Origin of the sequence: Endozoicomonas sp. ALC020 (genome assembly GCF_049275935.1) — a bacterium.
In the GTDB taxonomy this organism is placed as follows: Bacteria; Pseudomonadota; Gammaproteobacteria; order Pseudomonadales; family Endozoicomonadaceae; genus Endozoicomonas_A.
Genome location: NZ_CP184830.1, coordinates 5348847 through 5406517, shown reverse-complemented (window position 1 = coordinate 5406517; position 57671 = coordinate 5348847). Strand labels below are relative to the sequence as shown.

Genomic DNA, 57671 nt, shown 5'->3' with positions numbered 1-57671 from the left:
CCAATATTCGGGATGCGACACCTGGAATGTCAGGTACACCTTTAATAGTAACTTTCGCTTCATCCCTGTTAAAGGCTATACCAGATACTACCGGTGATTCCATAGCTACATCCTCATCGTCGATCGTAATTAGAGTTCCGGGGCCTTCCTGCATGGAATGCAGTACCCTCAGTTTGACATTATATTTTCCAGCGAACTCAACCGCCCGAATCTGCAAAACTTTTGAACCCAGACTGGCCATTTCCAGCATCTCTTCAAAAGTAATCTTGTCCAGTCTTCTTGCCCCCTCCACAACTCGTGGATCGGTTGTATAAACACCGTCGACATCTGTATAAATCTGACACTCATCTGCCTCAAGAGCAGCTGCCAAAGCAACGGCTGTAGTATCGGAGCCGCCTCTTCCAAGAGTTGTAACATTGCCTTCAGCATCACACCCCTGAAAGCCAGCGACGATCACTACACGACCCTGATCAAGGTCAGCCCGCACCTTCTCTGTATCTATATGCTGTATACGAGCTTTTGTGTGAGCCTGATCCGTAACAATGGAAACCTGACTACCGTTATAAGAACGGGCAGGACAGTTACGCTCATTAAGAGCCATTGCCAGAAGGGCTATTGTGACCTGCTCACCGGTGGAAAGCAGAACATCCATCTCCCTGGGTGTGGGTTGTTTTTGAATACTGGACGCAAGATCAGTCAGTCGATTGGTCTCGCCACTCATTGCTGAGACAACGACAACGACATCATGCCCCTTATCCCTGAACCCTTTCACCTTGTCAGCTACTCCCTGGATGCGATCCAGGTCCCCAACAGAGGTGCCGCCAAATTTTTGTACTAACAGCGCCATGTTTATATCGTTCTACGTCAATCAGCCAACGCCGGAATTTAACACGAATAGCTTTATTAAAAAAAGCTTACGATAAAAAAACGAGCCATATGGCTCGTTTTTTTATCAGGGTAAATCGATCACATTACAGACGTTCTTGTAACCATGGTACTATAGATTCAAGCGCTTCTTTGATTTTGGAAGCATCTGAACCACCACCCTGAGCAAAGTCTGGACGACCTCCACCACGACCATTGACCTGACTGGCAACCATTTTCAACAAGTCACCCGCCTTCACCCTATCAGTAAGATCTTTGGTTACTCCCGCTACCAGAGGGAACTTAGAGTGGCCAGGGACAGCCAGAAATACGATACCGGTCTGGAGCTTACCTTTCAGCTGATCGACCATGTCACGGAGAGACTTAGGGTCTACTCCCTCTAACTCAGTAGCCAGCAACTTCACACCATCGACATCAATTGTCCTGGACAGAAGGTCAGCACTGTCGGCAGAGGCCAGCTTCTGTTGAAGTTTATGAAGCTCTTTCTCAAGTTCTTTATTCCGATCGAGAAGAGAAGAAACTTTATCTTGTAAATTGTCCTGAGAACCTTTTACCAGACTTGCGACCGATTTCAGGGTATCTTCCAGTTTTTCCTGATAATCAATCGCAGCTACACCTGTTACAGCCTCAATGCGTCGCACACCCGCTGCAATACCGGACTCAGAAATAATTCTGAATGAACCGATATCACCCGTACGACTAACGTGAGTACCCCCGCAGAGTTCAACAGAGAAGCCTTCAGAACCCATAGAAAGCACGCGAACCTCTACACCGTACTTTTCACCAAACAGAGCCATTGCGCCTTTAGCTTGAGCAGCTTTCATATCTAACAGCTCGGTTTTCACCTGACTATTATTACGGATCTGCTGATTAACCAGTCTCTCTATAGCCCGGAGTTCTTCTGGCTTAACCCCTTCAAAGTGGGAAAAGTCAAAGCGAAGTTTGTCATGATCTACCAGAGAGCCTTTTTGAGTAACATGCTCACCCAGAACCTTGCGAAGTGCAGCATGAAGCAAATGGGTGGCAGAGTGATTCTGCTCCGTTGCCTTTCGGGCTTCAACATCAACGTAGGCACTCACAATATCACCAACTTTTAATTTACCCTGGGATACTTCTGAGATATGAAGATGACTGTCGCCCTGTTTCTGAGTGTCCAGCACTTTAACCTCGCCACCCTCAAACCTGAGCGAGCCGCTATCACCCACCTGACCACCAGATTCTGCATAAAAAGGTGTTGACTGCAGAACGACCGTCGCCTGTTGACCTTCAGAAATAAAATCAACTGACTGTCCATCAACAAACAGAGCAGTGACTTCAGCTCCGTCCTGAAGACTTTCATAGCCCGTGAAATCAGTAGCTCCCTCAATAACCAACTGTTCGCTGTAGTCCACGCCAAATTTGCTGGCTGCGCGGGCCCTTTCTCGCTGAGCCTCAAGTAACTGCTCGAAACCTTCTTCATCTACCGCCAGCTTACGCTCTCTGGCAATGTCACTGGTCAGATCAACGGGGAAACCATAGGTATCGTAAAGCGTGAACACTACATCACCAGGAATAACACTATCCTCAAGCCCCTGGAGCTTGCCTTCCAGCAGTTTCATTCCCTTATCGAGCGTTTTAGCAAACTGCTCTTCTTCCTGTAGCAATATTCTCTCTATCTGCGCCTGATTTTTTGCAAGATCAGGATAAGCATCACCCATCTCACGCACTAGAGAAGCTACCAGCTTATAGAAGAACGACCCAGTGGCTCCCAATTTGTGTCCATGGCGACATGCGCGACGGATGATACGTCTGAGTGTGTATCCGCGACTTTCGTTAGACGGCACGACGCCATCGGAAATGATAAATGAGCTTGAACGGATATGATCGGCAATAACGCGCAGTGAAGCCTCTGGTGTTGGTACACCACCCAGAATTCCGGAAGCATCATTCAACAGGTTCTGGAAGATATCAATATCATAGTTACTATGCCCTCCCTGCATAATCGCAGAAATCCTTTCCAGCCCCATACCTGTATCCACCGATGGCTTGGGCAAAGGTTCCATCAGTCCATCCACCTGACGGTTGTATTGCATGAAGACAATGTTCCAGATTTCAATAAAACGATCGCCATCTTCGTCCGGAGTTCCGGGTCGACCACCCCAGATATGATCACCGTGATCATAGAAGACTTCTGTGCAAGGTCCGCAAGGACCGGTATCTCCCATCTGCCAGAAGTTGTCAGAGGCGTACGGAGCTCCTTTGTTGTCACCAATACGAATGATATTTTCAGCAGCAACACCGATCTCATTAAGCCAGATGTCATAAGCCTCATCGTCTGATTCATAAACCGTAACACAGAGACGCTCAACGGGCAGTTGCAGTTTTTCAGTCAGGAAAGTCCAGGCAAAACGAATGGCGTCCTGCTTGAAATAGTCACCAAAACTGAAGTTACCCAGCATTTCAAAAAAGGTGTGATGACGGGCAGTGTAGCCCACATTTTCAAGATCATTGTGCTTACCACCAGCACGAACACACTTTTGGGACGAGGTTGCTCGTGTATATGCTCGCTGTTCCCTGCCGAGGAATGCTTCCTTAAACTGGTTCATACCTGCATTGGTGAACAGCAGGGTTGGATCGTCGTGAGGCACCAGAGAACTACTGGGTACGACTTCATGCCCATTTTCTCTGAAGTATTCAAGAAAAGCAGAGCGAATCTCAGCACTTTTCATATATTTCACACGAGTCATACAAGTCTTCCAAACGGGAGATTAAACAGCAATCTATAAAAGACGGACATTATATAGAAGGGAAAGAAAAACAGCCATGCAGACTCTGTTTAAGTTAAATGTTGTTCATATGGGCTAAGTTAAAAATAGCTGCTTTAGACAATTTGAAATCTGAAGACTGGTAAAGCCTCTCTGCGCCAGAAACCGATACTGTTTAGATCTTTCCCCCGCTCCAGCGGGCAAGTTATTACCAAATTTGCGACACCTACTGGATCTTGCCATCTCCAGCCAGACATCATCGTCCTCAAACAGAAAAGATGAGATTACTTGATCAGCAAGGCCTTTCCTGCGCAAATCAGAGCGTATTCTGACGGGGCCATATCCTTTTTCTGTTTTTGAACGAACATAACTCTCGATAAAGCGCTCATCACTTTGGAGACCTTCGTCTTGCAATCTCTCAAGTGCAGGAACCACATCAAAATCAGGGTAACGCCGACTGAGCTTTTGCTGAAGCTCCTGAAAACTGTGTTCACGGCGTGCCAGCAAATCCATGCCAGCACGGCGAATATCTTTGTCAAAGACTTCCAAAACTTATTCCGTCAGAAGTTCATCCTGATGCTTTGCATCTGATTTTGCAGAGGCTTCAGACCCAGGTTCTGCAGAACCCAACAATTCAGCTCGAATCTGTGCTTCTATCTCTTCAGCAATCTTTGGATTGTCGGTCAGATATTGAGCAGCATTGGCCTTACCCTGACCAATTTTCGTACCTTTGTAGGAGTACCAGGCACCGGATTTCTCGACCAACTTCTGTTTAACGCCCAAGTCAATCACTTCACCCATGTGATAAATACCCTGACCGTAAAGAATCTGGAACTCAGCCTGACGGAAGGGAGGAGAAACCTTGTTCTTGACCACCTTGACCCGGGTTTCATTACCAGTAATTTCATCACCCTGCTTCACTGCACCGGTTCTGCGAATATCCAGACGAACAGAAGAATAGAACTTAAGAGCATTACCACCCGTGGTAGTCTCGGGGTTACCAAACATTACACCAATCTTCATACGAATCTGATTGATGAAAATAACCAAACAGTTTGCCTGTTTGATAGAACCCGTGATTTTTCGCAGAGCCTGAGACATCAAGCGTGCCTGAAGGCCGACATGAGAGTCACCCATATCCCCCTCGATTTCAGCTTTGGGAACCAGAGCCGCAACGGAGTCTACAACAATGACATCAACCGCACCGGAACGAACCAACATGTCCGTAATTTCCAGTGCCTGCTCTCCGGTATCAGGCTGCGAAACGTAGAGGTCATCAACATCCACACCCAGCTTGCCAGCGTACTGAGGATCCAGAGCGTGCTCAGCATCTACGAAAGCACAGGTAGCACCCTGCTTCTGAGCTTCTGCAATTACACTGAGCGTCAGTGTGGTCTTGCCAGAAGATTCAGGACCAAAAATCTCAACTACACGACCCTTTGGTAGCCCCCCTATTCCCAACGCTATGTCCAGTTGTAATGAGCCTGTAGAGATAGCTGGAATGGCTTCCTGCTTCTGGTCACCCATGCGCATGACCGTTCCTTTACCAAACTGGCGGTCAATCTGACCCAGAGCCGCCGTTAATGCTTTCTTTCTGTTCTCATCCATTATTCAAATCCACCCTTTTAGTACAGGCCACTATTCTTTAAGTATTCAAATCTTTAGATACTGTATATTTAAACACTATCTGTATATTTGTCCAGCATTTATCTGGAAATTCTATCCGCCAGTTTAATCAAGCCGTCCAGAGCGACATCAACGGCCTGTCTTCTCACTTGCTCCCTGTCTCCGGAAAAGTGAAAGACCTCAGTCGTTACCTGGTCGTTAAAACACCAGCCAACCCATACTGTACCCACCGGCTTTTCATCAGTCCCACCTTCAGGGCCAGCAACGCCAGAAATGGAAACACTCAAGGGTACAGAAAGGCGCTTGACAGCACCCAATGCCATGCTTTCCACAACAGGCTGACTGACAGCACCGTAACGATCAATCAGCGCAACAGGCACACCCAGAAACTTGTGTTTCATAGCATTGGAGTAGCTGACAATGGCGCCTTCAAACCAGGATGAACTACCGGCAAGAGAAGTAAAAACCTGACTGAGCCAGCCACCAGTACAGGATTCAGCAGCAGCCACTTTCAAGTTTCCAGCCTGAAGTTTTCCAGCCAGCAGCAGCAGCTTTTTGTCAAAATCTCCGGACATCAATTTCGCCTCTGGGTCAAATAGGAAGAGTTTTTTTGAATCGGGTCAGACATACATTCAACTGCCCGCAGCTGCCAATAGCTAAAGATAAACCATTGTTGCCATGAAAACAGCCAGCTTTTCATAGTAAAATGACAGATTGTTTGTCAGCAACCTGAATTCAAGGCTTACCCTCATCTATGAGCCAGCGCAAAGACACCCAGAGTCAGCATACACCAATGATGCAGCAATACCTGCGAATCAAACAGAAGCACCGGGAGCACCTGGTATTCTATCGCATGGGAGATTTTTACGAGCTCTTCTATGACGATGCCCGTAAAGCTGCGGAGTTATTGGATATAACCTTGACAACCCGTGGACAGTCCGCCGGTGAGCCCATTCCCATGTCAGGTATCCCTTACCATGCTGTAGAGGGTTACCTGGCTCGCCTGGTCAGACTGCGCGTTTCTGTCGCCATTTGCGAGCAAGTTGGCGACCCGGCTTCATCAAAAGGCCCTGTTGAAAGAAAAGTCGTCCGGATCCTGACCCCTGGTACAGTGAGTGACGAAGCACTGCTGGACGAACAGCAGGACAATCTTCTGACCGCACTGACCCGATCAGAAAATCGATATGGAATAGCCTCTCTGGATATCAGCAGTGGTCAATTTACAGCAGTAGAAGTCGAGGGTGAAGAAGCGCTGATGGCAGAAGTTGAGCGTATCAACCCTGCCGAAATTCTCATCAATGACAGTGTTGAATGGCCAGTCCGAATTGTTGAACGTCCGGGGACAATCAAACGCCCGCCCTGGGACTTTGATCGTGACAGCGCCTATGAAGGATTAACCCGTCAGTTTCAAACCAAAAACCTGCAAGGATTCGACTGCGAATCATTAACAGTCGGTCTGGAGGTGGCAGGCTGTCTGTTGCAATACGCCAAGGAAACACAGAGAACTGCCCTGCCCCACATTCGAAGCATCCGGCAGGAAGTTCGCGAAGAAAGCGTAGTCCTTGACGCAGCCAGCCGAAAAAACCTGGAACTAACCCAGAACCTCAATGGTGGCCGGGATCACACACTCTTGTCAGTACTTGATAAAACAGCGACCGCTATGGGCAGCCGATTACTTTCAAGATGGCTGAATCGCCCCCTGAGAAATCTTTATAAGTTACAAAAACGCCAATCCATTCTCTCAACAATAAAATCTGGCTATTACTTCGAGCAGATTCAACCCTTGCTTCGCGGCATTGGCGATATTGAGCGTATTCTTGCCAGAGTAGCATTAAAATCAGCCCGTCCAAGAGATTTGGCTCGTCTGAGAGATGCTCTAAATCAGCTGCCTGAGCTGCAATCCATTCTCAAAACGATCGACAATGAGGACATTCATAAGCTGGCTGAAGCCATCAGTGAACACCCTCAGGTTACAGATCTACTGAGCCGGGCCATTATCGAAAATCCGCCCGTCATCATCAGAGACGGCGGCGTCATTGCGGAGGGCTTTGACACAGAACTGGATGAGTTTCGTGCTCTCAGTCAGAACGCAGGCGATTATCTTGTTGAACTGGAAAAAAGAGAGAAGGAGAAAACAGGGCTACCTAGCCTGAAGGTCGGCTTTAACAGGGTTCATGGCTATTACATTGAGCTCAGCCGAAGAGAGTCTGAAGACGCTCCGGTAGACTACATACGTCGCCAGACACTGAAAAATACAGAACGTTTCATCACACCGGAATTAAAAGAGTTCGAAGATAAGGCTCTGTCCAGCAAAAGCAGAGCGCTTTCCAGGGAGAAAGCACTTTACGACGAATTACTGGTTAATCTTCTGGAAGCACTGGGCCCTCTTCAGGAAACAGCCATGAGCATCTCCGAACTGGACGTTCTGAACAACTTGTCAGAAAGAGCTGAGACTCTGAACTTCTGCCAGCCAGAACTGAGCCCGGATCCTGGCATTCATATTGAAGATGGTCGCCACCCGGTTGTCGAACAGGTGTTAACTGAGCCCTTTGTCGCCAACAATGTAGACCTGCATGCAACAAAAAGAATGCTTGTTATCACTGGCCCAAACATGGGTGGTAAATCGACCTATATGAGGCAAACGGCACTGATCGTCTTATTAGCCCACGTAGGGAGTTTTGTTCCTGCCAACCACGCAAAAATTGGTCTGGTAGACAGAATATTCACCCGAATAGGCTCATCCGATGACCTGGCCGGGGGACGATCCACGTTTATGGTGGAAATGACTGAAACAGCCAATATTCTGCATAACGCCTCAGCAAGCAGCCTGGTTTTGATGGATGAAGTGGGTCGGGGAACCAGCACATTCGATGGCTTGTCACTGGCCTGGGCCTGCGCTCATCACCTGGCCGACACCGTCAAGGCATTCACACTGTTCGCCACTCACTATTTTGAGCTGACTCAACTACCAGACGAGTGCAGCTCAGTTGCCAACGTTCATCTGAATGCTACAGAACACGACGATAAAATTGTATTTTTGCACTCGGTTCAGGATGGCCCTGCCAGCCAGAGTTACGGTTTACAAGTGGCTCAGCTAGCTGGCGTCCCGAGAAATGTAGTCTCTCAGGCGCGATCCAGGTTGCAACAATTGGAAGAAGGCTCAACTGATCAGGCTATGCGACAGCCCCCAAAACAGGCCAAAAAGGGTTGTCATGAGAACCCGACTCAGGCAGATATGTTTGCAGCTTCACAACCACATCCGGCCGTCGAAGCACTCAAAGATCTCAACCCTGACAACCTGTCACCCCGTCAGGCTCTCGGGTTGCTGTACGACCTCAAGTCACTGATTGCGCAAAACTGACTATGCTCATAACTGGTTAAACTACTACCTTAGAAACAATACTGGTAGACTTGTCGCCTCGACTGGTTAGGCCTTGCGTCAAACCAGTCAGGGATATGCGATTGGAAATGTCATTCCTGATGGTGACATTTCATGAATGTATTGTGACTGACTTATCATCAGCCTGAACAAACGGAGTGTAACCATCATGACTTTCGTAGTGGGTGAAAACTGCATAAAGTGCAAATACACCGATTGCGTGGAAGTGTGTCCCGTAGATTGTTTTTACGAAGGACCCAACTTTCTGGTCATCCACCCGGACGAATGTATCGACTGCGCCCTCTGTGAGCCTGAGTGCCCAGCCAATGCGATCTTCTCCGAGGATGAGGTACCGGAAGATCAGCAGGAGTTTATTGAACTCAACGCCGTACTTGCTGACGTCTGGGATAACATTACAGAAAAAACAGATGCACTCCCCGACGCGGAAAAATGGGATGGCGTTAAAGGTAAGCTTGAACATCTGGAACGATAGAACCAAGAAGATCACTATAGGAAAAGTGTGCAGAACGACCTTGCAATGATTCGGGCGTTAACTCTTTCCCAAACAAAAAGCCATGACCCCAAGATCATGGCTTTTTTATTATCAAGGCACTGCTATCAGCTAAAAAGAGACTCCCCGGACAACCCCTGTTTCTCAAGGATCGAGCGCAATCGCTTAAGAGCCTCAACCTGTATTTGCCTGACTCGCTCTCTTGTCAAACCAATTTCCTTACCCACTTCTTCAAGGGTACTGGTTTCGTAGCCCCTTAAACCAAACCTTCTGGCCACCACTTCACGCTGCTTTTCAGAAAGCTCTCCCAGCCACTTGTCCAAACTGTCATTAAGATCAAGATCCTGAAGCAATTCCGCTGGATCAGACTCCTTCTCATCAGAGATGGTATCAAGGATGGACTTATCAGAATCCGGACCCAATGGGGTATCAACAGAAGTGACACGCTCATTAAGCCCCAGCATCCTTTTAACGTCATCGACTGGTTTATCCAGCAGTTGCGCAATTTCTTCCGGGGTAGGATCATGGTCCAGCTTTTGAGTCAGCTCTCGAGCCGCCCTGAGGTAAACATTGAGTTCCTTGACCACATGAATAGGCAGACGAATGGTGCGCGTCTGATTCATGATGGCCCGCTCAATTGTCTGACGAATCCACCAGGTGGCGTATGTTGAAAAACGGAACCCACGCTCAGGATCGAATTTTTCAACCGCCCTGATGAGACCCAGATTTCCTTCTTCAATAAGATCCAGTAGTGTCAGTCCACGATTCACATACCGCCTTGAGATCTTCACAACCAGGCGCAAGTTACTTTCAATCATACGACGCCTGCCCGCTTCAACACCTCGACGGGCAAGACGCGCATAATGCACCTCTTCCTCTGGTGTTAGCAGAGGTGAAAAGCCTATCTCGTTGAGGTAGAGCTGAGTGGCATCAATGGATTTATAGAAACCGTCATCATCACGACGGGCCCTACTGTAATCTGACGCGCTCGGTGTAAGTGTCTGCTGTGCAGGCTCTTTCTCTTCAACTTCTTCATTTTGATTGAGATCAGAGTCCAACACGTTATCAATTTCACTCTTTCCCTGGGTAAAATCCTCAGCAAAATTATTTTGCTCTGAGTCTTCCCTCTTTGCTGCCATAAGAGTCAGTCCTATCCGAAAGCCCCACTGTCTGTCGAACAACCAACTGAGAGTTGAGTCGACACCCGTGAGATCCCTCTACCGACACCGCAGAATGAAATCAGCGTACAGGCAGGAATCGCATCGGGTCGACCGGTTTGCCATTATGCCGAATTTCAAAATGCAGCTTAGGCTCTGTCGTTCCTGTAGAACCTATTTCGGCTATCTTCTGGCCTGCTTTAACTGAGTCTCCTTCACGCACAAGCAACTCCTTATTGTGAGCGTAAGCGCTCAGATAGCTGTTGTTATGTTTCATAATGATCAGCTTGCCATAGCCAGCGAGCTCACTACCCGCGTAAACCACCTCACCAGCGGCAGCTGCACTTACAGGCTCTCCCAATTTGCCTCTGATATCAATCCCTTTATTCAGCCCATTGCCGTTGTGGTATCCCTGTACCACTTTTCCATTGGCCGGCCAGCGCCAACTTGAAATATTGGATGATCGTTCTACCTTCACAGGCATTTTTACTGTTGTTTTTTTAACCGCAGCAGACTTGGATGAAATGGTTGTGCTCTTTATTACAGGACCTGGAGAGTGAGATACATAGCTCGAGGAAGTCAAATTGATATGTTGGCCCGGAAAGATCGTGTAAGGTGAACGTATTCCATTGACAGCAGCTAACTCTTTGTAATCTCTACTATAAAGCCAAGCTATTGAAAAAAGAGTTTCGCCGCCACGGACAATATGACTACCACTAACTACTTTGGGGGGTAACCTGAGCTCTTTAACCTGAACTGAGGAAGGGTCATGAGAACACCCTGACAGTAACAGAGTCAATACTATCCAACCGAATATTCTTGAGCAAACACTCAAATTAATTTCTTGCCCAAGACGATCACCTGTCATTGACTCTGCTCCATACTCAGCCTCCGAGGCACGTCCCACAATATAATAAATTAGGATATATTTAAATTTTCTTAATCTAAAAAAATATATCAAAAAAAGTGATAACGCCTATATCTCAGCGCAGTTTACCTACAAAGGATCATCAGTACCGAAACATTCTTTTCATATCAGCCACCTTCCAGACTGTCTGTCAGGAATGTATTTAGTTCGTGAGACCAGGACACCAACACACAATTCTGCAAAGAATCTTTAGAACAGCCGGGAGCAGCAACCAACCCTTGACAACTATTAAGAATTAATTGCTCACTTATGCAGCAAGAGAGCCCAATAGTTAATTTTCAGTAAAACGATTACTGAATTTCTCAAGCAGAACAACCAGCAAAATACCTGAGAACATTAAAGTAATGGATGGCAACAGGTAAGCCGACTGACCAGAAAGCGCTTCATACGTCCAGGGAGAAATATTTCTTTCCAGGAAGGGAACTTCCTGCCCCGAACTGTTTATTCTCGTTTCCAGGGTTTCTTTCCACGGCCATACTTTTCCCAAGGCACCGAGCATCAGCCCTGTCAGATAAGACAGAGTCAGATCACGATGCTGCTTTAACAACCAGGAGAGGATATGAGAAAATGTCAGCAACCCGACAATGCATCCAGATCCAAAAATCACCAGCAACAGAATATCCAGATCTTTCACGGCAGCCAAAACAGCAGGGTATAATCCCATCAATAACAGGATAAAACTGCCAGAAATGCCCGGCAAAATCATCGCAGAAATAGCAATGCAACCAGCAAAGAACAACATCAGATAAGAAGGAGTCAGAGATGTAGGCGTCAGCGTCCCGATAAAATAGGAGACACCACAGCCAAGCATAAGAAGTATCATAGAAGCGACAGTCCAATGCTTTATCTGTTTTAGCATATGAATCCCTGAAATCAATATCAGACCAAAGAGGAAAGACCATATGAGTTCCGGGTAACTTTCCAGCAGGTACGTAATAAGATGCGAAAAACTCACTATACTAATCAACACACCGCCAAACAGCAGAACCAGAAAACTCCCATCTATATGCTTCCAGCATTCAGCAACCCCTCCGGATTTGAGCTTGACCAGCAAACCGGGATTGATACTCTTCAAAGCATTTAACAGACGATCATAGACACCAGTGATAAAAGCAATAGTACCTCCTGAAACCCCGGGAACAACATCGGCAGCCCCCATCGCCACCCCCTTGAGCAGAATACCCAGACTTTCTTTCATCTTTGACATAATCCAACCTGTCTTATTCTGTAATGCATAAATCAGCAAGAGACCCGTTTATCTTTTAAGAGCGACCCGACTGGTTTTCATTCTTGAGATACAAAGGAGTGTATTACTTCTGAATCCCATCCAGTAATGGCACAAACCGCACAGCTTCAAGCATTTCTTTCTTGAAGGTATCTCCCTGACGGGTGATCCGCAATAAATCCTGAACACTGCGACCTCCAACAGGAACGATGAGACGACCATTATCTTCGGACAACTGCTGTAATAGCTCTTCAGGTATCTGATCCGGGGCAGCTGTCACAATGATTCCATCAAAGGGGCTCATGACTGACCAACCCATACCACCGTCGCTAAGTTTAAACTGAGCATTGTGAATAGAAAGTGCTTTAAGCAATTTCTTCGCTCGTTCATGGAGGGGTTTGATACGCTCAACGGAGTATATTTTTTTTACCAGCGGCGATAGGACCGCTGTCTGGTAACCAGAACCCGTGCCTATTTCAAGTACTCTGTTGAGTGGACCTGCTGCCATGAGAGCCTCTGTCATTCTGGCCACAATATACGGCTGCGACAGTGTCTGCCCGAAACCAATAGGCAAGGCAGTATCTTCATAAGCTCTGTGGGATAGCGCTTCGTCCACAAACAGATGTCTCGGTGTATGTCGAATGACCTCCAGAACCTCGACAGAGTCAATCCCCTGATCTGAAAGTCGATGGATAAGACGCTCCCGGGTTCTCCGGGAGGTCATTCCTATACCATGAATATCAACCTCTTTCATATCATCTGCCCAGCCATTCACTGAGCGCAGAGAGCGTTGCATGATGAGTCTGGTCGTACTGAAGGGGTGTTACTGAGACTAAACCTTCAGCAATTGCATGGAAATCAGTACCCTCACCCGCGTCCTGTTCTTTACCAACAGGAGCAATCCAATAGACATGCTTTCCCCTGGGGTCCAATACTTTAACAGGTTTTTCAGGCCTTTCCCTGTGCCCCAAACGAGTCACTGCCAGCCCCTGGAGCTTTTCATAAGGCCTATCGGGCACATTAACATTTAAAATGGTTCTTTCTGGCAGAGATAATTGCTCAAGTCTGGGGATCAATTCTCTGACCACCCTTCCTGCTGTGATGAAGCCTTGTTCACTTTTGCCACAGGCAGACACAGCAATGGCAGGTAAGCCCATGAAACGACCTTCCATAGCAGCACCTACTGTCCCTGAATAAAGAACATCATCACCCAGGTTGGGGCCATGATTGATGCCTGAAACAACAATATCCGGCTCTTGTTCCAACAGCGCATTGACCGCCAAATGAACGCAATCAGCCGGAGTTCCATCAACACTGTTGAAACCATTGGAATGCTCAGTCACCCTCAGGGGACGACCCAGGGTCAATGAACTGCTCAAGCCCGAACTGTTCCTATCAGGAGCAAAGACAATTCTCTCACCCAGGCCATCGAGCGAACTGTACAGGGTGGATAACCCAGTAGCTAAAACACCATCATCGTTACTGAGCAGTATTCTCACCGAAACATCCTTCTATACATTCTAAAGCTTCCCTCAATACTGCTGTTGCAAAACAGCCTTTTGGAAGAGAAAATTGAAGTTGAACACAATCATCTGATAACCATTTCCAGCTCATAGCTGCAGGTATCAGACGGATGGCCCTTCTCTCCTGCTTTATACCTGCCTGCTCCAAACCTTCACACAACAACAGGTTGCGTGCAGAAATCTCTTCTTCCATCTTTCTGCAATCCGATCCTGAAAGCAACTCCCCTCGACCCCAGAGAGGCGCGGTCAATGAGACTTCTCCCGATTCAATTCTTGTCATCAGGTCCTGGTCATGGTCCCGCAGAATTAAACTACCACTGTCCTGAAAACCGGGTACATCTCCTTCAAGGTAGCGGGTCCAGTTGTGCTGACTGACACGCTCAGAAACGACCTGATTAAATATCCAGGAACGTGCTGCAGACAAATACATTGCGCGTTTGTTTCTGTGAGCCTTGAAACTGTCGGTAAACATCAGCAATGCCCGATCAACATTAGCGCCCTCATGACCAAAGCGTTGCTCTCCAAAATAGTTGGGCACACCTTGACCGGCGATCAACTTCAAGCGTTCTTCCAGCAGCACCTGCGGCACATTTACATGCCTTAAAGTGATGATAAAGTGATTACCTTTCAATGCTCCGGTCTTGAGCTTTTTACCATGTCGGGTCGCGGCAATTATAAGCAAAGATTCGCTATTCAGCTGCGACCATTCCGGGGAGTCCTGCCCGGGCAGCCAGACACTAAACCACTGACGTGTAACACCATGGCGATCCTTTCGTCCTGCATAGCTGACTGCAGAGCGTTTTACACCAGCGAATCTGGAAAGCCGCCCTGCTACCCAATCGGTATTTTCTCCGGTTTTCTGAACATTGACATAGGCATGCTCCCCTTCACCTTCCGGAAGAAAGGGCAGCTCTTCTTCAACGATGAAATCCTCAGGCAGAGACTTGAAAGCGCACTGCCCCAGTGGACCACCCCAGCAATAAGACCAGGATGGTGTGTAAGAAATTTGATTCATTAAACAATAATCTTTTGGGTATAGCGCAAACAGATCAACAAAAAAGGCCTTTGCTATGAGTCAGAAGCACCACCGCATGAACTGCTATACCTTCTTTTCTCCCGGTATAGCCCAACTTCTCAGTTGTCGTTGCTTTTACATTGACAGCTTCAGTTTCGATCTGAAGATCTCTGGAGATATTTTCTTTCATGGCAGGAATATAAGCAGCCATTTTTGGTGTCTGGGCAACAATAGTGCTGTCGACGTTGACTACCTGGTAGCCATTCTCATGAATCAATGTCACCACATGCTTGAGAAGCTGTCGGCTGTCGATTCCCTTATACCTTGGATCTGTATCCGGAAAATGCTGACCGATATCACCCAGAGCAGCCGCTCCCAGTAATGCATCACAAACGGCATGAAGGAGAACATCGCCATCAGAATGGGCTAAAAGCTTATGGCTGTGTTCAATAGTGACCCCGCCCAACACAATGCTGGCATCAGCCGCCACTTCATCGGAAAAGCGGTGCACATCAAAACCGTGACCAATTCGCATCATACTGTCTCAATCAGTTTATCTTGCTGTTGTATGTAGAGGGCTGCAAGTGTCAAATCAGCGCTACGGGTCACCTTGATATTATCGCTGTGCCCTTCGATCATCAGCGGCTTGAATCCAGCGTATTCAATAGCACTGGCTTCATCCGTGACGGGCATTCCGTCATCCAGCGCTTTTTTGAGTGCATCGTAAAGCAGCTTCATTCGAAACATCTGCGGGGTCAGGGCATGCCAAAGCTCATCCCGATCCACGGTCTCAGTCACTTCGCCAGAAGAAGAAGTGCGCTTCATAGTATCTCTGACAGGCATTCCCAACAAACCGCCGGTGGCGTGGCCAGCTAACTGTTTCACAAGCCACTCCAGATCGGAATGACGAATACAAGGTCTGGCCACATCATGCACCATCACCCAATCCTCGGCATCTGCCAACTCGGACAAAGCCTTCAGCCCATTCAAGACGGAATGGTAACGCTCATCCCCTCCCTGCACCAACATAATTCGCGAATCCCGCAACATCTCAATATTTTTGTAGTACTCATCTTCAGCACCAATCACAACAATCAGTTTCTCCAACACAGAAAAACCCAGCAGACGTTCAAGAGTGTGTTCTATTAAGGTGCGACCATGAATCTCAAGATACTGCTTGGGGATTGTACTCTGCATTCTACGCCCCACTCCAGCGGCAGGAACAATTGCCCAAAAACGGGGCTCAAGAGGGATACTCGTACTCACATTGTCACCTACGAAAGGTCATAAGGAACCTTTTGCAAACAGAATATGTTTCAGTCTGTTATAAATCTGAAACGCCACTTAAATAGCCGATCAGGAACCTGCCCCGATCTATAAAATAGCTGCAATGATGAGCGTTGTGGAATTTTTTGCCCGGTATTGAGCCAGTATTAAAGTAGCTGGAACACTCAGTCATATATCAGATAAAACGTTTCATCTTTCTTGATCATCCCCAAATCAAGACGTGCGTGCTCTTCCAGGGTTTGCAAACCGTTTTGCAGCTCAATAACTTCGGTAGCGAGCAAGCGGTTTCGCCGATACAAGCGCTCGTTTTCCCGCTCCTGCTGCTCAATCTGTTTTTTGATCGCTACCATTTCGGCCACACTTCCCTCTCCCGTCCAGAGTTGAATCTGAAGGACCAACAGTGCCAGAAGAAGTAATGTATGCACCAGCTTTAGCATCTGAATCTCTCATTGTTTCCAGCCATTGAGTCTATCAAAGCCTGTAAAATGTGCCCACGATGAAAACAGAAAAAACTAGAATACCCGAAAAGTGATCATAAAAATAAAAGCAAAGGCTCGTTACACAGAACAAAGGGAGACATTAAAAGCCTCCCTTTATTGACGCGCTAATCAAACAACCTGTCAGGCACGCTTGAATTCAGCGAGACCACGATATGGAGCTTTTGTACCCAGCTCTTCTTCAATACGGAGCAGCTGGTTGTACTTGGAAATACGGTCAGAACGGCACAGAGAACCGGTCTTGATCTGACCTGCAGCAGTTCCCACAGCCAGATCTGCAATAGTAGCGTCTTCTGTTTCACCGGAACGGTGAGAGATCACCGCAGTGTATCCAGCATCTTTGGCCATCTTGATAGCCTCCAGCGTTTCAGTCAGGGAACCGATCTGGTTGAACTTGATCAGGATAGAGTTAGCGATACCTTTCTCAATACCTTCCTTGAGAATCCTGGTATTGGTTACAAACAGGTCATCACCAACAATCTGGATCTTGTCGCCCAGAATTTCAGTCTGATATTTGAAACCGTCCCAATCAGACTCGTCCAGACCATCCTCGATAGAGATAATCGGGTACTCTTCACAAAGATTGGCCAGGTAGTCAGAAAACTCATTGGAAGAGAAAATTTTGCCTTCACCCTTCATATTATATTGGCCGTCAACATAGAATTCTGATGCCGCACAGTCCATCGCCAAAGTAATATCAGTACCCAGCTTGTAGCCAGCTGCTTCAACTGCTTCTTTAATGACAGCCAGCGCGTCAGCATTAGAAGCGAGATTGGGCGCGAAACCACCTTCATCACCTACCGCAGTATTCAAGCCTTTGGCAGACAGAACTTTCTTCAGGGCATGAAATACCTCAGCACCCATGCGCAAACCTTCAGCAAAAGTCCTGGCAGCGACTGGCTGGATCATGAACTCCTGAATATCGACGTTGTTGTCAGCGTGCTCACCACCGTTGAGAATGTTCATCATAGGAACCGGCATGATGAACTGGCCAGAAGTGCCGTTCAGGTCAGCAATATGCTGGTAGAGAGGTATTTTCTTATCTGCAGCAGCGGCTTTTGCTGCGGCCAGGGATACTGCAAGAATGGCATTGGCGCCCAGAACACTCTTGTTCTCGGTACCATCCAGCTCAATCATGGCCGCATCCAGTCCACGCTGATCAGCGGCATCACACCCCAGCAGAGCTTCACGGATAGGTCCATTGATGTTGCCCACAGCCTTCAGGACCCCCTTACCCAGGTAGCGAGATTTGTCTCCATCACGCAGCTCCAGAGCTTCACGGGAACCGGTAGAGGCTCCGGATGGTGCAGCAGCACGCCCCATGGCACCCGATTCCAGAATGACATCGGCTTCTACGGTTGGGTTACCGCGAGAATCCATGATTTCGCGGCCTTTGATTTCAACAATTTTTGCCATAATAGCTTTCTCTCTACACAAATGCCGATAGACGATGAAAAGTACGTTGCTTCACTCTTGTTGCACAGAAAGACAAAAATACTTTTCACAACACCATGTCTATGAAGGGAAATATACCTGACCTGACCGGGCAGTGAGGAATCTTACTGTAGACCGATGAAGTCTGAGATCCAGATCTTCCCAACCCAACCATCTCAGCCCGATTAGATAATAATACTGATTCAATTTTCCAGTGCCATTATCCAATTGGACTGTTTTTAGCTTCCCAGACGCTGCAGTGCGGACACTATACCAACTCCCGGCGGGTTATCAACTATTGCACACAGCAACACCGAAAGCGCAAAGATTAAACTTGAATTCAATGGAAGCCCTTGATATCACAGTGATGAAAAACGGATAACAATGAGCGAATGAAGCTTGATAAAAAAACGAACCCCAGCCTCTTAAAGACAGAACCCTTTGCCGCCATCAAAGAGATTATTTTTGACAAAAAAAACCGCCGGAATTCGGCGGTTTTCTTACATCGAACGGAACACTCAATGGGTATCCAGCTCGGGCATTGACTTAACAAGATCGTCAATAGCCTTCACCTGTACCAGAAAGCCTTCCAACTGAGAGAGACGCAGCGCTGAGGGACCATCACAACGAGCCGCATCCGGATCAGGATGGGCTTCCAGGAAAAGACCTGCCAAACGGGTCGACATACCGGCCAGAGACAGCTCAGTCACCTGATGACGACGACCGCCGGAAGCCGCTCCCATTGGATCTCTGCACTGTAGTGCATGTGTTGCATCAAAAATAACGGGAGACTGGCCACTCACCTCTTTCATGGTACGAAAGCCCAGCATATCAACCACCAGGTTGTCGTAACCATAAGAAGATCCACGTTCACAGAGAATAACCTGCTCATTGCCCGCCTCAGCAAACTTGTCGACAATATTACCCATCTGCGAAGGACTCAGAAACTGAGGCTTCTTGATGTTGATCACAGCACCGGTTTTGGCCATGGCAAACACGAGATCGGTTTGACGCGCCAGAAAAGCTGGCAACTGAATAACATCAACCACTTCAGCTACCGGTTGGCACTGATAAACTTCATGAACATCGGTGATCAACGGCATTCCGAACGTCTCCTTCAGCTCCTGAAAGATCTTCAGACCTTCTTCCATGCCCGGCCCACGATAAGAGTGGATGGAAGAACGGTTCGCCTTGTCAAAGGAAGCCTTGAAAATATAAGGAATACCCAGCTTCTCTGTAACAGCAACATAGTGCTCTGCTATTTTCATAGCCATGTCACGAGACTCGAGCACATTCATGCCACCAAACAGCACGAACGGCTTGTCGTTAGCTACCTGAAGAGAGCCTACAGAGACTGCTTTCTGTTCAGACATACGCGCCCTTAATCCTGTTTAGCCTGATAGTTTAAAGCCGCTTCAATGAATGACTTGAAGAGCGGATGCCCATCCCTCGGCGTAGAAGTAAACTCGGGATGAAACTGGCAGGCCACAAACCAGGGGTGCTCCTTGACTTCTACCATTTCAACCAGAGCATTGTCTTCAGAGCGCCCGGAAATAACCAGACCAGCATCCTGGAGCGTTTCGAGGTAATTGTTATTGACCTCATAACGATGACGGTGCCGCTCAATAATAATGTCTTTAGCGTAAGCAGAGTGAGCCTGTGTACCAGAGATGAGGTTACACTTCTGGGCCCCCAACCTCATAGTTCCCCCCAGATCGGACGCTTCGGTGCGAGTTTCTAAAGCACCATCGGAAGCCAACCACTCAGTAATCAGACCTATCACCGGATGCTCGGAGTTTTGATCAAACTCTGAGCTGTTGGCTCCTTCCAGACCTGCCTTGTTACGAGCGTATTCAATAACAGCGACCTGCATACCCAGACAGATACCCAAATAGGGAATCTTGTTCTCACGAGCATGACGAACCGCCTGAACCTTGCCTTCCACACCGCGATGTCCAAATCCACCAGGCACCAGAATCGCACTGACACCTTCCAGACGACTCAGCCCCTCCTGCTCAAGCAGTTCGGAATCAACATAACGGATATTGACCTTGGTACGAGTTTTCAATCCGGCATGGCGAACCGCTTCAATCAGGGATTTATAAGCATCTAGAAGCTCCATATATTTGCCCACCATGGCAATAGTCACTTCCTTTTGCGGGTGGGTGTCACGATCCACAACATCTGCCCACTCAGACAAATCTGCAGCCGGAGCATCCAAACCAAACTTGTCGACAACAATCTGGTCCAGTCCCTGCTCATGGAGCATCTGGGGAATGCGGTAGATAGTATCTGCATCTTCCAGAGAGATAACCGCACGCTCTTCAACGTTAGTAAACAGGGAGATCTTGCGACGGGCAGAGGCTTCAATAAACTGTTCGCTTCGGCAAACCAGAATGTCTGGCTGAAGACCAATGGATCGTAGCTCTTTAACAGAGTGTTGGGTAGGCTTGGTCTTGGTTTCGCCCGCAGTCTTGATAAAGGGCACCAGGGTCAGGTGCATCAGCAAAGCACGGGAAGAACCCAGCTCAACTTTCAACTGGCGGATCGCTTCCAGGAATGGCTGAGACTCAATGTCACCCACAGTTCCACCAATTTCAACCATAGCTATATCTGCGTCACCAGCCCCCTGAACAACGCGACGTTTGATTTCATCGGTAATGTGGGGAATAACCTGAACCGTACCGCCCAGATAATCACCACGACGTTCTTTACGAAGAACGTCCTGATAGACTCGACCCGTGGTAAAGTTGTTGCCCTGCTTCATGGTGGTGCGCACAAAACGCTCATAATGGCCCAGGTCGAGGTCGGTCTCCGCACCATCTTCAGTAACAAACACTTCACCATGTTGGAACGGGCTCATGGTGCCAGGATCAACGTTGATATAAGGATCCAGTTTGAGCATCGTCACCTTAAGACCGCGTGCCTCAAGGATAGCTGCGAGGGAAGCTGAAGCGATGCCTTTGCCCAATGAGGAAACAACACCACCCGTGACGAAAATATAACGCGTCATTGTTATCTGCTGACTCTTAAATGCGGGAAAAAAATGAATACTCAAGATGGGAGATCAGGATACCAAAATCACTGCTAAACGTAAAACACATACTGAGAAAATGCCTAGAAAGTTTGGTTTAAGTCCTGCTGCCCAGACTCAGTCATCGGGACACCAGGACAGGCGTCTGCCAGCACCGGGCTCACAGGCGTACGTGTCTGTGACAAAAACCCCTGGTAACGCCACCAGCTGATCCCCATGAAAAACAAATGGAACAGACTCCCTGACCCAGGGGGGAACTTTGTAGTCCTGCAACCAACGTTTGATCGTCTTACGGCCGTCACGACCTTTCACAGCGACTTTTAGCCCCGCAGGCAGCTCAGAACGAAACAATATACGCAATGCCGTTTCCGGGAGCCGGACATCCCCTCCCTCTTCCAGCGCTAAACGCCCCCCCGAAAAAGGCAGCTTGATGACTTGCTCCGCACGCCACTGCCAGTCAAAACCTTCTCTCTCAATAGGCTCAGGTTTACGAAGCAGCACCAGCTTTCCTGCAAAGCGGCGTAACTGAAAAGCACCTATTAAGACAACAGGCTCAGCATCCTCTGCCGCTTCAATCAAATCTGTGAACAGAGCGTTCAGTCGGATTCTGTCTGGCATTTGGACCTGATGAGAGGCCAGCCAATAGCGAACCACTCTCCGGGCTGCAAGACCATTAATAAGCTTGAGCGCCTCCAGATCTAAAACGCTGCGTTCACCCCAAAGTCGGGATGGCGGTGCTTGAATAATCGGCCGGGCATAGTGCTCTGTTTGCTCAAGGAGCATCTGATTTAGTTCAGAAACATCCTCGGAAAACTGTGCCAGCCGGGCTGCAACACCTGGCCAGACGGCCTCAATCTGCGGCATCAGATTTTGCCTCAGGAAATTACGCCGAAACCTCTGATCTTGATTGGATTCATCTTCGACAAAAGCCAAACCATAATTTTCTGCATAGTTTTCAATAGTTTGCCTGGAAGTATTAAGCAGAGGTCTTAGCAAGACTCCACCACCTAACCCTCTTGAAACGGGCATACCGGCCACACCATCCAACCCGCTGCCTCGCAGCAATCGAAAAAGCACTGTTTCCGCCTGATCATCCTGATGATGACCCATCAACAGACAACCACCATCAGGCAGACGGTCTTCAAAAACGGCATAGCGTGCTTCACGGCCCTGTCGTTCAATATCCGAGGATGACTCAATAGCAACTTTGACCACCTCCAGAGGAACCTGCCATTGTTCACAAAGGGACAGGCAATGCTCTGCCCATGAGTCGGCGTTCTCACTGAGCCCGTGATGAATATGAACTGCCGAGAGAGACTTAATCTTCCCCTGTTCACGAAGAGACAGCGATAAATGAAGAAGAACGGTAGAATCCAATCCACCGCTAAACGCCACTAAAACTGGCTTCCCTGCAATGCCTCTGATTTGCTCAGAAAGATGCTCTGTTAAGGAGAAAAATCTTTCGTCACTGGATGAAATGAAAGACTTTTTCAATCGTCGATTCTTTTCGAAAGGCTGATCCGCCATCAGACAGCGCCGTAATCCCTGATGCGCTGGTAACGACTTTCTACCAATTCATCAGCAGCCATTGTCTCCAGCTTCCGGAGTTCCTCCTCCAGGGCAACACCCAGTGTAGAAGCCATCACTTCTGGCTGACTGTGAGCACCACCCAGAGGCTCCATGACCAGACGATCAATGAGCCCCAACTCCATCAGCCGGGATGCAGTTACACCCATGGCTTCTGCGGCTGTGGAAGCATATTCAGACTTTTTCCAGAGAATCGATGCACAGCCCTCCGGAGAGATCACCGAGTAGATGGAGTTCTGCAACATCAGCAGCTGGTCACAGACACCAATAGCCAGCGCGCCACCGGAGCCCCCCTCTCCGATAACAGTAGAGATAATGGGCACTTTCAGGCGAGACATAACGGCCAGATTGTAGGCAATGGCCTCACTCTGTCCACGCTCTTCCGCGCCAATTCCCGGATAAGCACCCGGCGTGTCGATAAAAGTCATGATGGGCATTTTGAAGCGCTCGGCCATCTCCATGAGCCGACAGGCCTTCCGGTAGCCTTCGGGCTTGGGCATACCAAAATTACGAAGCACTTTGTCCTTGATTTCACGGCCTTTCTGATGACCCATGACCATCACCGGACGACCATTGAATCGGGCAATGCCACCGATAATTGAAGGATCATCTGCAAAGTGACGATCACCATGCAGCTCATCAAACTCGGTAAAGAGATGTTGAATATAATCCAGAGTGTAAGGACGACGCGGATGTCTTGAAAGCTGAACTACCTGCCAGGCAGACAGATCAGAAAAAATCTGCTCAGTCAGGGTCTTGCACTTTTCTTGCAGGCGGCTGACTTCATCAGTAATGTTCAGTTCGGCATCGGTGCCAACCAGTCTTAGCTCTTCGATCTTGGCTTCCAACTCAGCAATCGGCTGTTCAAAATCCAGATAATTCGGGTTCATAGATTCCACTTCAAGAGTTCCGCATCAGCTGAAAAATACGTAAAAGCGATCAATATGTCGAGTTAATAAGAGTAAGCGTCTGTTACTGATACTCTACTTTGGCGGACTCTTTGCCCAGCCATTGCCTTAAACCCATCACCAGGTCATCACTGGGACTAACATTCCATTTTTCGCCCAGCCGGATACTGGCCGAAGCATCGTCACGGGTGTAGTTGACCTGCACCGGGAGCTGACCCGGATGCTGTCCGAGCAAGCCGGACATTTTGGCATGAAACGCATTGTCCACCTGCCCACTGCTTAAATCCACCAGCAGCCTGCGGGCATAGTAACTTCGGGCATCAATCAGGTTGAGAGCTTTCTTGGCTCTGACCTTGAGGCTACCAGAGTAATCATCAAAGCTGACCTCCCCTTCAAAGACAATCACCGTATCCATCTTGATGAGCGCCTGACACTGCTCAAAAACATCGGCAAAGATCGATACTTCGATTCGGCCAGTACGATCATCCAATGTCACAAAACACATTTTGTCGCCGCGTTTGTTATTCATGGTCCTCATGGCCACCACCAGGCCTGCTATGTTTTGACTTTCGCCTCTGGCTGGCTGAAGGTCCCGGATACGGTTGCGAATAAAGTGTTTGATCTCCTGCTCATATTCATCAATGGGATGACCGGTCAGGTACAGACCCAGAGTGTCTTTTTCGCCACTCAGCCGAACTTTATCGGCCCACTCTTCGACATTGCCGTACTTATCGTAGACATCCTCTTCACCGGCGGGCACCAGTGCACCGAACAGATCACCATGGCCAGAGTCAAAACTCTTGGCGGCCTGGTCTGCCGCTTTCATGGCTTCAGATTGGCTGGACTCCAACACCGCGCGGTTAAAATTGTATCGGGCCTTTTTACCCGGTGCAGGCCCCAGCAGATCAAGGGCACCGGAACGAATCAAAGCCTCCAGAACCCGTTTATTGATACTCTTGGCATCAACACGTTCACAAAAATCAAAGAGGTCCTTGAATGGACCGCCTGAGCTTCTGGCTTCAACAATGGATTCGATAGGCCCCTCACCAACGCCCTTGATGGCACCCAGACCATAAACAATATGCCCGTCGTCATTCACGCCAAACATATAGTCACCACTGTTTACATCCGGTGGCAGCAGCGTAAGTTCCATTTCCCGACACTCTTCAATAAACGTCACAACCTTGTCGGTATTCTGCATATCGGAACTCATGACCGCCGCCATAAATTCTGCCGGGTAATGGGCTTTCAGCCAAAGCGTCTGATAAGAGACCAGGGCATAGGCAGCCGAGTGAGATTTGTTAAAGCCGTAACCGGCAAATTTCTCCACAAGGTCGAAGATTTTCATCGCCAGCTCGCCATCAATCCCCTGTTTGATAGCCCCTTCTTCAAAGACTGCTCTCTGCTTGGCCATCTCTTCAGGTTTTTTCTTACCCATGGCTCGACGAAGCATATCCGCACCACCCAGGGTATAACCTGCCAGCACCTGAGCGATCTGCATGACCTGCTCCTGATACAGGATGATGCCATAGGTAGGCTGCAGAATCGGCTGAAGCCACTCGTGCTGATATTGAGCATCCGGATAGGACAACTCTTCCCGGCCATGCTTACGATTAATGAAGTTATCTACCATGCCCGATTGCAGAGGCCCCGGGCGAAAAAGGGCCACGAGAGCGATGATATCCTCAAAACAATCGGGCTGAAGACGCTTGATCAGATCCTTCATGCCCCGGGACTCAAGCTGGAAAACCGCAGTGGTCTCAGCCCGCTTGAGCATGTCGTAGGAGAACTTGTCCTCCAGATCGATCATCATGATGTCAAGCTCATCCTCGCCACGTTGCTGGCGGCGGGGGTTGATCATTTTCAACGCCCAGTCAATGATGGTCAGAGTTCTCAGCCCCAGAAAGTCAAACTTCACCAGACCGGCAGACTCAACATCATTTTTATCAAACTGGGTAACAACACCGCCACCGGCTTCATCACAGTAAAGCGGTGCAAAATCGGTCAGTTTGGTCGGTGCTATGACGACACCGCCAGCGTGCTTACCGACATTGCGGGTAACCCCTTCAAGTTTGAGCGCCATATCCCAGATTTCCTTGCCATCTTCATCGATATCAAGAAAATCCCTGATAGTAGCTTCCTGCTCGTAAGCTTTACCGAGAGTCATACCGATCTCGAAGGGAATCATTTTCGAGAGCCGGTCTGCAAGACCGTAGGACTTGCCCTGGACCCTGGCTACATCCCTGACCACCGCCTTAGCAGCCATGGTACCGAAAGTAATGATCTGGGAGACCGCATCACGACCATAGGTTCTGGCGACATAGTCAATCACCCTGTCTCTGCCATCCATACAGAAGTCGACATCAAAGTCAGGCATGGACACCCGCTCCGGATTCAGGAATCGCTCGAACAGCAGGTCATACTGAATAGGGTCAAGGTCGGTAATTTTTTGCGCGTAGGCCACCAGTGAACCAGCACCGGAACCACGCCCCGGCCCGACCGGTATGCCGTTACTTTTAGACCACTGGATAAAATCCATTACGATCAGGAAATAGCCCGGAAATCCCATCTGGAGAATAATATCCAGTTCGAAATCGAGACGATCCCGATACACTTTTTCTTTACTGACATAGTCAGAATCAGCAGGGTCCAGAATAGTTTGCAAACGTTCAGTCAAACCATCATGGGAAAACTTCCTGAAAAAGGCATCCATCGTCATCCCCTCAGGGATGGGAAATTCTGGCAGAAAGTACTCGCCCAGATGCACATAAACCGAGCAGCGCCGGGCAATTTCCACTGAATTTTCAAGCGCTTCAGGGATATCGGAGAAGAGTTCACACATCTCTTCTTCCGTTTTCAGATACTGCTCTTCGCTGTATCTTTTGACCCTGCGCGGGTCGTCCAGGGTTGAACTTTCACCGATACACACCCGGGCTTCGTGGGCTTCGAAGTCTTCTTTATTGATGAACATGACATCGTTGGTGGCCACTACCGGGCAATCGTATTTTTCAGCCAGCGCGACGGAGCCATGCAGGCAATCCTCATCACCCGCTCGGGATGTTCTGTGCAGCTCAAGATAGTAACGCCCCGGAAAAGCTTCCATCCATTCAGTCAAAAGCTCACCCGCCAGCGCTTCATTGCCATTAAGAATGGCCTGACCTACATCCCCTTCTCTGGCACCTGATAGCGCTATCAGGCCTTCAGATTTTTCCTGAATCCATTCTCTTTTGACAATGGCTTTGCCATGCTGCTGATTCTCCAGAAAGGACCGGGAAATCAGCTCTGTGAGGTTTCTATAGCCCTTCTCATTCATAGAAAGCAATACAAGTCTCACAGGCTCAAGAGCCGGATCAGAATGCGTAACCCATAAGTCAGCGCCACTGATCGGTTTAATACCCGCCCCCTGGGCACTGTTATAAAACTTTACCAGCGAGCAAAGGTTCGACTGATCAGTAACGGCCACCGCAGGAAAACCCAGCTCTCCCGCTGCCTTAATCAGTGGCTTGATGCGAACCAGGCCATCGCTCAGGGAAAATTCTGTATGAAGTCTCAGATGTATGAAACGTGCAGGCATGAGAGAAGGTAGACCGATTGATGGTGATTTTTAATTCTAACAACGGAGCCATGTTAACTGCCAGCTCGTTATAACCCCGATGCCTCCAATGCATCACGGACAGGCTTGAACGAACGACGATGGATAGGCGTCGCCCCAAGCTTTTTCAGGGCATCCATATGAACTCTGGTTGGATAACCTTTGTGACCGGCAATCCCGTAACCGGGATAGTGCTTTTCCAACTCAACCATTTCACGATCACGTGTTACTTTTGCCAGAATAGAAGCTGCCCCAATCTCCGGAACAGAACCATCACCTTTCACCACAGCCTCAGCAGGACAGGGCAGATCAGGACAACGATTACCATCGATCAGGGCCAGTTCCGGCTTCACTGAAAGGCCTGCAACCGCTCTCTGCATGGCCAGCATAGTGGCATGAAGAATATTCAGTTCATCGATCTCATGAACTTCAGCCCTGCCGATGGACCAGGCCAGTGCTTTCTCTTTGATTTCTTCAAAGAGCGCATCACGTTTCTTTTCAGACAGTTTCTTGGAATCATTAAGCCCGGCTATGGGATTATCAGGGTCCAGAATGACAGCGGCGGTCACCACCGGACCGCAGAGTGGGCCCCGACCCACCTCGTCGACACCACAAACCTGTGTAACGGTCTCGGGGACAGCAAAAAAACCCAGCTCATTTTGTTGCATCGTATTTTCCTACTACCGACATCACCGCATCATAGGCCAGAGCACTGGCATCACGTTTGAGGGTTTTATGAATCGCTGTAAATTCCTGAACCAGATGACTTCGCCACTCCTGATCGTCTAATGCCCTGGCCATGGCTTCATGAAGCTTTTCAGAGGTCGCATCGTCTTGCAGCAGCTCAGGTACACAGGGCTCGCTCGCCAACAAATTCGGCAGGCCAACATGTTCAACTTTTACCAAACGGCTGAGAATCGCAAAACTCAGTGACGCCATTCGATAGCTGATCACCATGGGCCTCTTATGTAAAGCTGCCTCCAGAGTAGCCGTTCCTGAAGCGATCAAAATCGCATTGGCTGCCGCCATCATCTCAGAAGTTTTACCGACGGCAACCGTGACATTCAGATCTGGAAAATCTTCCAGCATGGGTAGCAACTGCAACTTTCTCTTTTCATTGGCACAGGGAATGACGAACCGAATATCGGGATGGTCTTTCTTTAGCAGGCGCGCAGTGTTTAAAAAAAGCTCCCCCAAACGGGATACTTCAGCTTTTCGACTGCCCGGCAATAAGGCGACCACAAGCCCTTCTTCATCCATTCCCAGTGAGCGCCGAGCTGCAACCGCGTCCGGCTCCCAGGCCACTTGATCGGCCAGCGGATGACCAACAAAAGTGACCGGAACCCCATGCCCCTGATAGTAATCTGCCTCAAACGGGAGAAGCGCGAGCATATGATCAACGGCACACCGAATTTTCTTCAATCGGCCTTCTCGCCATGCCCAAACCTGAGGACTTACATAATGAACGGTAGGTATCTCATTGGATTTAAGGTACTTTTCCAAAGCCAGGTTAAAGTCAGGCGCATCAATCCCGATAAAAACGTCTGGTTTTTCTGCCATGAAAGTTTCTTTCAGCTGCTTGCGAATCCCTAATAGCTCTCTCAGCCGCCCCAGCACCTCAACAAGCCCCATTACTGAAAGCCTCTCCATGGGGAAAAGACTCTCAAACCCTTCAGCGATCATCATTGGACCACCAATCCCATAGCATCGGGCATCGGGGTGATGGCATTTGATCTTTCTGATCAGCGCTGCTCCCAGCAGATCACCCGAGGCCTCCCCGGCCACCAGAGCAAATGACAGTGTTCTGGACATTCCTATTTACCGTGAAAAATATGTGGCTGGCAGGGAAAGACTGACTTCGAAAATCAGCGCGTGATACCTCGGGTTGACGCTTTCAAAGAGTCAATAAGCAACTGGATTTGGGGCTGTTTTTTCATGGATTCAAGCCTGTCCAGTGCCTCATTAGTCCGCAGACCCTGCCGGTAGATCAACTTGTAACATTGACGCAATTCACGGATCAGTTCCGAACTGTAACCACGACGCCTCATCCCCTCAAAATTCATGCCGTGAGCCTTGGCCGGGTTACCACTGACCATCACGAATGCAGGAACATCCTTGAAGAGAGCTGTATGAGCAGCACTCATACTGAAATCACCAATAACACAAAACTGATGCACGGTGGTGAACCCTCCCAGGATGACCCCATCACCAATCCTGACATGACCGGCCAGCGTAGCGTTATTGGCCAGGATAATGTTATTACCAACGATGCAGTCATGGGCCACATGAACGTAGGCCATCAACAGGTTATTGCTGCCAATGCGGGTAATCGAATTATCCTGGGAAGTCCCCCGATGAATAGTACAACCCTCACGGATCACATTATTGTCACCCATTTCAAGCCAGGTCGTTTCGCCTGCGTACTTCAGGTCCTGACAATCTTCACCAACACTGGCGAACTGGAAAATGCGGTTATTTCTGCCTATTTTGGTGTGCCCCTTGACAACAGCATGGGCATGAATTTCTGTTCCAGAGTCAATTTCAACGTTTGCACCAACAATGGCATAGGGTCCGACCTTTACGTCCGGTGCCAAAGCAGCACGCGGATCAATAATGGCTGTCGGATGGATCAATTCATCCAGAACAGCATTTGATTCTTGGCTGGAACGGGAATCAATCAAGACTATAGTTCCTTTCTTGCACAGGTTATTTCAGCACAGCGGGCTATCTTACCATCAACCTCCCCCTGACAGGAGAACTTCCAGACATTTCTTTTCATGGCCAGAAATTAAGCCCTCAGCAAAACCTGATCACTGGGCATGACAGGATGATCAGGAAATACAGCAAGAGACTGATAAACCAGCCTCTTGCTGATAGATACCGAACGTGCGGCACATCAAACGGGTTTCATTCTTCGAGTCGGCGCTCGCACCGTTTAAGTCGTTTGGCCATATCATCAAGTCTCCTGAAGCGGACCGCGTTCTTTCTCCACTCCCCCGCATCCATGATGCCTGTCCCGGATGCATAGGCACCAGAACGGGATATGGATTTGGTGACCATTGCCATTCCAGAGAGATGAACATGATCAGCAATGGTGATATGACCCGCAAGACCCGAAGCACCAGCAATGGTGCAATATTCACCAACCCTGGTACTACCGGAAATACCGACATTGGCAGCAATAGCAGTGTGCTTTCCTATTATCACGTTATGAGCGATCTGCACAAGATTGTCGATTCTGACTCCGTCGTGTATCACCGTGTCCCCCAATGCGCCTCGATCGATACAGGTGCAGGAACCAATCTCTACATTGTTACCGATAACTACTCCACCGATCTGGGCTATTTTATGCCACTGCCCGTCCAATCGGGCGTTGCCAAAGCCATCGGCCCCGATAACAGCATTAGCATGAATAATACTGCGCTCACCAATAAAGACACCGTGACAGACTGAAACATTTCGACAAATATGACTGTTCTTACCGATCACAGTGTCATGACCAATCACAGCACCGGCATCAATTCGAACACCCTCAGAGATCTGAACTCCGGACTCAATCACTACTTTTGGGCCTATTGCGGCCGTTGGATGAATCGCGGCGTCTGAAGCAATAACTGCGGAGGAATGGATACCTTCAGGCAACCCCTTATCAGTATCAAACAGATGAGAAAGAGAAGCATACCCCAGATAAGGATTATCCAGAATCAATGCATTCCCGGCCCAGGCTTCAGCCTGAGCGGGTGCCAGAATAACGGCACTGGCCCCTGTAGTCTCCAGGTAGCGAGCGTAGGCGGGATTCGCTAAAAAGGCCAGCTCACCAGCAACAGCATCCTGAAGGGTATTCAGGCCAGAGATACACTCCTCACCATCACCCTTGAGTTCAGCAGCCACTCTGTCAGCCAGCTCAGACAAGGTAAAGGAAAAAGACTGTTTCATGAATTACTTCAACTTATTCATGCGCTCAATCACCTTACGGGTGATATCAAAACCAGGCTTAACGAAACGCGTAGCACCACGCTCCAGAACCAGATCATAGTCCTGCTCTTTAGACACTTCCTCAATCGCTTTATCAAGCTTCGGTCTCAGCTTACCCAGTTCGGTCTGGTCAGAACGGGCTTTTTCGCTTCGCAGCTGTCGATCTTGCAGTTGCAGATCTTCAAACTTACGCTTGATCTGGACCTGACGATTCTCACGCTGACCCTCGGTTAAAGTAGGACCATCTTTCTGCAGCTTTTGCTCCATTACTCTGATTTCTTCCTGCAGTGCTTTGAGCTGTTTGATTTTAGGAGCAAACATCTTTTCAGCTTCTTTGGCATATTTTTTGGCAGCGTCTGACTCCAGAACAGCCATCTCAGAATCCACAACAGCGATTTTTTGTGCCTGAGCCAATGGAGATAACAGCAGCAGAGCAACAAACGCCAATTTGATCGATTTCAAGTTCTTTCTCCTGAATAAAAACGCAAAGTCCAAAACAGAGTATACCTTTGTATACCAGAAACTCTCTAAAGCCTGAAACAATCACCTGATAAATTCTGAAACAGCTTCAAAGCTTTCCTAAAGCCACATGCGAGAACGCACTAATTATAATGAAATGGTATTATATCGCATCTATTTATACTGCTCTGCTTGTATAGAATCAGTAAAAACTGATTCTTTCTCCTGGCAAAAAAAGTGGGCATTCATCATATATAAAACCATCCTTCGGTATTATCGAATCGCAGGAATAATCAGGTGGAAATCAGAGCCGAAAACTGCTGAGGAAACACTCGCTCAACCTGTATGATTGTATTGGCTTCTGAAAATCTTATTGAGAGCTGCTAATGCCAGAAGCAGCCCTCAATAAAATCACGAGAGGTTTTAGAAAGGCGTACCCAGGGAGAACGCAAACACCTGAGTCTCGTCCTCTCCCTCGGGATTAAGTGCTTTGGCCAGACTAAAGGTCAGCGGTCCGAGTGGAGTAATCCAGGTCAGGCCCACGCCCACACTGTAACGAAGCGAACCAAAATCAGGCTTCGAGCAATCCTTGATATCACCGCTGGGACAATTGGTATCAAAGACATTACCGTAATCAAAGAACAGACTGGTTCTGAGCGAACGCTGATCTTTCACAAAAGGCAGAGGGAAGAGCACTTCAGCGGTACCCTCGAAGACAAAATCACCACCAATGGCGTTGTAATCATTGTCTGTCCGCTCTTTGGCCTTAGGACCCAGGGAGTTATCTTTATAGCCACGAACAGAGCCAAAGCCACCCGCATAGAAATGCTCGAAGAAAGGTATGTCGGTGGTATCACCATAGGCACCGATATAACCGATTCTGGTAGAGACGCGCCCTGTCAGCGAGTCGGTAAACGGATAGAAGTACTGGCCACGATAAACCAGCTTGTAAAAGCTGACATCCGACCCCGGAATAGTCACCTGCGCCGATGCACTTTGAGAGTAACCCCGTGTCGGCAGCAAGCCCCGATTCAATTCATTTTCGGACCAACTCAGCGTTGTCTTGACGTTTGTGAAACTATCACCATTCTCCTTCAGATAATTGAGAATATAATCCGGCGTTTCTGAACCCGTTGTAATACTGGTATCGTCAATACCCAATCCCATACTGATTGTCTGAGTTTCCGAAATCGGGTAACCAAAGTTAACATTGGCACCGGTTGTATCTGCAGCATAGTTCGAGATATCAGTATCACTGTAATCATAAGAACGGTGATACAAGTTGAAACCACGGCTGACACCATCAACGGTGAAATACGGATCAGTAAAGCTGAAGTTATAGAGCTGACTGACATCACTTTTGTTCAGACCTACAGACACCTTGTTACCGGTCCCCAGGAAATTGTTCTGACTGATAGAGCCGCCCAAAAGCAGGCCGTCAGACTGAGAGAAACCCACACTGGCTGATATACTGCCCGAAGGCTGCTCTTCAACGGTGTAGTTCACGTCAATCAGGTCACTGGTTCCGGGAACCGGTGGTGTTTCAACATTGACTGACTTAAAGAAACCCAGACGTTCCAGACGCACCTTGGATTGCTCAATCTTCTGAGTGTTCGCAGAAGCACCCTCCATCTGGCGCATCTCACGACGCAGAACTTCATCTTCGGTTTTGGTATTCCCGGTGAAGTTGATCCTGCGAACATAAGCACGTTTACCAGGATCAACAAAAAATGTCAGGGAAACGGTTTTCTTTTCGTGATCCGGAGTCGGTATACCTGTCACATTGGCAAAGGTATAACCTTCATTACCCAGGCGCCTGCTCAGAATTTCTTCTGTCGTCGTAATCACCCGACGGGAAAACACTTGTTCCGGTCTGGCCAGCAACAAGCTTTTGGCCTCTTCTTCAGAGATAATCAAGTCGCCCGCCAGCTTGACATCACTGATTGAGTATTTATCACCTTCATCAATATTAACAGTGATAAAAACACTCTGTTTGTCAGGACTAATCGAAACCTGAGTGGAGCGAATATTAAAGTTGATGTAGCCTCGATCCAGATAGTAAGAGCGCAGACGCTCCAGATCACCCGAGAGTTTTTCCCGAGAATACTTATCACTGGAGCCAAAGAACGAGAGCCAGTGCGACTCTTTGAGTTCAAACAAACCCAGTACATCTTCCTGAGGGAAAACCGTATTACCAACGACATTGATATGTCGGATGGTCGCTACCTTGCCTTCTTTGACATTGATAGTCAGCTTGACCCGGTTACGGGGCTGAGCTTCAACATCAGCGGTAATACTGGCTCCATAACGACCCTGAGCAACATATTGACGCTCCAGTTCAAGTCGAATAGCCTCCAGGGTAGCCTGCTGAAAAATCTCACCTTCAGCCAGACCTGACTTACTCAGCCCCTGCTTGAGATCATCCGTTTTGATGGCTTTGTTACCCTTAATTACAATTTCACTGATTGAAGGTCGCTCAATAACCGAAATGACCAGAATATCACCGTCTCTGGCCATTTGAATATCTTTGAAATACCCCGTGCGGAACAGAGATTTAGCTGCACTGGAAATCTGCACAGATTCAATATCATCCCCAACCTCTATGGGCAATGCATTAAATACTGTACCGGCTGAAACCCTCTGAAGGCCATCAATCCGGATATCAGACACTACAAAAGCATTAGCGCCTGACGCATAGGCCATCGAGCCAATCAGCAGAGACAACAGTGATCGCTTCATGGAATCCGTTCTTAGTCCGTGTTCATTTTTCACTCTGGGTAGTCGCATCAGAAAAGCCGGCTTATGTCATTATAAAGAGCCAGCATCATTACACTGACCACCAGAGTCACCCCAATTTTCAACCCAACCATCTGAGCCTTTTCAGACAGAGGTTTCCCTCTGACCCACTCCACCAGATAAAACAACAGGTGTCCTCCATCCAGTACAGGAATGGGCAGTAAATTCAAAACCCCAAGGCTGACACTCAACATGGACAAGAAATAGAGAAAATTCTCCAGTCCTGATTGCAGGGACGCGCCAGCCACTTTAGCAATGGTAATAGGGCCGCTCAAGTTTTTTACCGAAACCAGCCCGACAACCATCTTCCACAGCGACTCAAGCGTCATTCCTGTCAAAGCTGACGTTGCCTGAATAGCTTTGGGCACTGCGGAGAGCGGGTTAAACTGCAAGGTCCTGACCATATCGTCAGGCCAGGAGACCGACTGAACACCAGCACCAATATAACCCACAGATTGACCTTCCACCTCTTTCTCACCAGGCGTAATGGTAAGACTTTGGAGACTGCCGTTACGCTCAACGTCTAACTGCAGTGTTTTACCAGAGTGACTACGAATCAGGTTAACCCATGCCAGCCAATCCTGTACAGGCTCACCATTGGTTTTAAGAATTTTATCTCCGGGCTGGAGGCCTGCCTGCTCAGCAGCACCGCCCGGAACAACCTGACCGATAACAGCAGGTAGTTGTGGTGAGTAAGGTACAATCCCCAGTGCCCTGACGGGATTCAGATCCTCCTGACCTACCAGCCAGTTATGCAGGGGCACCTGCCTGATGACTTCAGTGCCTTCAGGCTTTTGACCAGGGATTCCGGGCCTGACCACGATTTCAACAGAGCGATTGTCGCCAATAAACGACAAAAGCTCCATACTCACCTGTTGCCATCCGGGTGTATCTGTTGAGTCAATTCTTAAAATCTCATCACCGGGCTGAATACCGGCTATTGCAGCAGGAGAATCAGGCAATACTTTTTCAACCTGCGGCAGCACAGTCTTTACACCCAAAACATACATTAACCACAGTGCCGCTATTGCCAGCAGGAAATTAGCGATCGGACCCGCAGCCACAATCGCTATCCGGGACAGGACAGGCTTGTTGTTAAAAGCGAAGGCTCTTTCCGATTCAGGTACAGGCCCCTCCCGCTCATCCAGCATCTTGACATAACCGCCAAGGGGGATGGCTGCAATTACGTATTCAGTCCCCTGACGATCAGTTCGCTTCCAGAGCGGCTTACCAAAACCTACGGAAAAGCGAAGAACCTTGACACCACAACGACGGGCCACCCAGAAGTGGCCAAACTCATGGATACTGACAAGAATTCCTAACGTTATGACAAAAGCCAAAAACGTTTGCAAAGTTCCAAATATCATTTCGCGCTACCCAACCTCCGGTACGCCTGCCTGCCTGCTTTGACCTTGAACTCGCAGACAGCAGTGGTTGACAGAGTTTTATGTTTCAATGTACGACTGTAAATAGAATATCGCCAGAATGACAGTAAATATATGTATTTAAGCCATGACAGCATCAAGCTGTCTTGTGCCACTGTTCAATCTGGGTTCTGGCCTGCAACCTGGCCTTTCGGTCAGCATCCAGCACCTGCTCAATATCACCTGCACTGAACACCTGAAGCGCCTGAAGCGTGGCATCAATGACTTCCGGGATACGATCAAAACGTAGATGATCACCCAGGAAGGCTTCCACAGCCGTCTCATTGGCTGCATTTAACATAGCGGCTGCAGTCCCACCGGTAGTTGCAGCATCCTGAGCCAGCTGCAAACATCTGAAACGTTGCATACAGGGCTTCTGAAAATCCAGTCTGCCAATATCGGCCAGAGAAAGTGGCTCCACACCGGATTGCACGCGCTCAGGCCAGGCCATTGCATGAGCAATCGGTGTGCGCATATCCGGATTGCCCATTTGTGCCAGAACTGAGCCATCCTCATAATCCACCAGAGAATGAATGATACTCTGCGGATGAATCAGCACCTCGACCTGGGAGGGACGAGCACCAAAGAGCCAGCAAGCTTCAATAAACTCAAGCCCCTTGTTCATCATGGTGGCCGAGTCTACTGAAATCTTTCGCCCCATGCTCCAGTTCGGATGAGCACATGCCTGGGCTGGTGTAACAGCAGGTAGAGTGTCTACCGGTGCATCCCTGAAAGGCCCACCCGAAGCGGTTAATAGAATTCTGCGAACCCCAACCCCCTGAAGACCTTCACTATAACCATGGGGAAGACACTGAAAGATAGCATTGTGCTCACTATCAATTGGCAACAGCTGGGCACCAGACTCTTTTACCGAATCCATAAAGAGCGCCCCGGTCATAACCAGCGCCTCTTTGTTTGCCAGCAAGACTTTCTTACCTGCCTTGACAGCGGCCAGAGTAGGCAGCAGACCTGCGGCTCCGACAATAGCAGCCATGACGATATCGATGTCTGAATCAGCAGCCATCAGAGCGACTGACCGACTACCACCAAGAACCTCTGTTTTAATCCCTTCAGCTTTTACCGATGCTCGCAACTGATCGGCAACAGCAGGATCTGACATGACAGCGAAGTCCGGCTTAAACGCCCTCACCTGCTCCAACATCGCATCATGACTTCGACATGCGACCAGCGACCTGACTCTGTAACGATCATTGTTTCGAGCAATGACGTCCAAAGTGCTTTTTCCGATAGACCCGGTTGAACCCAGGACACAAACCTGTTGCATGCTTAACTCCCTCCGACAATCAGAGCCAGAGTAAAGACCGGCACAGCCGCCGTCAGGCTGTCTATTCGATCCAGCACCCCACCATGACCTGGCAGTAAATTACTACTGTCCTTAATACCGCGCTCACGCTTGAGCATACTTTCAAAAAGATCACCCAATACGGAAACCAGAACAACAGCAACTGAAAGTACCAAAAGACCCAGCCCACGAGCTAAAGAAAGGTCAAAATACAAGCCCACACAGGCCGCCACCAGTAACGACATTAGTAGCCCACCGACCAATCCTTCAACCGTTTTCTTGGGGCTCACCCTCTCGGCGAGCTTGTGACGACCAAGATTCTTACCGGCAAAGTAGGCACCTATATCGGCTGCCCAGACAAGCAGAAACACCAGAATAATGGTCCAGCCATGCTGATCATGGAGTTTAAGTTTTGAGAGTGCAAACCAGGCTGGAACCAAGGTCAACACACCCATCACCAGCCTGAGCAATCGACTCTGACAGAAACGGGCAGAAGCCGGATAACTCTTCACCAGAGCAAATGCCAGCAGCCACCAGATAACAGACACTGTCAGCAGTGTATAGGCCGACATATCTTTCACAAACCAGCAGACCCCAGCGATCAGCAACACATAAACCACCCGGGCAAAAACATCTTTAAAGCCGGACAAATTAGCCCATTCCCAGGCTCCCAGCATGATAACCAGGGCAATCAGGACTGAAAAAGCGGTGGGAGGAAGAAAAATAACACTGCTCAGGGCCAATACTGCCAGAACTACAGCAGTTAGAATTCTCTGTTTTAACACGTAGCCTCAGCCTCCACCTGCTCACTGGTCTTGCCAAATCGTCTCTGGCGATTGACATAAGCCAGGAGCGCACGCTCAAACTCCCTGCGATCGAAATCCGGCCACAAGGTTTTGGTAAAATAAAATTCGCTGTAGGCACACTGCCATAAAAGAAAGTTACTGATACGCTGTTCACCACTGGTTCTGATGAGTAGATCAGGCTCGGGTATACCCACTGTACTCAAATGCTGACCAATTAACGACTCATCAACCTGGTCAGCGGATATCTCCCCCTGCTCTACCATGTTAGCCACTTTGCGGGCAGACTGGGCAATATCCCACATTCCGCCGTAATTGGCAGCAATCACCAGAGTCACTTTCGCTTCGTCAGCAGTCAAAGCTTCTGCTTCAGCAATATGTTCCTGTATGTCCGGACTAAAACGACTAATGTCGCCTATAATCTTCAGTCTGATATTATTTTTCTTGAGCTTAGCGGTTTCCTTGCGCAGCGTTCTCAGAAACAACTCCATCAAGCCATCCACTTCACTCTTCGGCCGGTTCCAGTTTTCACTGCTGAAAGCGAAAAGAGTCAGAACTTCAATACCTGCTTCACCGCAGGCTTCAATCACTTCTCTGACTGCTTTCAGACCCGCTCGATGGCCGGCAAGACTCGGAAGCAGTCGCCGTTTCGCCCAGCGGTTATTTCCATCCAGAATGATGGCCACATGGCGGGGCAACTTCTGAACTGGTACTTCCTTAAGGCTGCCGATTTCCTCTTGCGATTTCATGGCCATTCACTATTTTGTTGATCTGAAAATACAATTTATTTGCAGCACTCCGGAAGCGTTCACTGCAAATTGTAAACGCCAGCAAAGTGCCACTCCTAACACCTCAGAACAGATACACAAATCCACCTGAGAAACACCATCCCTGATCAAATGAGACATTAAGAGGAGCGATCAAACAGCCATGTTAAGGAAACACAGCCATGCCAATGACACAGAGCTGACGACAACACCACAATAACCACATTTGCAATTAAAGTGAGACTGCTATATCCAGATTGACACAGATTGATTTTCTTCGCTCATGACTGTCTATAACCAATCAATTAGAAGATGAAGCGCTCAAACTTCCATCAGGTCCTTTTCCTTGCTGGCCAACGCCGCATCTACTGCCGCAATGTATTTATCAGTTACCTTCTGGATATCGTCCTGTGCACGACGCTCATCGTCTTCACTGATTTCTTTTTCCTTTTCCAGCTCCTTGATATCGGCCAGCGCATCACGACGAATATTGCGAATAGCAATTTTAGCGTTTTCAGCTTCCTGACGTGCCTGACGGGTGTAGCCCTTCCGGGTTTCTTCAGTCAGGGGAGGCAGAGGGATACGAATCACTTCACCGGCAGTGGAAGGATTCAGACCCAGATCAGATTTCAGGATCGCTTTTTCTACATCAGGAACCATCTGCTTTTCCCAGACGCGGACAGCCAGAGTCCTGGCATCTTCAGTAGAAATGTTAGACACCTGGCTCAATGGCGTCTCGGAGCCATAATAAGAGACCCTGACACTATCGAGCAGACTCGGGTGAGCGCGGCCAGTACGAATTTTGGCAAATGCACTGTCCAGAGAGTCAACACTCTTGCTCATGCGCTCCTGCGCATCTTGCTTAATTTCTTCAATCATTTTCCACCCCACTCACCAGTGTTCCTTCTTCGCCACCTACCACTGCATTGAGCAGAGCACCGGATTTATTCATATTGAAAACCCGAACGGGCATCTGCTGATCACGGACCAGACAGATCGCAGTCAAATCCATTACGCCGAGTTTGCGCTCGAGCACATCATCATAGGTCAGGGATTCAAATTTTACTGCATCAGAATGTTTAACCGGATCCTTGTCATAGATACCGTCAACCTTGGTTGCTTTCAGCACAACATCGGACTCAACCTCAATACCGCGAAGGCAGGCTGCAGAGTCTGTTGTAAAGAAAGGATTGCCGGTACCCGCTGAAAAAATCACTACATCGCCACCATTGAGGTAGCGCATTGCACGACGATGGTCATAGTGCTCTACAACACCATCCATCGGAATGGAAGACATGACCCGGGTGTTGATGTTTGAACGCTCAAGGGCATCACGCATAGCCAGAGCATTCATAACTGTGGCCAGCATCCCCATATGGTCACCAGTCACACGGTCAAGGCCAGCGGCACTCAGCGCTGCGCCACGAAAAAGGTTTCCACCACCGATCACGATACCGACCTGAACGCCGATACCGACCAGCTGGCCAATTTCCAGAGCCATTCTGTCAAGAACACTGGGATCAATGCCAAAGTCCCCCGCTCCCTGAAGGGCCTCGCCACTGAGCTTAAGCAAAATGCGCTTGTATTTCGGTTGTCGATCATTTGCCGGCATATTCAGCTTTCCAATTCAGAGTTAGGCGAAGGCGCGCCTGTCCCCGATAACCTGCCGACTCACCCCACATCCTGCCAAATGAGCTTTCTGCACTGTCAGCAGCTCAAAAGCGGCCGTTTACATACAACCTTGCAGCAGTGCATCATTGCTCAGATACCAGAACACGGGTAAACCTGCAGACCCGCTGAACAGGCTCAGTCAAGCCTGTTCAGCTAACAGGTCAGGCACCATCCATTAACCAGTAATAACCAGTATCAGGATCAGAGTCCAGCCTGAGCGCGAACTTCAGCAGCGAAGTCCACTTCTTCTTTCTCGATACCCTCGCCAACTTCGTAACGAACGAAGCCAGTGATAGTTGCCCCAGCTTTCTTGGCCAGAGCACCTACCTTGACATCAGGGTCTTTAACAAAAGGCTGTTCAGTCAGACTGTTTTCAGCCAGGAACTTGTTGATACGACCAGCAATCATCTTTTCGATAATTTCAGCTGGTTTACCAGACTGCTCTGCCTGAGCCTTGAAGATTTCCTTCTCTTTTTCAACCAGCTCAGCAGGCATGTCGTCCTTGTTAACCACCTGAGGGTTAACAGCAGCAACGTGCATAGCTACATCACGAGCCAGCTCGGAGCTGCCACCGTCAAGGCTAACCAGAACAGCAATACGCTTGTTACCGTGAACGTATGCGTCAATCACGCCACCTTCTACGATTTCAATACGACGGACACCGATGTTTTCACCGATCTTCTGTACCAGCGCCAGGCGTGCTTCTTCCAGTTCACCTTCCATCAATTTGGCTACGTCAGCTTCCTTACGGTCAAAAGCAGCGTCTAACACTGTCTGAACGTAACCCAGGAAGTTGTCATCACGAGCAACAAAGTCGGTCTCGGAGTTAACTTCAACCATTACACCGAAGCTTCCATCTTCAGCAACTTTGGTAGCGACAATACCTTCAGCTGCGGTACGACCTGCTTTCTTGGCGGCTTTAGCCTGACCAGATTTACGCAGCTCTTCAATCGCCTTTTCAATATCACCTTCTGAAGCAACCAGAGCCTTTTTGCACTCCATCATGCCCAGGCCAGTGCGTTCACGCAGTTCCTTAACCAGTGCTGCAGTAATTGCTGCCATGGTGGGTTCCTCTCGCAAATATTCAATAAGGGATTCAGGGCAGCCTTGAGCTTAGTTGTTTAGCGCTTCAAGCTTATGACATACAAAATAGGCTTGTGCATACTGAAGCTCCTGTCAATGACCACCCCAAAGTGACAAACGCTCTTTTAAATCTGAAAAAGGGGGCCACGCCCCCTTTTCGCAACGACCAGAAGATTAAGCTTCCTTAGTGTCTTCCTGGCCGTCTTCAGCCTTGGCTTCAGCTGCTTCTGTAGTTTCTGCAGCTTCAGCTGCTTCTGCAGCTTCTACTTCAACTTCTACAAACTCGCTTTCAGCGCCTGTGTTGGCAGCGGAACGACCTTCAAGAACAACATCAGCAGCAGCTTTAATGTATAACTGAATAGCGCGAATCGCATCATCGTTACCAGGGATAACGTAGTCAACACCTTCAGGACTGGAGTTGGTGTCAACGATACCGATGACAGGGATGCCCAGCTTATTGGCTTCCTGGATAGCGATGCGCTCGTGCTCGACATCGATAACAAACAGTGCGTCTGGCAGACCACCCATTTCCTTGATACCACCCAGAGAGCGATCCAGCTTTTCCAAATCACGACGGCGCATCAGGGCTTCTTTTTTGGTCAGCTTTTCGAAAGTGCCATCTTCAGCCTGAGCTTCCAGGTCACGCAGACGACGTACAGACTGACGAATGGTCTTGTAGTTGGTCAGCATACCACCCAACCAGCGATGTGCTACGAAAGGCATGCTGCAGCGAGCAGCTTCTTCACGAATGATCTTACCGGCGGCACGCTTGGTACCAACAAACAGAATCTTGTTCTTACCTTCGGCCAGCTTGCGAATGAAGCTCATCGCTTCATTAAAGGCAGGCATGGTGTGCTCAAGGTTGATGATATGAATCTTGTTACGAGCACCAAAGATGAATTTATTCATCTTCGGGTTCCAGAAACGAGTCTGGTGACCAAAATGCACGCCCGCCTTGAGCATGTCACGCATGGTGACTTGAGCCATGAGAATTCTCCTGTTACAGGGTTAGGCCTCCACACACCCCATGAGTTCGACCCAACGATCAGCTCTCGCTGACTGCACTCGGGCACCCTGAATCATGTGTCGGTGTATGTGAGTTCTGTTTACAAAATCAAATAGTAACCTCGCAATCAGGTGACCCTGAACACGAGGACGCAATTTTATACCACAATCTTATGATGATTCAAAGTCGACAGATTTCTTTGCAGGAGGATTCTTTATACAGTTGAAGCCAGTTCCAGTTAACAATAACCAACTCTCTCTTCTTTTCTGTTAGAATTTCAGCAATGAATCCATAAAGCCCCTGGGAAGCTACCGAAGCAGACCGTCATAAGTGATCAAAACGACCTTGTTAACCCGTCATCAAAGATCACTCACTATAGAGCACTCTCGGTATTTCCTGCGCCTGACAAAGAATATTTGAAATGAACGTTACGATCAAAACCCCTGAAGATATTGAAAAAATGCGCATCGCCGGCAAGCTGGCTGCCGAAGTACTGGAGATGATCACCCCCCACGTAAAACCTGGCATTACTACTGGCGAACTTGATCGTATCTGTCACGACTACATCGTTAATGAACAGCAGGCTATTCCAGCCCCCCTGAACTATGGTGCTGCACCCGGTCGCCCCGGTTTTCCAAAATCCATATGCACCTCTCTGAACCATGTTGTCTGTCACGGCATTCCCAATGACAAGAAGACCCTCAAGAACGGCGATATGCTCAACATCGACATTACTGTTATCAAAGACGGTTACCACGGTGACACCAGCAAGATGTTCCTGGTCGGCAACGTCCAGCCCTATGCAGAAAAATTAGTCAATGTCACACAGGAATGTCTCTACAAGGGCATCGAGATCGTCAAACCCGGTGTAAGGTTGAGTGATATTGGCCGGGTCATCGCCCAGCATGCTCACGCCAACCACTACTCTGTGGTTGAAGAGTTTTGCGGCCACGGCATCGGAAAGGTCTTCCATGAAGATCCTCAGGTACTTCATTACGATGGTTATGGCGATCATAACGATTATGTTCTGCGGGAAGGCATGACATTCACTATTGAACCCATGATCAATGCCGGCAAGAAGTTCACCAAACTCCTGGGAGATGGCTGGACTGCGGTCACCAAGGATCGTCGCCCTTCAGCCCAGTGGGAGCACACCATTCTTGTTACCGCTGATGGCGTCGAGGTACTGACTCTCAGAAGTGAAGAAACGCTTCCTTTTTGACCCCTGAATGGCTCGCACGTTTTATCTATAGAATCTGATCTGTAGAATTTCGCCTTCAAAGAAGCGCGAGCCGTTTTTTTAGCGACGGAGTGCCAGGAGAATAATCTATTATGAATCACGCAAACCCAAAGATTCCGAATCAGCTTGAAGCCCAGCTGTTTGATAAAAACTCGTTTGTTACCGCCCTCAGCAATCAGCCTTCCATCCCTCTTTACAAAGACACCATCCAGTCTGGCAGAGATATGCTGAACCAATGGTTCAGGAAAAAAGTCAATATTGATCAGCTGGTATACAGTCATACTTGGCTTATCGATCAAATTCTTATCACAGTATGGGAACAATCTGCCTGGGACGATTCTGAACACATCAGCCTGCTTGCAGTAGGAGGCTATGGTCGGGGCGAGCTTCATCCCGGCTCCGATATCGACATTCTGATTCTTCTGGAGAATGACGAGTACCAGACCCACCAGAGAGAAATCGAAACTTTTTTGACGACATTGTGGGACATTGGCCTGAAAGTAGGCTCCAGTGTGCGGTCCATAAAAGAATGCGCCGAACAGGCCAGAGACGATCTGACCATCATCACTAACCTGATGGAAGCACGCCCCCTCTGTGATCCTGAAAATCTCAACAAGCAACTTCAGGAAAAGATCAGCGTCCACCATATGTGGCCCAGCAATCAGTACCTTCAGGCCAAATTTGACGAACAGAAAGCCCGACACAAAAAGTATGCTGACACCGCGTATAGCCTGGAGCCCAACATAAAAGGCTCACCCGGCGGCATCCGTGATTTGCACATGCTGGGTTGGACCGCAAGACGTCATTTCGGTACCCAGGACCCGATCAAACTGATGGCTTTGAATTTTTTGACAGAAGCCGAATACGAACAACTCATCCGCTGCCGGGCATTTTTGTGGAAGATACGATGGGCACTGCATACACTGGCCGGCCGGGGCGAAGACAGACTCCTGTTTGACCACCAGCGATCACTGGCTGAACAGTTTGGCTACCGGGACCAACCTGGCTCACTGGCGGTAGAACAGTTCATGCAAAGCTACTTCCGCACGGTTCTGATTGTTGGCCAGTTCAAAGACCTGATCCTCCAGAATTTTGATGACAAGATTCTGAATGCGGACAAACCGCAGACCGTAACGGCTATCAATGATCGATTCCAGATACGCAATCAGTACATTGAAGTTACTCATGACCGGGTATTCGCTGAGCACCCGCCAGCTATTCTGGAAATGTTTGTCCTCATGACCCGCGACCCCGATATTCTCGGCCCAAGGGCTGAGACCATCCGGTTGCTGCGCGATATTCGTCACACCGTTGACAGTCAGTTCAGAAAAGACCCAAGGTGCGCAAAATTATTCCTTCAGCTTTTGCAGGCACCCTATGGATTAACCATCAGTCTCAGAAGAATGGCTCGCTATGGCATCCTTGGCCGCTACCTGCCAGAGTTTGGTCGCATTATTGGCCAGATGCAGTTTGACCTGTTCCACACCTATACAGTCGATGCGCATACTCTGTTGCTGATCAAGCACCTGCGTAGCTTTCGCTACGAAGAAAACAAGCAGCGCTACCCTATTGCCTCTCGAATCATACATGACATCAAAAAACCAGAGTTACTCTATGTCGCCGGCCTTTATCATGACATCGGTAAAGGGCGTGGAGGTGATCACTCTCAGCTGGGCGCCGTTGATGCCGAAGTATTCTGCCGAAGACACGGCCTGCGTCGTGTAGATACCAAACTCATTGTCTGGCTGGTACGCGAGCACCTCACCCTGTCGACCACGGCCCAGAAAAAAGACCTGTCGGACCCGGAAGTCATTCAGGATTTCGCACGTAAAGTGGGCAATCTGAACAACCTGAACCATCTTTACCTGCTCACTGTTGCCGACATTAATGCTACCAACCCTGAGTTGTGGAATGGCTGGCGATCTTCTTTATTACAACAGCTGTATAGCCAGACCCGCCTGGTCCTGGAGCACGGCATAGAGAATATGCCTGACAGTGATGAAAGACTGCTGGACATTCAGCAGGAGACTCTCGCACTGCTGGCTGATGACAACCTGGACATGCAATCGATTCAGTCACTCTGGAACACTCTGGATGACGACTACTTTTCCCGTCATGACCCCCATGAAATCGCCTGGCATACGAAGGGAATTCTCGCTCACCAGGAGCAGCAGCCCCTGATACTGACCCGGGAAACAGACACTGACAGGGAGCACAGTGGTTCTCAAATTTTTGTTTATGCGCCTGACCGCCCCAATCTCTTTGCTGCAACGGTGGCCGGACTTGACTCCCTGCACATCAGTATCCAGGACGCAAGAATCATTACCTCCAGTGAACAGTTCAGTCTCGATACTTATACCGTATTAGAAGAAGACGGTTCAGCCATAGGTAACAATGAGTCTCGCATTGTGCAGATACAGAGTTACCTGCAAGATATTCTCAGCGATTCGGGGCAAATGCCCGTTGCTGCCCAGAGACGCACCCCCAGACAACTTCGGCACTTCGCCAAAGAACCTCTGATCACCATCAGCAACTTACCCGGCATTAAAAAGACACTGCTGGAGATCAGGGCAACCGACAGACCCGGACTTTTGGCCAGAGTCGTAAGGACTTTCGTGGAACTGGAGCTGCAAGTCCATAATGCCAAGGTTGCTACCTTTGGTGAAAAACTCGAAGACAGCTTCTTTATCACGGATAAAAACCATCAGCCCATCAGTGATCCTGATGTTGCCGAGCATATCTGCCTGACTCTGAAGCAGATTCTGCAACAGGCCTCTGAACAGGATGTCATCCGCTTTCAGAAACCATAAGTTCTTAGCCAGGCCGATCGGGGACTTCAAGCTGTTTATGACTCTTGAGTCCCTTTATGGCTGTACCAAAAAACACCGGAGCCAGGAAAGCATTAACAACACCTGCAAAGTGTTGCATAGTCGGAAATATTCTAAATAAAAAACATCTTTTTTCAGTGGCTTAACTATTTTTAAGCTTTTGATTAACAGGTGTGATGATGAAAAAACTATATCTTATCCGGGTATCGTTCAGTTTTGTCATTACTGTGTTGCTCCTGCTGACCCCACCAGCTTCGGTTGCAGAGCATTTCCTACTTGTTTTTCAGAGTCCGCAGACCATCGTCAGAGTCCACCTCTCTGTACCCCTTGATACAGAAGCAGCTCAAGCATCGGTAGAACAAGGATTACAAGAACAACCCTCTGGATTGTTACCCAGTGAAGATCAGAAATATACAACAGTAGGTGGCTTGCCAATTTCTGAACCGGCGCCTTCTCCCCCCCCGGTCCGGCCCTCTGATTTTACATCAGGTGCTAATGATGAAAATCAGGAACCTGGTGCAATTGGAGGCATGCCGGAATCCACCGAAAGTCAGTTCTCTGATTTGACTTACATTATTAACGATGAAGGCCAGAACCTGGGAGGCCTTCCTTCACCCGTTTCACTGCATTTCATTGATCCTCATGACGGGACTGCATCAACTTCTTCCCTACCCTTAACAACTCAACCAACTGCTGCATCGAAAGAATATATCCGTCCGCTGCAAACCAAAAGTGCAAGCGTTTCCTCCTGGCTGGAAAGAGTAGAGGATGACGGTGGTGCATTTTTTTTTGAAGGTTCTCCAGATCAGCTGGATGAATTTGTCGTTCTGTTCGCCAGTCTGGTTGCTACGGAAGCTAAAGAAATGCATTCCTGTCAGCCGTTCACCCGGCTCCGCAGCTACATATGTGACTCGGATGTAAATCCGCGCTGGTATCGGGGAAGGATTGCGGTTCTCACTGAGTCAATCGCTATAGCGGCAGTTACCAGTGTTGGATTTAGTATGGGAATCCCTGCCTTGGGAGGCACATGTCTGAGTACCGGAATCTGTATTCCTCCCAGCATTTTAATGTTAAGCCGTGCCTGGTTTCCAAACCGGTTTCAGGTGAGTTTCACATTTCGATCGGATAATTTACTCATGAGTGAGGAAATCAATCATTTGCAGCAGATAGTGAATTTACTGCAGTGCACAGGAGGCTTTAATCTGGTGTCATTTAATTTCAACGCGCGGACCTCCATCCAGACACTGAGATTTATAGTCCAGGTACCTGATACAGTGCATGCTGGCAATCTCCGCGGCTTGCTTGAAAGGCACAATCAGCAATTAACAAATCCGTTTCAAATAAAGGTATCTGCCATTGGCGAGCCAACAACACACCCTGTTGATCTTCTGGAAACCAGCCTCTAGAGCACAGATTAACTTTATATCCGTTATTTCGGACTACAGAAGCCTGGTATCAAAACGCTGTAAGAGAGAAGAAATAACATACTCAAAAACCCCTTCGCCAAATTAACAAACAAACTGTTATGAGAAACATAAAAACCACCTGCTCAACTCAAACGCTCTTTATTAAAATTATTATAAAAAGCAGAATACGTGGTTTTTTTTGAAAATCTGTATATCTTCACATCAAAATCATTCAGTAGAAATACAATAAAAAAATTCAAAGAATTCAAATACGCCGACTAGAATATGCGACTAGAGAAACATAGCAATTGAACATTGAAGCATAAGCACAAAATTTGATAGCAAAAATAGAGTCCAATCCACCTAAACAGTTGACAACCTGCCACCTTGAAGATTGAAAAAAACCATGGTCGTATAATTCTCAAAACAACATTAGTCTCTGATTACGGAACAAGACGCACAATAACAAAAGAGTATTTCCCGGATCAATCAGTCTACTTTGGGTGCAAGCAAACTCGAGCACAGTCCCCACCTGATACAAGTCTAAAAAGTAGTTCAACACGTCAGTTAGTCAAATATATGGATACTTTTTCCTTCTCTATTTTAAAGTCACCCGGTCAAAGAATTCCCCGAACGTTTCTCTGTTTTTCTTTGTTTTTCTTTGTTTCCTTGTTAGTAAAATTTGTGGACACCCCTTTATTTTATATTTTATAGACAGAAATATTCTAAATAAAAAGCATCTTTTTCCAGCGGCTTAACTATTTTAAAAACGTCTGGTAATCAGGTGCAATAATGTTTGAGTCTTTAAAAGACACATTATGGCGATTTTTTTTATTACCCCTTACAGTTTGCAGACAACACCATCAACAATCATGGAGGAGTGTTTTCGGGCAAGCATTAATTGAATGCATTTTCTGTTTTTTCGGGAAGGCTTAGTTACTCGCCGGGTCTTTATTCTGCCCTGGAGCAGCTCTCCCTTTCATTCTTATCTAATTCACTGTGCAGATTGGAAATGCGTTTCCGGCTATTAAGCTGGAGGAGTAATTATGAAAAAACTTTGTAGTGTTAAGGTGTTGTGCAGCTTTGTCGTTGCACTGATCTTTCTGCTGACCACCATGGTTTCAGTGGCCGATAATTACGTGCTTAACTTTAAAACCTCACAAACACACGTCAAAGTATACCTGTCTATTGACCCTGAAACTAACACTGATGGAGCACCAGAAGAGCAAGCCACGGCCACCGGGATGTCCCCCGATGATGTGAGTGGAAGCCATGAGCATAAGACAGTTGGAGGGTTACCAATTTCTGGGCCGCCACCTTCTGTCCAGAGCCAGCCTCGCGATTTGACATCGATAGGCAGTGATGGAGACCGTGAACCTGAAACAGTAGATGGCATTATACAGGGACTGCTATCTGATTTGACAATGGTTGAACATGCTATAGATCAGGAACTTGGAGCAACAGGCGGCCCGCCAGTTTCTCCCCAGAGTCAGCCCCTTGATTTAAGATCTACTGGCATTGATTTAGATCAGCAGCCCGGAGCAGTCAGGCGCTGGCCTGCGTCTTCGCCAGTTTCAGTGACTATTATTGACTCTATCGACGCAGCTGATTCCACTTCAGCTGCCCAACCCTTAACCAATCAACCTGATGATGCGTCGGTGCATTCAGTCCACTATCTGAAAACAGGGAGTTCAATCGTCTATGCCTGGTTGGAAAGAGGAGAGGTAAGCGGCGGCAACCGGTTTCATATTTCTGCCAATGAACTTAAAGCCTTTGTCCGGATGTTTGCCAGTCTGGTTGCTATGAAAGTCAACAAAATGCGAAGCTGGAAGCCCTTTCCACGTTTCAGCACCTACGTCTTTAACTCCGAGGCAAATCCGACCTGGTCATGTGGAAAGTTTGCGGTGCTCTCGACGTTTCTTGCGGCAGCGGCAGGTACGGGCACTGGATTTGGTACGGGAGTCTCTGGATTAGCTTACGGATCTCTGGTCGCAGGGGGGGTCTTTACTCCTCTGTGTACCTGTTTTTTCAGCCATACACGTTTTCCAAACCCGTTTCAGGTGAGCTTCACTTTCAGTTCAAACCAGTTGCTTATCAGTCAGGAAATCTATGATTTTCAGCAAATTGTGAATATTCTACAGTGCTCGGGAGGTTATGAATTGGTATCGTTCAGTTTGGATGAGCAAAACGCCAGCCAGACACTGACGTTCAATGTCCGCGTGCCAGATAACGTGGATGCCAAACAGTTCCAAAACTGGCTGGAAAGTAAGAATCAGCAATTAGCTAATCCGTTTCAAATAAAAGTCTCTTCCATGGGCAAATCCGAAACCACGCTATAGGGCTAAGGTTGAATTTATCCGCAGCCGACAGATTAATCCTCATCTAAACATCCCCCCACTGATTCAAAGAAATCAGCGGGGGATTGTCTTTGCAGCTACTTTTTCACGATTTCGTAGTGGTTCCTGCCTGCTTCGTCACAGATGCCAATGAGCCTGCTCAAAAGGCCAGCAGGTCACGTCCTGACGCTCAGCCTATTGTAAGTACCTAACCAGGTACTTAACGGGTGCCTTTTGAAAGAGTTTGGGTGATGGTATTGCCGGGTGGCAGTATATTGCGCTTTTTCAGTACTTTCTTACTTATCTCAGCTTTGCTCTCTGCTTTTGCGACACCCTGGGAACTCTTACGCGATAAAAAACATCTTTTTCCAGTGGCTTAACTATTTTAAGACTTCTGATTAACAGGTGTGATTATGAAAAAATTTTTAATCATCGAAGCATTGTTCCATTTTGTCACTACAACAGTGTTTCTGACAGCTCCCATGGTTTTAGCAGCCGATGACTACGTGCTTAATTTCAAAACTTCAAAGACTCTCGTCAAAGTCTATTTATCTATAGACCCTGACAGAAAAACCGATGAAGTATCGCAAGCATGCGGGCTACAAGGGCATTCCTTTGTGTTACCAAACGTTGATAACAGTGCGAGTCGAAATTCCAAAAAGGCTGAAGGGTTACCAATTTTTAATTCGCCATTTTCCCGGGTTCACGCTCCTGGGATGACACCCTTTTATAATGATGAGACCGAGGAGCGAGGCGCCGTTGGGGGCCTGCCAATTGCAGTATCTTTATTCGAGCTTGAGTTTGAGTTTGATTCCGATGACGAAGATGAATCCTCTCCTCCAGCTCAACCCTTAACCACTCAACCCGTTGCAGTTTCAACCCATTCTATCCAAAATCTGCAAACTGGAAGAGCCTCGGTTTCCGCCTGGCTGGAAAGAGTAGAGATGGCCGATGACGCCCCGTCAATTCATGTTCCTTCAACCCAGCTCAATGCGTTTGTCCGTGTCTTCGCCAGGTTGGTTGCTATGGAACCTAAAGAAATGAATACCTACCAGCCTTTCACACGGTGTGGCATCTTTGTATGTGACTCGGCCGCAAATCGGATTTGGAAATATGGAAAGTTTGTGCCTTTCTTTGCGTTGATTTTGACAGCAGCAAGTTCCAGTGCTGCATTTGCTGAGGGAGCTCCTATTCTTGCTGCCGTATCCCTGGCCGCAGGGCTACTCATCACCTCTGCCTCTACCTTATTCTATAGTCTTACCCACTTTCCAAATCAGTTTCAAGTCAACTTCACATTTAGCTCGAACAATTTCGAAATCTGTAATTTGCAGCGAATAGCGATCATGCTGAAATATTCGGGAGGTTACGAATTGGTATCGTACATTTTGGACGATCAACACGATAGCCAGACACTGAGGTTTAATGTCCGGATGCCGGACGCAGTAGATGCCAACCAGTTAAAAGCCTGGCTCGAAAGTCATAATCATCACTGGGCCAGCCCTTTCCAGATAGGGGTCTCCGACATCAGCAGACCAAACTATATGGGTGAGCGGGAATCCAGACTTTAGAATTCAGTTTGAATTTATGGGCGGAAAACAGGACGGTTGTTGTCTCATCGCAACCGTCTTTTATCGATACAAGGCGGCCTATTGACAGAAAACAAGCAGGACGCACCCTACAAGAGGTGTTGAAAAACGACCATAAAGGAACATCACAACCGATCTAAAGAGCCTCGATATCTTTGTTAAAAAGTCTAACAAAATACTTTATTTACTATGGTCAAAGGGAATGACTGGTTAATAGTTGTCATAGTCGGAAATGTTCTAAATAAAACCCCATTTTTTCCATAGGCTTAACTATTTTAAAATTTCTGATTAACAGGTGTAGTTATGAAAAAAATTTCGAGCATCAAGAGATTGTGTAGTTTTTTCACTGCACTCCTATTCCTGCTGACCCCCACAATTTCAGTCGCAGATAATTTCGTGCTTAATTTCAAAACCTCACGGGCACTCGTCAAAGTTTATCTGTCCGTAGAGTCTGACACAAAAACCGTCGCTGATGACCTAACCCCAGCCCCCGGATCACAGGGAGACTACTCTGAGTTACCAACCCATGAAAATACTGAAAGCCAGAGATCTGACATGGTTGGCGGGTTACCCGTTACCGGAAGGATCCCTTCTGCCCAGAGTCATTCCAGTGGCTTGACATCGGCGGCTGACGATACGGGTCAGGAACAGGGAGCTGTTGGGGGAGTGCCGACTTCTCCGGCAAATGGTGCGGTTTCCTTACCAGTCTCAGTGTCTTTCTTTGATTCTGATAACAGGGCTGAATCCACCACTCCCGAACAGCCCATGACCAGTCAGCCTGCTGCTATGTCGAGACGTTCCGCTGAATTTCTACCCACCGGAAGTGCCTCTGTTTCCGCCTGGCTGGAAAGAGAAGACCGTGGCGCTGGTGAACCGTTTGTACATATTCATGAAAACCAGCTGAAAACGTTTATCCACGTATTCGCCAGGCTGGTGGCCATGAAAGCCGACGAAATGTATTCCACCCCGCCTTTCTCCCGGCCTCACTGTGTATCAGACCCGGAAGCCATAGAGCCCGACCATCAGCTCAGCTGCTTATGTGGTAACTATATATGTAACTCGGAAGTAAATCCGTCATGGTCATATATGAAGTATGCGGTTGCGCTTACGTTTCTCGCGACAGGGGCTGTTTCAGGAGTTGGATTTGGTATAGGGATTCCAGAGCTGGGAGGCGGATGCCTGGGTGCAGGACTGATCGCTTTAGGTCTGGAAGGCCTTTTCTTTAGTCATACCACCTTTCCAAAAGAGTTTCAGGTCAGCTTCACGTATAACTCAAGTAATCTGGAAATCGATACTTTGCAGCATATGTTACCCATACTGCAATACTCTGGAAGTTATGAGTTGCTCTCATTCAGTTTGAACGAACAAAACGCCAGCCATACATTGAGTTTCAGGCTATGGGTGACGAAGGCTGTGAATGCCGAGAAGCTAACAAACTGGCTCGATACTCGTAATCAGCAATTGGCTAATCCTTTTGAGATAGAGATCTCTTCTATCGGCGAGCAGGCAGATAAGGAGCCGGTAGATAAGGAGCCGGTAGATAAAGAGCAAACAGATGGCGCGCAGGCAGATGATGAGTCGGCAGATAACAAGCAGCCAGCAGATCAGCCAGCAGATAACAAGCAGGCAGAAGATCGGCCAGCAGATAACAAGCAGGCAGAAAATCAGTCGGCAGATAACGAGCTGATGGATAAAGTCGAAAAGGAAACCGAACTATAGGGCTCATTAACTTTATACAAGGCGGCAGGCCGGGTAGCTTTCCTATCGCAACAATGCATAGCGATAAAGCTGGCCTGCCGAAAGAAAATGAGTTAGACATGTCCCACAGCAGATACTGAAAAACGACCAGAAAGTAAAATTACAGCCTGATTTGAGTCACTTTGTATTTTTTCTCCATCTACAGCTACTCAGCGGGAATGGCTGATTGAGAGTTTTTACATTCAGATATCATCTAAGTAAAAAGCATCTTTTTTCATTGACCTAACTATTCTGAAGCTTCTGACTAAAAAGGTATGATTATGAAGAAAAAATGCCGCAATGCTCAGTTGCTTATTATTTGATCGGATTTCGTTTTGACAGGGAGCGCAAAAGCCAGACACTGATGCTTAATGTCCGAATGCCAACCAGCTAAGAGACTGGCTCGAAAGTTATAATCAGCAATCAACCAATCCCTTTCGGATAGAGGTCACCTCCATGATGCGAAGATCTGAACATACAGGCGATGAAAGAACCCGCTTATAGAGCCTGGGCTGAACTGTCTCACTATTGCTGACAGGTAAAAAGCCTTATAAAGCATATCACCAGACTCTGGTGGACAAATGCCTTGCCTCCACCAGAGCCAGATCACTGCTGGACTAAGGTGCATCGATCTGTACAATAGAGCGACCCTTCTTAAAGGAGCCTGATGGACTTAGACGATTTCAGCCAATTCCGGGAAGCCTGAGTCCAACAGACGCCAAGTACCAGATTTGCTATCAGAGTCTTTTATGATCAACGCCTATCACCGTGATACTGAGCAGTACTGCATCACCCGTATACAGACCGATGTGGCGCTTCCTGAAAATACACTCTGGCTGGACCTTGTTGAACTGGACGAAAACGAGGATGACTGGCTGAAACAGGAGTGCCCGGGATTTATAGAAGACGAAGATGCACTGTACGAGATTGAAGCCTCATCACGATTTTTTGAAAGTGAGACAGGTTTTCATATTCGTTCCTTATTCCCTCATCAGGCAGGCCAGGAATTTCGAAGCATCAACGTTGCTTTCAACCTTCGTGACGACCAGTTGGTCACCCTACAGGATGAGCCTACCGCCCTGTTTCGACTGATGAGAAATTATCTGAAACTGCAACACATAAAGGCACGAACACCGATCGATATCTTGATCGCATTGTTTGACACTAAAGTTCAGTTTCTAGCTGACACTCTGGAAGAAGTTTACGAAAATCTCGAAGCCACCAGTCAACATGCTCTTTCTGACGATGATACTGATGTTGATGACCTGTTGAAAAATATTACCCTGCAGGAAGATATAAACGGCAAAGTTCGTCTTAATCTACTGGACAGCCAGCGCTGCCTCAGATACATACTGAAAAACTGCCGTCACAAGCTGGATGACGGACAGGTTGACCAGGTGCGAGACATTCTTCGTGATATTGACTCTCTGACACCCCACACTGGCTTTCTCTTTGATAAAATCAACTTCCTGATGGACGCCACCATGGGTTTCATCAATCTGGAACAGAACAATATCATTAAGATATTTTCCGTAGCCGCCGTGATGTTTCTGCCGCCGACCCTGATTGCCAGCATCTATGGTATGAACTTCAAGGTAATGCCTGAACTCAGTAGCAGTTGGGGATACCCTCTGGCCCTGATTCTGATGCTGGCAAGCGCTCTTGGCACTTATTTTTTCTTTAAACGAAAAGGCTGGCTATAAGTAACCGAACAGAGTAAAGCCTGCCCATATGCCAGGCTTTACTCTCCTCTGCGAAACGTCAGTTTAACAGCAAAAGATTGCTCACCCTGCTCAAAACTGATCCTGGCATTGTGCAGCTCAGCGACCACCTTGACCAGCGACAAACCCAACCCATGACCAGGAGTTGTTCGACTCTGATCAAGCCGGTACAGCCTCTGGAATACCTTTTCCTGCTCTGATTCCGGAATACCTGCCCCCTGATCAATAACTGATACTGAATCCTGATCAATACGAATTTTGACCTCGCCTTTTTCAGGAGAGTACTTGATTGCATTCTCCACCAGGTTAAACAGGATTCTAAACAGCAACTGGTGACTCCCCCGAACAACCAGAGGCTGCTGCACTTCAAGTATTAGAGACTGCTCACAGGCTTCTGCCAAAGGCTCCGCCAGTTCAACCACTTCGTAGCCTATTTCTTTCAGGTCACAACGGACAAACTCAAGATCCCCCTGCCCATATTCCAGTTTCGTGAGTTCAAGCATGGCATTGAAGGTATGCAGGATCGTATCAAGCTCAGTCTGGGCCTCAAGAATATCCTCAACACCAGCACCGCCATTTCGCAAGTATCCATCCAGCTTGATCCTCAGTCGGGATAAAGGTGTTCTGAGATCATGAGCAATACTGCTGGTTACCGATGCAATGGCTTCTACTGAGTCTTCGATCTGCGCAAGCATTTGATTGATATGACCAGCCAACTCATCAAACTCATCGCCCTTATCAGTGACTTTAACTCTGGCTGCTAACTGACCTTCACCGACTTTTGCAGTCACTTTATTGATAGCGCGAAGACGAGCCAATATTTTTTTTGAAAATAAAAACCCGGTCACCAGTCCTACCAGCAAAACCAATACCATAGCGGCATAAAGTGCCAGAGTGAAACGAGAAGCAAACAGGTTAAAGTCTGAAGAGTTGTAGGCCAGCACCAGGGGACCCCAGCGACTGTTAATACGACTCCCCCGCACTTTCTGGAAGCGACCGTCTCCCAGAACCGAATCTCCCAGTATCCAGAAACTGCCCGTCGCTGGTGACAGGGGGACGGTTTCAGGCAGATAATTCAAATTACCCAGATAGCCTTCGGCGCTTTTAAAAACCACCAGCACTTGCCGGTTATTTTCAGCCATCTGACTTACAACCGCGCTGAATTCACTTTCTGAATGGCTTCTGGCCAAAGATGCCAGAGAATTGAGCTGTTCCAGAACAAATTGATCCTGTCGTTTCTGATAGAACCCCAGACTGTAGTCTTTCACTAACCACAGGGCTGATCCGCAGAGTACCAGGACAATAGCTGTATGCAGCAAGGTATAGCGCAGCAGTGAGGATGCCCGTAACCGACCCAGAGGGTCAAGCTGACTCACGGAGAACATAACCTGCCCCTCTCACAGTGTGAATCAGGGATGCTCCTCCGGCAGTATCCAGCTTTTTCCTCAATTTAGCGACATGAACATCAATAATGTTGCTGCCCGGATCAAAGTGATAATCCCACACAGACTCAAACAGCATGGTTCTGGAAATCACCTGATCCTGATGCTCCAGGAGAAAGCGAAGAAGCTGGAACTCTCTTGGCTGAAGGTTCACCTCAACCCTGTTTTTGACCACACGCCTGGATAATAGATCTACTTCGAGATCGGAAATAACAAGAGTATTTTTAGCTTCTTTACTGTGCCCTCTGCGAGTCAGAATTTCTGCCCGAACCAGAAGTTCCCCAAAAGAGAAAGGCTTGCAAAGGTAATCATCCCCTCCCTGCTTCAAGCCTTTAATGCGTTCATCAACGCCATCAAGAGCGCTGAGAATGATTACCGGTGTCTGGTTTTCAGAAGCTCTCAGTGCCGCCAGCACCTTGAGCCCTTCCATCTGGGGTAGCATACGATCCAGAACAATGATGTCATAGCTCTCGCCTGATGCCAGAAACAGACCATCCCGGCCATTGTCAGCCACATCCACGGTCCAGCCATGCTCCATGAATCCCTTGGCAATGTATTCACGGGTTGTCCGGTCGTCCTCAACCACTAGCAACTTCATATCATCACACCTATTCCGTTCCGACCATGGAAGGGAATCAAAAGCCTGATCATTTTTGGGTCACCGGAATCGGCCTGCCAGACTGAAGATCAACAATCACCTTGCGCACGCCTTTATCCGTCAACAACTCAATTTCAAAAAATACAATACCCTTCTCC

General features: G+C 48.2%; 46 protein-coding genes (2 of these 46 cut by a window edge). 9 read left to right on the top strand and 37 right to left on the bottom strand.

Annotated features, from left to right (window positions below):
- The 5 genes from ACOJUO_RS19795 to ACOJUO_RS19775 all read right to left on the bottom strand — a co-directional run.
- A protein-coding gene (locus ACOJUO_RS19795; protein ID WP_422133655.1) for an aspartate kinase crosses the window boundary here: on the bottom strand, positions 1 to 847 show its 5' portion. The gene continues 398 nt to the left of window position 1, outside the view; the window shows 847 of its 1245 coding nt (coding positions 1–847); its start codon is at positions 845 to 847; its stop codon lies beyond the left edge, outside the window.
- A gap of 124 nt (positions 848 to 971) precedes the next feature.
- Positions 972 to 3593 (bottom strand): alanine--tRNA ligase, encoded by a 2622-nt coding sequence (gene alaS, locus ACOJUO_RS19790; protein WP_422140082.1) that lies wholly within the window; start codon positions 3591 to 3593, stop codon positions 972 to 974.
- A gap of 132 nt (positions 3594 to 3725) precedes the next feature.
- Positions 3726 to 4178, bottom strand: a complete 453-nt coding sequence (locus ACOJUO_RS19785; RefSeq protein ID WP_422133654.1) for a regulatory protein RecX — start codon at positions 4176 to 4178, stop codon at positions 3726 to 3728.
- A gap of 3 nt (positions 4179 to 4181) precedes the next feature.
- Positions 4182 to 5237 carry a recombinase RecA gene (gene recA / locus ACOJUO_RS19780; RefSeq protein ID WP_422133653.1) on the bottom strand — a complete coding sequence of 352 codons (1056 nt, stop codon included), beginning with the start codon at positions 5235 to 5237 and terminating at the stop codon, positions 4182 to 4184.
- Between the two features lie 98 nt (positions 5238 to 5335).
- The gene (locus tag ACOJUO_RS19775; RefSeq protein ID WP_422133652.1) at positions 5336 to 5830 is read right to left on the bottom strand and encodes a CinA family protein; all 495 of its coding nucleotides are present in this window, start codon (positions 5828 to 5830) and stop codon (positions 5336 to 5338) included.
- A gap of 179 nt (positions 5831 to 6009) precedes the next feature.
- On the opposite strand from ACOJUO_RS19775, the gene mutS reads away from it, so the two are divergent.
- Positions 6010 to 8616 (top strand): DNA mismatch repair protein MutS, encoded by a 2607-nt coding sequence (gene mutS / locus ACOJUO_RS19770; protein ID WP_422137909.1) that lies wholly within the window; start codon positions 6010 to 6012, stop codon positions 8614 to 8616.
- A 187-nt stretch (positions 8617 to 8803) separates the two neighbouring features.
- Entirely contained in the window at positions 8804 to 9127 is a 324-nt protein-coding gene (fdxA, locus tag ACOJUO_RS19765; RefSeq protein ID WP_257281113.1) for a ferredoxin FdxA, read from the top strand.
- A gap of 125 nt (positions 9128 to 9252) precedes the next feature.
- Here the strand turns inward: fdxA and rpoS are convergent, their stop codons facing one another.
- From rpoS to rpsB, 29 genes are all read right to left on the bottom strand, one after another.
- Positions 9253 to 10284 carry an RNA polymerase sigma factor RpoS gene (gene rpoS, locus ACOJUO_RS19760; protein ID WP_422133650.1) on the bottom strand — a complete coding sequence of 344 codons (1032 nt, stop codon included), beginning with the start codon at positions 10282 to 10284 and terminating at the stop codon, positions 9253 to 9255.
- Positions 10285 to 10384: 100 nt separating this feature from the next.
- Positions 10385 to 11170: a peptidoglycan DD-metalloendopeptidase family protein gene (locus ACOJUO_RS19755; protein WP_422133649.1), complete on the bottom strand. Its 786-nt coding sequence runs from the start codon at positions 11168 to 11170 to the stop codon at positions 10385 to 10387.
- Between the two features lie 331 nt (positions 11171 to 11501).
- Positions 11502 to 12437 carry a DUF368 domain-containing protein gene (locus tag ACOJUO_RS19750; RefSeq protein ID WP_422133648.1) on the bottom strand — a complete coding sequence of 312 codons (936 nt, stop codon included), beginning with the start codon at positions 12435 to 12437 and terminating at the stop codon, positions 11502 to 11504.
- 103 nt (positions 12438 to 12540) lie between these two features.
- Positions 12541 to 13209 (bottom strand): protein-L-isoaspartate(D-aspartate) O-methyltransferase, encoded by a 669-nt coding sequence (locus tag ACOJUO_RS19745; RefSeq protein ID WP_422133647.1) that lies wholly within the window; start codon positions 13207 to 13209, stop codon positions 12541 to 12543.
- 1 nt (position 13210) lies between these two features.
- Positions 13211 to 13954: a 5'/3'-nucleotidase SurE gene (gene surE / locus ACOJUO_RS19740; protein WP_422133646.1), complete on the bottom strand. Its 744-nt coding sequence runs from the start codon at positions 13952 to 13954 to the stop codon at positions 13211 to 13213.
- Entirely contained in the window at positions 13935 to 14993 is a 1059-nt protein-coding gene (gene truD / locus ACOJUO_RS19735; RefSeq protein WP_422137908.1) for a tRNA pseudouridine(13) synthase TruD, read from the bottom strand. The genes surE and truD overlap by 20 nt, the downstream gene beginning before the upstream one ends.
- Before the next feature lie 34 nt (positions 14994 to 15027).
- Positions 15028 to 15528, bottom strand: a complete 501-nt coding sequence (ispF, locus tag ACOJUO_RS19730) for a 2-C-methyl-D-erythritol 2,4-cyclodiphosphate synthase (protein WP_422137104.1) — start codon at positions 15526 to 15528, stop codon at positions 15028 to 15030.
- A complete protein-coding gene (gene ispD, locus ACOJUO_RS19725; protein WP_422133644.1) occupies positions 15528 to 16259 on the bottom strand; it encodes a 2-C-methyl-D-erythritol 4-phosphate cytidylyltransferase in 732 nt (243 codons plus the stop codon). The genes ispF and ispD overlap by 1 nt, the downstream gene beginning before the upstream one ends.
- Before the next feature lie 185 nt (positions 16260 to 16444).
- Complete coding sequence (locus ACOJUO_RS19720) at positions 16445 to 16717, bottom strand: septum formation initiator family protein (RefSeq protein ID WP_422133643.1); 273 nt, start codon at positions 16715 to 16717, stop codon at positions 16445 to 16447.
- A gap of 183 nt (positions 16718 to 16900) precedes the next feature.
- On the bottom strand, positions 16901 to 18193 hold the full coding sequence (gene eno / locus ACOJUO_RS19715; protein WP_422137907.1) for a phosphopyruvate hydratase: 1293 nt from the start codon (positions 18191 to 18193) through the stop codon (positions 16901 to 16903).
- A 536-nt stretch (positions 18194 to 18729) separates the two neighbouring features.
- The gene (kdsA, locus tag ACOJUO_RS19710) at positions 18730 to 19584 is read right to left on the bottom strand and encodes a 3-deoxy-8-phosphooctulonate synthase (protein ID WP_422133641.1); all 855 of its coding nucleotides are present in this window, start codon (positions 19582 to 19584) and stop codon (positions 18730 to 18732) included.
- Between the two features lie 8 nt (positions 19585 to 19592).
- Positions 19593 to 21224 carry a CTP synthase gene (locus ACOJUO_RS19705; protein ID WP_422137906.1) on the bottom strand — a complete coding sequence of 544 codons (1632 nt, stop codon included), beginning with the start codon at positions 21222 to 21224 and terminating at the stop codon, positions 19593 to 19595.
- Between the two features lie 138 nt (positions 21225 to 21362).
- Positions 21363 to 22739 (bottom strand): tRNA lysidine(34) synthetase TilS, encoded by a 1377-nt coding sequence (gene tilS / locus ACOJUO_RS19700; protein WP_422137905.1) that lies wholly within the window; start codon positions 22737 to 22739, stop codon positions 21363 to 21365.
- 32 nt (positions 22740 to 22771) lie between these two features.
- Positions 22772 to 23722: an acetyl-CoA carboxylase carboxyl transferase subunit alpha gene (accA, locus tag ACOJUO_RS19695; RefSeq protein WP_422137904.1), complete on the bottom strand. Its 951-nt coding sequence runs from the start codon at positions 23720 to 23722 to the stop codon at positions 22772 to 22774.
- An 82-nt stretch (positions 23723 to 23804) separates the two neighbouring features.
- A complete protein-coding gene (dnaE, locus tag ACOJUO_RS19690) occupies positions 23805 to 27314 on the bottom strand; it encodes a DNA polymerase III subunit alpha (RefSeq protein WP_422137903.1) in 3510 nt (1169 codons plus the stop codon).
- Between the two features lie 68 nt (positions 27315 to 27382).
- Positions 27383 to 28000 carry a ribonuclease HII gene (rnhB, locus tag ACOJUO_RS19685; protein ID WP_422137902.1) on the bottom strand — a complete coding sequence of 206 codons (618 nt, stop codon included), beginning with the start codon at positions 27998 to 28000 and terminating at the stop codon, positions 27383 to 27385.
- Complete coding sequence (lpxB, locus tag ACOJUO_RS19680) at positions 27987 to 29144, bottom strand: lipid-A-disaccharide synthase (RefSeq protein ID WP_422137901.1); 1158 nt, start codon at positions 29142 to 29144, stop codon at positions 27987 to 27989. Before lpxB ends, rnhB begins: the two co-directional genes overlap by 14 nt.
- Positions 29145 to 29197: 53 nt before the next feature.
- Positions 29198 to 29965 (bottom strand): acyl-ACP--UDP-N-acetylglucosamine O-acyltransferase, encoded by a 768-nt coding sequence (gene lpxA, locus ACOJUO_RS19675; RefSeq protein ID WP_422137103.1) that lies wholly within the window; start codon positions 29963 to 29965, stop codon positions 29198 to 29200.
- A 274-nt stretch (positions 29966 to 30239) separates the two neighbouring features.
- The gene (gene lpxD / locus ACOJUO_RS19670; RefSeq protein WP_422133634.1) at positions 30240 to 31268 is read right to left on the bottom strand and encodes a UDP-3-O-(3-hydroxymyristoyl)glucosamine N-acyltransferase; all 1029 of its coding nucleotides are present in this window, start codon (positions 31266 to 31268) and stop codon (positions 30240 to 30242) included.
- Positions 31269 to 31271: 3 nt separating this feature from the next.
- A complete protein-coding gene (locus ACOJUO_RS19665; protein WP_422133633.1) occupies positions 31272 to 31769 on the bottom strand; it encodes an OmpH family outer membrane protein in 498 nt (165 codons plus the stop codon).
- Positions 31770 to 32189: 420 nt separating this feature from the next.
- Positions 32190 to 34505: an outer membrane protein assembly factor BamA gene (gene bamA, locus ACOJUO_RS19660; RefSeq protein ID WP_422137900.1), complete on the bottom strand. Its 2316-nt coding sequence runs from the start codon at positions 34503 to 34505 to the stop codon at positions 32190 to 32192.
- 47 nt (positions 34506 to 34552) lie between these two features.
- Entirely contained in the window at positions 34553 to 35929 is a 1377-nt protein-coding gene (rseP, locus tag ACOJUO_RS19655) for a sigma E protease regulator RseP (RefSeq protein ID WP_422137899.1), read from the bottom strand.
- Positions 35930 to 36083: 154 nt separating this feature from the next.
- On the bottom strand, positions 36084 to 37271 hold the full coding sequence (gene ispC / locus ACOJUO_RS19650) for a 1-deoxy-D-xylulose-5-phosphate reductoisomerase (protein ID WP_422137898.1): 1188 nt from the start codon (positions 37269 to 37271) through the stop codon (positions 36084 to 36086).
- Positions 37272 to 37273: 2 nt separating this feature from the next.
- On the bottom strand, positions 37274 to 38074 hold the full coding sequence (locus ACOJUO_RS19645; RefSeq protein WP_422137897.1) for a phosphatidate cytidylyltransferase: 801 nt from the start codon (positions 38072 to 38074) through the stop codon (positions 37274 to 37276).
- Positions 38068 to 38823, bottom strand: coding sequence for a polyprenyl diphosphate synthase (uppS, locus tag ACOJUO_RS19640; protein ID WP_422137102.1), 756 nt, complete (start codon positions 38821 to 38823; stop codon positions 38068 to 38070). Before uppS ends, ACOJUO_RS19645 begins: the two co-directional genes overlap by 7 nt.
- Positions 38824 to 39180: 357 nt before the next feature.
- Positions 39181 to 39738, bottom strand: coding sequence for a ribosome recycling factor (gene frr / locus ACOJUO_RS19635; RefSeq protein ID WP_422133628.1), 558 nt, complete (start codon positions 39736 to 39738; stop codon positions 39181 to 39183).
- Positions 39731 to 40471: a UMP kinase gene (gene pyrH, locus ACOJUO_RS19630; RefSeq protein ID WP_317141688.1), complete on the bottom strand. Its 741-nt coding sequence runs from the start codon at positions 40469 to 40471 to the stop codon at positions 39731 to 39733. The genes frr and pyrH overlap by 8 nt, the downstream gene beginning before the upstream one ends.
- A gap of 260 nt (positions 40472 to 40731) precedes the next feature.
- A complete protein-coding gene (gene tsf / locus ACOJUO_RS19625; RefSeq protein WP_422133627.1) occupies positions 40732 to 41592 on the bottom strand; it encodes a translation elongation factor Ts in 861 nt (286 codons plus the stop codon).
- A gap of 195 nt (positions 41593 to 41787) precedes the next feature.
- Positions 41788 to 42600 carry a 30S ribosomal protein S2 gene (gene rpsB, locus ACOJUO_RS19620; RefSeq protein ID WP_422133626.1) on the bottom strand — a complete coding sequence of 271 codons (813 nt, stop codon included), beginning with the start codon at positions 42598 to 42600 and terminating at the stop codon, positions 41788 to 41790.
- Between the two features lie 440 nt (positions 42601 to 43040).
- Between rpsB and map the strand changes: the two genes are divergently transcribed.
- The 7 genes from map to corA all read left to right on the top strand — a co-directional run bounded on the left by map (position 43041) and on the right by corA (position 55455).
- Positions 43041 to 43841 (top strand): type I methionyl aminopeptidase, encoded by an 801-nt coding sequence (map, locus tag ACOJUO_RS19615; RefSeq protein WP_422133625.1) that lies wholly within the window; start codon positions 43041 to 43043, stop codon positions 43839 to 43841.
- 110 nt (positions 43842 to 43951) lie between these two features.
- On the top strand, positions 43952 to 46669 hold the full coding sequence (gene glnD, locus ACOJUO_RS19610; protein ID WP_422137896.1) for a [protein-PII] uridylyltransferase: 2718 nt from the start codon (positions 43952 to 43954) through the stop codon (positions 46667 to 46669).
- 194 nt (positions 46670 to 46863) lie between these two features.
- A complete protein-coding gene (locus tag ACOJUO_RS19605; protein ID WP_422137895.1) occupies positions 46864 to 48093 on the top strand; it encodes a hypothetical protein in 1230 nt (409 codons plus the stop codon).
- Between the two features lie 1046 nt (positions 48094 to 49139).
- On the top strand, positions 49140 to 50432 hold the full coding sequence (locus ACOJUO_RS19600) for a hypothetical protein (RefSeq protein ID WP_422137894.1): 1293 nt from the start codon (positions 49140 to 49142) through the stop codon (positions 50430 to 50432).
- A gap of 410 nt (positions 50433 to 50842) precedes the next feature.
- A complete protein-coding gene (locus tag ACOJUO_RS19595; protein WP_422133621.1) occupies positions 50843 to 51997 on the top strand; it encodes a hypothetical protein in 1155 nt (384 codons plus the stop codon).
- A 414-nt stretch (positions 51998 to 52411) separates the two neighbouring features.
- The gene (locus tag ACOJUO_RS19590; RefSeq protein ID WP_422137893.1) at positions 52412 to 53734 is read left to right on the top strand and encodes a hypothetical protein; all 1323 of its coding nucleotides are present in this window, start codon (positions 52412 to 52414) and stop codon (positions 53732 to 53734) included.
- A gap of 767 nt (positions 53735 to 54501) precedes the next feature.
- Positions 54502 to 55455, top strand: coding sequence for a magnesium/cobalt transporter CorA (gene corA / locus ACOJUO_RS19585; RefSeq protein ID WP_317141697.1), 954 nt, complete (start codon positions 54502 to 54504; stop codon positions 55453 to 55455).
- A gap of 38 nt (positions 55456 to 55493) precedes the next feature.
- Here corA and ACOJUO_RS19580 read toward each other — a convergent pair whose 3' ends face one another.
- The 3 genes in view from ACOJUO_RS19580 to ACOJUO_RS19570 are tightly spaced (at most 49 nt apart) and all read right to left on the bottom strand, a layout consistent with a single transcriptional unit that may run on beyond the window.
- Positions 55494 to 56858: an ATP-binding protein gene (locus ACOJUO_RS19580; RefSeq protein ID WP_422133619.1), complete on the bottom strand. Its 1365-nt coding sequence runs from the start codon at positions 56856 to 56858 to the stop codon at positions 55494 to 55496.
- Positions 56836 to 57513, bottom strand: coding sequence for a winged helix-turn-helix domain-containing protein (locus ACOJUO_RS19575; RefSeq protein ID WP_422137892.1), 678 nt, complete (start codon positions 57511 to 57513; stop codon positions 56836 to 56838). Before ACOJUO_RS19575 ends, ACOJUO_RS19580 begins: the two co-directional genes overlap by 23 nt.
- A gap of 49 nt (positions 57514 to 57562) precedes the next feature.
- Positions 57563 to 57671, bottom strand: partial view of a PepSY domain-containing protein gene (locus ACOJUO_RS19570; protein WP_422137891.1) — the end only. 422 nt of this gene lie beyond the right edge of the window; 109 of the gene's 531 nt are visible here — the last part of the coding sequence; its start codon lies beyond the right edge, outside the window; its stop codon occupies positions 57563 to 57565.

Excerpts from the sequence above, each read along its gene's own strand:
- ACOJUO_RS19750 (WP_422133648.1), bottom strand. The coding sequence starts at position 12,437 with ATGTCAAAGATGAAAGAAAGTCTGGGTATTCTGCTCAAGGGGGTGGCG.
- ispF (WP_422137104.1), bottom strand. The coding sequence starts at position 15,528 with ATGCGAATTGGTCACGGTTTTGATGTGCACCGCTTTTCCGATGAAGTG.
- glnD (WP_422137896.1), top strand. The coding sequence starts at position 43,952 with ATGAATCACGCAAACCCAAAGATTCCGAATCAGCTTGAAGCCCAGCTG.
- kdsA (WP_422133641.1), bottom strand. The coding sequence starts at position 19,584 with ATGTCTGAACAGAAAGCAGTCTCTGTAGGCTCTCTTCAGGTAGCTAAC.
- ACOJUO_RS19775 (WP_422133652.1), bottom strand. The coding sequence starts at position 5,830 with ATGTCCGGAGATTTTGACAAAAAGCTGCTGCTGCTGGCTGGAAAACTT.
- lpxD (WP_422133634.1), bottom strand. The coding sequence starts at position 31,268 with ATGAAACAGTCTTTTTCCTTTACCTTGTCTGAGCTGGCTGACAGAGTG.
- ACOJUO_RS19580 (WP_422133619.1), bottom strand. The coding sequence starts at position 56,858 with ATGTTCTCCGTGAGTCAGCTTGACCCTCTGGGTCGGTTACGGGCATCC.
- rpsB (WP_422133626.1), bottom strand. The coding sequence starts at position 42,600 with ATGGCTCAAGTCACCATGCGTGACATGCTCAAGGCGGGCGTGCATTTT.
- ispC (WP_422137898.1), bottom strand. The coding sequence starts at position 37,271 with ATGCAACAGGTTTGTGTCCTGGGTTCAACCGGGTCTATCGGAAAAAGC.
- eno (WP_422137907.1), bottom strand. The coding sequence starts at position 18,193 with ATGGCAAAAATTGTTGAAATCAAAGGCCGCGAAATCATGGATTCTCGC.
- alaS (WP_422140082.1), bottom strand. The coding sequence starts at position 3,593 with ATGAAAAGTGCTGAGATTCGCTCTGCTTTTCTTGAATACTTCAGAGAA.
- dnaE (WP_422137903.1), bottom strand. The coding sequence starts at position 27,314 with ATGCCTGCACGTTTCATACATCTGAGACTTCATACAGAATTTTCCCTG.
- truD (WP_422137908.1), bottom strand. The coding sequence starts at position 14,993 with ATGAATCAAATTTCTTACACACCATCCTGGTCTTATTGCTGGGGTGGT.
- lpxB (WP_422137901.1), bottom strand. The coding sequence starts at position 29,144 with ATGTCCAGAACACTGTCATTTGCTCTGGTGGCCGGGGAGGCCTCGGGT.
- fdxA (WP_257281113.1), top strand. The coding sequence starts at position 8,804 with ATGACTTTCGTAGTGGGTGAAAACTGCATAAAGTGCAAATACACCGAT.
- rseP (WP_422137899.1), bottom strand. The coding sequence starts at position 35,929 with ATGATATTTGGAACTTTGCAAACGTTTTTGGCTTTTGTCATAACGTTA.
- rnhB (WP_422137902.1), bottom strand. The coding sequence starts at position 28,000 with ATGCAACAAAATGAGCTGGGTTTTTTTGCTGTCCCCGAGACCGTTACA.
- ACOJUO_RS19600 (WP_422137894.1), top strand. The coding sequence starts at position 49,140 with ATGAAAAAACTTTGTAGTGTTAAGGTGTTGTGCAGCTTTGTCGTTGCA.
- ACOJUO_RS19705 (WP_422137906.1), bottom strand. The coding sequence starts at position 21,224 with ATGACGCGTTATATTTTCGTCACGGGTGGTGTTGTTTCCTCATTGGGC.
- ACOJUO_RS19745 (WP_422133647.1), bottom strand. The coding sequence starts at position 13,209 with ATGAAAGAGGTTGATATTCATGGTATAGGAATGACCTCCCGGAGAACC.
- rpoS (WP_422133650.1), bottom strand. The coding sequence starts at position 10,284 with ATGGCAGCAAAGAGGGAAGACTCAGAGCAAAATAATTTTGCTGAGGAT.
- pyrH (WP_317141688.1), bottom strand. The coding sequence starts at position 40,471 with ATGCCGGCAAATGATCGACAACCGAAATACAAGCGCATTTTGCTTAAG.
- ACOJUO_RS19755 (WP_422133649.1), bottom strand. The coding sequence starts at position 11,170 with ATGACAGGTGATCGTCTTGGGCAAGAAATTAATTTGAGTGTTTGCTCA.
- accA (WP_422137904.1), bottom strand. The coding sequence starts at position 23,722 with ATGAACCCGAATTATCTGGATTTTGAACAGCCGATTGCTGAGTTGGAA.
- ACOJUO_RS19720 (WP_422133643.1), bottom strand. The coding sequence starts at position 16,717 with ATGCTAAAGCTGGTGCATACATTACTTCTTCTGGCACTGTTGGTCCTT.
- bamA (WP_422137900.1), bottom strand. The coding sequence starts at position 34,505 with ATGAAGCGATCACTGTTGTCTCTGCTGATTGGCTCGATGGCCTATGCG.
- mutS (WP_422137909.1), top strand. The coding sequence starts at position 6,010 with ATGAGCCAGCGCAAAGACACCCAGAGTCAGCATACACCAATGATGCAG.
- ACOJUO_RS19575 (WP_422137892.1), bottom strand. The coding sequence starts at position 57,513 with ATGAAGTTGCTAGTGGTTGAGGACGACCGGACAACCCGTGAATACATT.
- recA (WP_422133653.1), bottom strand. The coding sequence starts at position 5,237 with ATGGATGAGAACAGAAAGAAAGCATTAACGGCGGCTCTGGGTCAGATT.
- map (WP_422133625.1), top strand. The coding sequence starts at position 43,041 with ATGAACGTTACGATCAAAACCCCTGAAGATATTGAAAAAATGCGCATC.
- frr (WP_422133628.1), bottom strand. The coding sequence starts at position 39,738 with ATGATTGAAGAAATTAAGCAAGATGCGCAGGAGCGCATGAGCAAGAGT.
- ACOJUO_RS19605 (WP_422137895.1), top strand. The coding sequence starts at position 46,864 with ATGATGAAAAAACTATATCTTATCCGGGTATCGTTCAGTTTTGTCATT.
- corA (WP_317141697.1), top strand. The coding sequence starts at position 54,502 with ATGATCAACGCCTATCACCGTGATACTGAGCAGTACTGCATCACCCGT.
- ACOJUO_RS19595 (WP_422133621.1), top strand. The coding sequence starts at position 50,843 with ATGAAAAAATTTTTAATCATCGAAGCATTGTTCCATTTTGTCACTACA.
- tsf (WP_422133627.1), bottom strand. The coding sequence starts at position 41,592 with ATGGCAGCAATTACTGCAGCACTGGTTAAGGAACTGCGTGAACGCACT.